Raw genomic sequence first — 56438 nt, 5'->3', positions numbered from 1 at the left:
TTGTCGACAGCCCCGAACAGCGCCGCATGGGCATCCGCGACACCCGCGAGCTTGCCGGGCAGGACTGGGTGGGCTCCTCGCAGTTCGACCGTCCGGAGGATCACTGGCCACGGCTCTGGGCCGAAGCCTATCTCGACTTTGCCGCGGGCGAGAAGCGCTCCTGGCTGCACTCGCTCGGCATGCGCTGGTTTCCCGTGGTCGGCTGGGCGGAGCGCGGCGGTGGGCTCGCCCACGGGCACGGCAATTCGGTGCCGCGCTTTCACGTCACGTGGGGTACCGGCCCGGCGGTGCTCGAACCGTTCATCCGGTTGACGCGCGAGGCGGAAAGTCGTGGTCTCGTGCGCTTCCGCTTCCGCCATCGGGTGGATGAACTTGTGACCACCGACGGCCGCGTGACGGGTGCGCGCGGTGCGCTGCTCAAGGACGATCCGGTCGGGCGCGGTGAGCGCAGCTCCCGCGACATCGTCGGCGATTTCGAGATTTCGGCGGGCGCGATCGTCGTCACGTCAGGCGGTATCGGCGGAAACCATGATCTGGTGCGCCGCAACTGGCCGCGCAAGCGGCTCGGCCAGCCGCCGGCGACGATGGTTGCGGGCGTGCCCCACCATGTCGACGGGCGCATGCTGGAGATCGCCAGCCAGGCGCGCGGCGCGGTCATCAATGCGGATCGCATGTGGCACTATACGGAGGGGTTGAAGAACTTCGATCCGATCTGGCCGGACCATGGCATCCGCATCCTTCCGGGCCCTTCGTCCTTCTGGTGCGACGCCGACGGCAACCGTTTTCCGGCGCCGGCCATGCCCGGCTTCGATACGCTCGGCACGTTGAAGGCGATCCGCGACAGCGGTCATGATTACAGCTGGTTCGTGCTGACGCGGGCGATCATCAAAAAGGAGTTCGCGCTTTCCGGTTCGGAGCAGAATCCCGATCTCACCGGCAAGAGCATCGCCCTTCTGTTAAAGCGGCTCGGCAAGAACCCGCCGGGGCCGGTCCAGGCGTTCATGGACAAGGGCGAGGATTTCATCGTGCGCGACCGTCTCGAAGACCTGGTGCCGGCGATGAATGCGCTGACCGGTGAGAACCGGCTGTCGCTGGAGCACTTGCGGCAGCAGATCGTGGCGCGCGACCGGGAAATTACCAACGCATTCTCCAAGGACGCGCAGGTGACCGCGATCCGCGGTGCGCGCGCCTATCGCGGCGACCGGCTGCTGCGCACGGCCAAACCGCATCGGCTGCTCGATCCCAAGGCCGGCCCACTGATTGCCGTTCGGCTGCATATCCTGACGCGCAAGACGCTGGGCGGGCTTCAAACCAACCTGTCAGGCCAGGTGTTGGAGCAATCGGGCGAGCCGGTGCCCGGTCTCTACGCTGCCGGCGAAGTCGCCGGCTTCGGCGGGGGCGGCATGCATGGCTACAACGCACTCGAAGGCACGTTCCTCGGCGGCTGCATCTTTTCCGGCCGGGCCGCGGGGCGGGGTGCTGCCGGGGTGTGATGGCTCCTTGCCGCGTATTTGCCCCTCATCCTAGCCCTCTTCTCGTCAAGCGGGGAGGTGACGGTCGATTGTGCAACGATACCCTCACGTGCAATCGCCGCCGAGGCGGCGCGGTACATCGAGGTTCAGGCAACCGAGTAACATCGTATGTGCTGGCGCATACGCACGGACCGCGCCACAAGTCCCTTCTCCCCGCCTGCGGGGAGAAGGTGGCGGCAGTCGGATGAGGGGCCCCGCTCGTTCTGATCGTCAATCCATCTGCACATTGGCGTCACGAACGACCGGCGTCCACTTCGCCAATTCGGCTTTCACATGGGCTTCCAGCTCTTCCGGCGTCGAGCCGACAATCGTGGCGCTGAATTCCTTCATGCGCTCGACGACAGCGGGATCCTTCAGCGCCTTGTTGGCCGCCTCGTTGAGGCGGGCGACGACCGGCTGAGGCGTGTTGGCCGGGGCGAAGAGCGCGTTCCAGGTGTAGGTCTCGTAGCCCGGAATGCCGGCCTCGGCGACTGTCGGCACATCCGGGAAGGACGGTGCCCGTTCCGCCGTGGTCACCGCAAGCGCCCTCAGCGTTCCCGCCTTGATGTGGCTGGAGGAGGAGGGGAGGTTGTCGAACATGATCGGCACCTGGTTGCCGATGACATCGTTCAGCGCCGGGCCTGCGCCCTTGTAGGGGATGTGCTGCATACTGACGCCGGCCATCTTCTTGAAGAGTTCGCCGGAGAGGTGCAGCGGAGTGCCGTTGCCGGAAGACGCATAGCTGTACTCGTCGGGCTTGGCCTTCAGGAGTGCCAGCAGTTCCGCAACGTCCTTGGCCGGGAGTTCCGGATTGACGACGAGCACGTTGGGCACGACGACGAGCAGGGAGATCGGCGCGAAATCCTTTTCGGGATCGTAGGGCTTGGTCTTCAGGATCAGCGGATTGAGCGCGTGGGTGGCGACCGTGCCCATCAGGATCGTATAGCCGTCCGGATCGGCGCGGGCGACATTGTCTGCGCCGAGATTGCCACCGGCGCCGGCAACGTTCTGGACGATCACCTGTTGGCCGAGGTCCTCCGACATTTTTTGCGCGACGATGCGGGCAACCACGTCGGTGGAACCGCCGGCGGCAAAGGGAACGACGAGCGTTATCGGCCGGTCGGGGAAGTCCTGGGCCAGTGCCGTCGAGCCAAGGGGCAGCGCCGTCAGCGCCATCAGGCCCAGCGCCAGAGTGGCACGCCGGGTCAGGTGCGAAAATGCCATGCGGTAGTCCTCCCGATCAATTCAGCAGAAAGCGATACCGGCCTCCTCGGCCGGCCCCCTAACAATAGGGCTCGGCCTCCCGTCGGCAACCGCTTTACGGCAAATCGGAGGACGCTTTTCGCGCCGTGCGGTGCGTTTAGCTCTGCACGTTGACGAACAGGGCCTCTGCGCCATGGTTGAACTGCAGCCGCGCAAGCTTGGCGTAGAGTCCGCCCTGACGGATCAGGGAGGCGTGGGTTCCTTCCTCGACGATGCGGCCATGATCGAGCACCAGGATACGATCGGCCTTCAGCACGGTCGCCAGCCGATGGGCGATGATGATGGTCGAGCGCTCGTGCAGCAGGCCGTCGAGCGCCTTCTGGACCAGCGTCTCGCTCTCGGCGTCGAGGGCCGAGGTTGCTTCGTCGAGAAGCAGCACCGGCGCGTTCTTGAGGATGGCGCGGGCGATGGCGATGCGCTGGCGCTGGCCGCCGGAAAGTGTAACGCCACGTTCGCCGACATAGGTGTCGTAACCCTTGTCGAGCCTGTTGATGAACTCGTCCGCCTGCGCGGCGACGGCGGCGGCACGCACCGCCTCGCGGCTGGCATTCGGCATGCCGAAGGCGATGTTGTCATGCACGGACGAGGCGAACATCGTCACATCCTGCGGCACGATCGCAATGCGGTCGCGCAGATCCTTCGGATCGACGGTGCGAATGTCGACGCCATCAACGCGCACGGCGCCCTTGGCAGGGTCGTAGAAGCGAAGCAGCATGGAGAACACAGTGCTCTTGCCGGCGCCGGACGGTCCGACGATCGCAACGGTCTCGCCGGGCGCGATGTTGAAGCTGAGGCCGTTGAGGCTCTTGTAGTCGGGTCGCGACGGGTAGGCGAAATGAACGTCGTCGAAGGCGATGGCGCCGGTCGCCGGGACCGGCATGGCGACGGGATTTTCCGGAGCCTGGATCTCGGGAATTTCGGTCAGAAGCTCGTTCAGTCGCTCGGCAGCACCCGCTGCCTGCGAGAGTTCGCCCCAGACTTCCGAGAGCGAACCGAGGCTGCCCGCGGCAAAGACCGAATAGAGCAGGAACTGGCTGAGCGTGCCGGCGGAGAGATTACCTGACAGTACGTCGTGCGCGCCAAACCAGAGCACGGCGACGACGCTGCCGAACACCATGGTAATGGCGAAAGCGGTCAGCACCGAGCGCGCCTTGATCGCGGCGCGCGCCGCGCCATAGGCATCCTCGACGGCGGCTCCGAAGTGGCTGTTGGCAAGTCCTTCGCCATTGAAGGCCTGGACTGTGCGTGATGCGGCAATCGCCTCGCCGGCATAGGCCGAGGCGGCAGCGAGCGTGTCCTGCGCCTGGCGCGAGCGGCGGCGGACGGAACGGCCGAAGCCGACGAGCGGGAAGACGATGATCGGAATGGCGATCAGCACCAGGCTCGACAGCTTGGGGCTGGTATAGACCATCATGCCGATGGCGCCGAGACACAGGATCAGGTTGCGCAGCGCGACCGAGGCGGTGGCGCCGACCGCGGATTTTACCTGCGTCGTGTCGGCGGTCAGCCGCGAGACGATCTCGCCGGACTGGTTGACGTCGAAGAAGGAGGCGGAAAGGCGGGTGACGCGATCGAAGACATTGCGCCTCAAGTCGGCAACGATGCGCTCGCCGAGCGTGATGACGAAGTAGTAGCGCGCCGCACTCGCCAGCGCGAGCACGATGGCGAGCATCATCAGCATCGAGAAGTAGGTGTTGATGAAGCCGCTGTCGGGACTGGAGAAACCGTTGTCGACCATCCGCCTAACAGCGAGCGGCAGCGCCAGCGTGGTCACGGCAGCGAGGATCAGCGAAATGCCGGCGCCGACGACCAGATGGCGGTAGCGGGCGAGATAGGGGAGGAGCGTGGCGAGCGGACGGATGGACTTGCGCGCAGGCGCCTGGTTTTCTCTTGACGACACTTGACCCCTTTCGCCAGACACGGAGGAAGGGATTGCCCATGAGTCTTCCGTGCGGCACTTGTTATCGCGCAGACCTTGATGTATAGGCACGGCATCGAATTGGGAAGCCGTGGCCGTTCAGCCGGTGCGCGGCTTCATTTACGTGTTCGGTCTCGAAGTCGCAATGCCTTGCGACAATTGGACCCTGGAACTCTAGGAAGATCGTTATGAAGGCAGACATCCATCCCGATTACCACGTCATCAAGGTAGTCATGACCGACGGCACCGAATACGAAACCCGCTCGACCTGGGGTTCTGAAGGCGCCACCATGAACCTGGAAATCGACCCCAAGTCGCACCCGGCCTGGACCGGCGGCAACCAGCAGCTCATGGACCGCGGCGGCCGCGTCTCCAAGTTCAAGAAGCGCTTCGAAGGCCTCGGCCTCTAATCGAGCGCCTCTTCGGCAGATTCAAAAAGCCCGGGTCATTTGGCCCGGGCTTTTTTCTGTCTTGGTTCTGGGGGATAGGCCGGGCGAGGCGGTGACATGGCGCCGTGCCATGGACGCGTTGTGGCCACTGGCGCTCCGTCGCTGTTCCAGGCAAGGAGCAGGATGACGGCGTTATGTCGCGGTTCCTGACCCGACCAGCCGGCGCTTTTCGCAAGCGGTAACGCCTCTTCCGTCAGGAGATCGAGATGCCCTTGTGTGGCGTCAATCGGATAGGCGCCCTCGGTGAGGTTTCTCCAGGAATTTTCGCAGTCGAGGCCAAGGCGCGCCAGCGCCGCCATGTGCTGCCGGTCGCAACGAAAAACCCGCCGGCAAATGCTGTTGCGGCGGGTTTGATTTCTCAGGTCTATTTTCTGCGCGGCGTCAGTTGGTTCCGAAGGCCGTCTGCAGCAGCTTGATCTGCGCCTTGACGCCGTTCTGGTTGTCCGGGACGATCGCGGCCGCTTCGTTCGGGCGATAGATCTCGCGGTCGAGCAGGGCGACGCGGTTCTGCAGGCGCAACGAGCGCTCGATCAGGTCGCGAAAGGATTCCGGCAGTTCGGCCCAGCCGGGAGCCGCCTTGTCGACGTTGAAGCTGTCGAGGCGAACCTTGCTCTTTTCCGACATCACCTGATCGCGGCTCATCTCGCCGTTGTTGACGGCGCGCTGCAGGAGCAGCCAGGAAGCCATCTGCATCAGGCGGGTGGTGAGCCGCATGGATTCGGCTGCATAGAGAACCGATGCCATGCGCGGCAGGACCTTGGAAGCGGCGCGGCCCGGTCCGTCGAGATAGGTGGCCGTTTCCTCGACCAGTCCCATGCCTTCCGAATAGAGGGTCTTGAATTGTGCCGAGGACGCCGCGTGTCCTGCGAAACTGACCGTATTCAATCCTCTCTCGGACATGACCTGTTTTCCCTGGTTCAAACGCATCACGACAGTCAGGTAGTGGACGGTTATGGGAAATAAATCCTTGCCCGTCTCTATGCTTGAAGAATGATCCGATAGCGCATTTCGCGCAAGGGCATTCTTAAGAAAGGGTTAATCTCCACAGTTCTTTGGATAAACCTATGCCAAAACAAAAAAAGAGCCGCGGAAAGCGGCTCTCAAGGTAAAACAGGGAGAAAAATCAGACCCATTCGCCAGTCGGTGAAATTGTCTGAAACCGGAAAGCTCCGGATGCCCTGACAATCGCAGATAATGCTTAATGCCGCGTTAAACGCGCTTCGTTTTGCTGCGGTGCGACCTTACGCCGCCGGATCAGCGAAACAGGTTCTCGGCGGCCGAGCGGCTGGCGGACTTGCGTGTCCGCTCCGCCTCCAGCCGTGCAATCTCCTCGGTCAGAAGGGTGATGCGTTGCGTCAACTCGTCAACCGACAGCAGCGCGAGATCGCTGCCAATTTCATGGGCCACCTTCTTTTGCGGCCGATCGTCGTCAAACAGGCTCATCGGACTGATCCTCCCATTCCGGACCTTTGTCTGGCTCGTTGCGTGTTTCGTCAAACGGGGCCGCGCGCGGCGAAAGCTGCAGGCTTTCCGGCGTCGTCGGCGTGCCGGCGTTGACCGGCGAGAAGGCGTCGCGGTCGGATACCGGCACGGGCGCGCGCATCCGGCTGCGGATGATGGCATAGGCGGTGATCAGGATGTGGGCGCAGGCCGTAATCATGAACAGGCCGTAGGGGCCCGCCGCCGTCATGACCGGGCCGCCGATCGTCGGGCCGATGATGGTGCCGATGCCGTAGAGCAGCAGCAGGCCGCCGGAGACCTTGACGAAGTCCTCGGCCGTCGCGAAGTCGTTGGCGTGCGACACGGCGATCGGATAGAGCGCGTTGGCCGCCGCACCGTAGATCGCAATCAGCGTCAGCACGATCCAGACCTGGGTCGGCTCGACCAGGAAGATCAGCAAGCCTGCGAGAGCGCCGACCCCGGCAAGTGCTGCCAGGACGTAGCGCCGGTCGATCCGGTCGGACAGCCGCCCGGCCGGCAACTGCATGACGGCGCCGGCAAAGATCGCCACGCTCATCATGGCGGCGACGGTGCTGTCGGAAAGTCCCGCCTGGCGGCCAAAGACGGCGCCGAGCGTGCCGAACGCGCCGTTGGCAATACCGACGAGCAGGATGCCGAGGAAGGAAACCGGCGAGTTGCGGTAAAGGCCGCGCAGGTCGAGGCTCACCTTCTTCAGCGGTTGCGGCGAGGCAGCCTTGGACAGAAGCGTCGGCAGCATGGCGACGCAGTAGAGGATGCCGCAGATCATGAATAAGATGGTGGTGGAAGTATCGCCGAAGGGGATCATCATCTGGCCGCCGACGACGCCGAAGAGCGTGATGGCAATATAGAGCGAGAAGATGACGCCGCGGCTCTCGTTGGTGGCGCGCTCGTTCAGCCAGCTTTCGATGATCATCGAGGTGCCGGCAGTGGAGAAGCCTGTCAGCGCCCTGAGGATCAGCCACCAGGTCGGATCGATCAGGATGCCGGTCATTAGCGCGACGATGGCGATGAGCGAGGCAAAGACGCTGAAGGCGCGCACGTGGCCGATGCGCTTGACGACCGTGGGCGCAAAAAAGCAGCCGAGAACGAAGCCAGCAGCCCAGGATGTGCCGATCAGCCCGAGGATGGTGGTGGGATAACCTTCAGCGGTGCCGCGCACGGGAAGAAGAAGCCCCTGCAGACCATTGCCCAGAAAGAGAAACAGCGTGCCGAGCAGGAGGGCGGCGACCGGGAGCAGGTTCTTTCTCATCATTCATCCGAAATTCGTTCTGCCGTCAGCAAGTTAGGGCGGTGCCTGGTGAATTGCCAGCCGGTTTCTGATTGCAGCGTCTGGCAGTGCCGCAGGTTTTGTCCTTCGATGGGAGACGAATGACGCAACATGCGGCGGCCGGTCATTGCAAATCGCCCGCGGAAACACTAGCCCTTTTTGCCAAGCGCAACGTATCGCTAGTCCTCGGGGGAGGCGGTGCTGCGTGCGACGAAGAGTGCCGGTGTTGCGAAGGCTTCACCGGTTGAGGCAGCCTCCCGGTAGACGAGGGCAACATGCAGAAGGCGATCGCCCTTTTTCTGCTTCTGATCATGGCCATTCAGCTCCTCTGGCCGATCGGCATTCCGGGGCTGCGCCGCCGTCGCGATTTCTGGAAGATCGCGGTCTTCGCCATCGTGATGATGATGGTGACGGTGTTGATCCGTCCCTGACCCGGCCGCCCCGCCGCAACTCCCCGTTACCTTTGGAACTCCATCCCCTCCGGCTCGCCGCTACCTTGGTTGCGAAACCTGTCGTTTCAACCAGAAAAGGGCGCAGGACAGATGGGAAAGAAAGCGCTAAAGTGCGAACCTCATTCGGGAGATGACTTCGAGGGTTTCTTGGAACGCCGGCTTGCTGCCATTCTCGCTGCCGATGTCGTGGGGTACAGTCGCCTGATCGGCGCTGACGAAACCGGCACGCTGGCCGCCATGAAACGGCACAAGAGCGAACTCGTCGATCCGAAGATCACCCGTCACAAGGGACGCATCGTCAAGCTCACCGGCGACGGCATCCTGGTCGAGTTCGCAAGCGTCGTGCACGCGGTCGCCTGCGCCGTCGATATCCAGCGCGGCATGCTGCTGCGCAACGAAAGCGTGTCGCCGCTGAAGCGCATCGAGCTCAGGATCGGCGTGCACCTCGGCGACATCATCGTCGAGGATGGCGACATCTTCGGGGACGGCGTCAATGTCGCGGCGCGTCTCGAAGGCCTCGCAGAGCCGTCGGGCATCGCCGTCTCGGCTACCGTGCGCGATCATGTAGGGTCGCGCCTGGATGTCGGCTTCGTCGACAAGGGCGAACACACGCTGAAGAACATCGCCGCCGGCGTTCACGTCTATTCGGTGGCGCTCGGCGCCCCGACGAAGGTCGCGTCGGCACCGAACGGATCGTGCCCGGTGGTGCTCGACGATGGCTACGGGCTCTCGGTCGGCGTGCTTCCTTTCACCAATATGAGCCACGATCCGGAGCAGGAATACTTCTCCGACGGCATCACCGAAGACATCATCACCGATCTCTCGAAGATCTCGAAGCTGCACGTCGTCGCCCGCAACACCGTGTTCACCTACAAGGGGCGGTCGGTGAAGGTGAAGCAGGTGGCCCAGGAATTGGGCGTCCGCTACATCCTCGAGGGCAGCGTGCGCAAGGCGGGCGCGCGGGTGCGCATCACCGGCCAGTTGATCGATGCGCTGACCGGCACGCATCTCTGGGCCGACCGCTACGACCGGGACCTGACTGATATCTTCGCGATCCAGGACGAAATCACCCATGCGATCGTCGACCAGTTGAAGATCAAGCTGCTGCCAGCGGAGAGGCGGGCGATCGAAAGCGACCCGACGACAAGCGTCGAGGCCTATACCTACTATCTGCGTGGCCGGCAGTTTTCCCACGCCTGGACGCGCTCCTATCTCCTGCTCGCGCGGCGCATGTTCATGAAGGCGGTGGAGCTCGATCCGGATTTTGCCCGCGCCTATGCCGGCATTGCCGACTGCGAGTCGGCGCTTCGCGATTGGCACGAGGATGAATTTCCGCTGCAAGGCATCCTGTCCATGACCGACAAGGCGCTGGCGCTCGACCCAGACCTCGCGGAGGCCCATGCGTCTCGCGGTCTCGTGCTGCACCAGGACGGCCAATGCGACGAAGCCGTCGCCGCCTTCGAGCAGGCGCTTGCGCTGGATGCCGGGCTCTACGAGGCGAATTTCCACTATGGCCGCTTCCTGTTCATGCAGGGCGCGTTCGAAATGGCGATTCAGTTCTTCAAGCGTGCCGCCGATATCCGGCCGGACGACTACCTGTCACCGATCCACCTGATGAGCGCCTATCGCACGCTCGGCCGGGATACTGAACGCAAGCAGTGGGCGCGCATCGGCATCGCCCGGGCAGAGCGGGCGCTGGAGCTCAACCCGGAAAACTCGGGCCCGGCCCACCGCGGCGCGCTGGCGCTTGCCCATATGGGCGAGGCCGACCGTGCGCGCGAATGGGCAGCGCGGGCGCTGGCAATCGATCCCGATGACGTGGTCGCCCGCTACAACACGGCCTGCGTCTTTTGCATCCTTGGCGATATCGACGCGGCCCTCGATCTTCTCGAAACATTGCTGCCGCAGAGCTCCTGCTACCAGTTGCTCTGGTTCAAGCAGGATTCCGACCTCGACGCGGTGCGCCACCATGTTCGCTTCCAGGCGATGGTCGAGGCGATCGCGAAATGCGAAGCCGGATTGCGCTGACCGCCGGACCGTCGTTTCCATCCGGCGGCTCGAAGCTTGCCGCTAGTGGTGGCCCGCCTGGCGGGATCCCTGAGGGGCGCTGACGCGCCCGGCCGTCAGCCACCAAATGGCCGCCCCGGTCACGAACAGCATTGCTGTTGCCACCATCACGACCGCGGTAAACGCTCCTTCGAAGGCGAGGCGGGCACGGCTCACCAGTTCGCTCGCCACATCCGCCGGCAGCTTCTCGGCGAGGAGCAAGGCTTCATCGAGGCTGTCGCGCGCCATCGGCGGGATTGCAGCCCCCTCCGGCAGGACGAGGAAGGCGGTGTAGACGACCGACATGACGGTGCCGAGCACGGCAATGCCGATCGCGCCGCCAAGCTCGAACGAGACCTCCTCGATCGATGCTGCCATGCCGGCCCGTTCCGGCGGGGCGTTGAACATGATGGCGCTGGAGGCGGCCGTCATGGAGGCACCGATGCCGAGGCCGAGGACGACGAGGGTGACGATCTGGGCGAGCGCGCCGGTTTCATGGACGAGCAGATAGCCGCCAAGACCGAGAGCCGCCAGGATGAGGCCCGAGCGCAGCACCACTTCGGCGCCCAGGCGCGGCAGCAGGGTGCCGGTCAGCGGGCCGGCGACGAAAGCTGCAAGCGGGATCGGCAGAATGAAGACACCCGCCTCGAGCGGCGAAAAGTCCTCGACCAGCTGCAGCTGCTGGCTCAGCACCAGTTCGATGCCGACGATCGAGGCGGATGCCACGAGCGCTGCGGCAACGCCGGAGGAAAACACAGCATTGCGGAAGAGGCTGAAGTCGATCAGCGGATGCGGGCTGCGGCGCTGGCGGCGCACGAAGAGAAAGAGCGCGAATGCGCCGATCACGGCCGCAGCGAGACCCGCTTCCAGCGACGGCTCGCGCTTGCTCGTTTCCTTGACGGCATAGGCAACGCCGATGAGGCCGACCATGATCTGCAGTGAACCGATCGCGTCCCAAGGGTGTTTCGGATTGCCGGCGTTGTTCGGCAGCACGACGAAGCCGAGCACGAGGGCCATCGCGACGACCGGCACGTTGATGAGGAAGACCGAGCCCCACCAGAAGTATTCGAGCAGGAAACCGCCGAGCACCGGGCCGATCGCGGCACCGCCCGAAGCGATCGCTGCCCAAACGCCGATCGCCAGCGCGCGTTCGCGTTCGTCGGTGAAAGTGAGCCGGATGATCGACAGCGTCGCCGGCATCATGAGGGCAGCGCCGACGGCGAGCAGGACGCGACCACCGATCAGGATCGCCGGTGTCGGTGCATAGGCGGCGATCAGCGAGGCGATGCCGAAGACGGCAAGGCCGACGATGAAGGGCTTTTTGTGGCCGAGCCGGTCGCCGAGCGTGCCGAGGCCGGGTAGAAGACCAGCGACGACGAGAGCATAGGCGTTGACGATCCAGAGCTTCTCCGACGCGGTGGCGCCGAGATCATGGGTCAGGCGGGGCAGGGCGGTATAGAGCACCGTCATGTCGACGACGATCAGAAAGAGCGCGCTCGATACTGTGGCCAGAATGAGCCAGCGATTTTGCGGAAGCATGGTACACCTCGGTGGCCGCCACTGGGAAATGGGGGCTGGGCCTTGTTTAAATCAGGGTCGTTGGTTATTTGAATACGTACGTATGGATTTGAAATAGGAAGTCAAGATGGGACGGCGACGAACAATCGATCGGGACAAGGTTCTGGACGCGGCGGAGGCGGTGGTGAATTCCGTCGGCGCGGCCGGCCTGACGATCGATGCCGTCGCCAAGGCTTCCGGCATCACCAAGGGCGGCGTGCAATATTGCTTCGGCAACAAGGACGGACTGATCGACGCGATGATGCAGCGTTGGTTCGACGAGTTCGATACCGCGGTAGCGGCGGAGGGTGGCGACGATCCTGATCCGATCAAGGCGATGCGTGCCCATGCATCGGTGACCGCCCGGATGAACACGGCCGACAATGCCCGCACATCCGGCATGATGGCGGCGCTGCTGCAGCGGGAAGAGCACATGGCGAAGAATCGCGCCTGGTACCGCACCCGCCTCGATGGTCTCGACCTCTCGACGGAGGAGGGGCGTAGGGCGCGAATGGTGTTTCTCGCGACCGAAGGCGTCTTCCTGCTGCGCGGCTTCGGCTTCCTCGAGATGGACGACGCCGAATGGCAGGATATGTTTGCCGATATCTTGAAGCTTCTGCCGGAGCGCGACCGCGCCTGAGGGCGAGGAAGGACGCTCTAGAGGTCGATCAGCCCGCGCATGGCGCTGACGCACTGGCCGGAAAGGCTGACCTTGCGAACGACACCACCCTGCTTTCGGACATGCGCGCCGATGAGGCTGCGGCGCCCCATCTCCACACCCTGCTCGATGATGATCTCGACATCGATATCCTGCTCCGGGACGAGCGAGACGAGATGGGCGGAAAGTGCTGCCGAGGCGCTGCCGGTTGCCGGGTCCTCGTTGACATTGTCGAGCGGCGCGAACATGCGCGCCCGGATCTGCCATGGCGCCTCTGCCGAGCGAGCGTAGAGGAACAGGCTGAAACTGTCTTCCTCGGGTTTGTAGCGCGCGTTGGCCGCCTGGAAGGCGGTGACATTGGGTTGGGCGGACGACAGCGTCGCGACATCCTTGATTTCGGCGACGGCGAAGGGCAGCCCGACGGAAAGCCGGGTCGGCGCATGCACGCGTCTGCTGACGGCTTCAGGCGCGAGCGACGCGCAGGCGGCGATGGTGTCGGCGTCGATTTCGGGGCCGACGGTCAGGCTGCGCGGTACGACGATGGTGGCGCCCACCACTACACCGCCTTCCCGCAGCAATGTGGCCTCGACAAGGCCGGCCTTTTCCTCGAACCGCAGGATTTCACCGGGCGCGCGGCCGAAGATTTCCTTTTGCCCGCCGAGCACGAAGGCCGTGCCGACATTGGGATGACCGGCAAAGGGAATTTCGGTCGTCGGCGTGAAGATCCGGACCTCGGCGGTGTTGGCCGGGTCGCGGGGCGGCAGCACGAAGGTCGCTTCCGAATAGCCGAACTCGGTCGCGATCGCCTGCATCTGACGATCGCTCAAGCCGCGAGCGTCGGACATGACAGCCAACTGGTTGCCGGCGAAGCGCTCGTCGGTGAAGACGTCGACGGTGACATAGGCAACGGATTTCGGCGCGGTGTCAGAGGTCATGGTCCTGGCTTTCGCTGGTTGGGCGCCGTTGGCGCTCATCGTGTCGGCTCTGAAGCCAAGGCTTAAGGCAGCCGACACACCGCACAAAGACGCGAACTTGTCCGGGTGACAAGTTCCCCGACGACGAAGCCGTCACCTCGCAGGCGCGCCAACCCTTTGGCAAAAAAAAAGGGGCCGGCGGACGGCCCCTTCTCATCCGGTAGACCTGGCTTAGGCAGCCTTCTCGAGTTCCTTCTTCCACGTACCCTTGGCGGCAAGGCTGCACATCTCGGCGCGATGCGAGAAGGCGCGCTGGCCGGCGCCGATGTTGTCGGCCTTGCCGTGCCAAGCATTGAGCGCCTCCTGCTGCAGCGCGCGGCCATAGGAGAAGGTGAGCTTCCAGGGCAGGTCGTGGCTGGCATTCATTGCCGAGAGGTGGGCGGTCGCTTCCTCGGTCGACTGGCCGCCCGAGAGGAAGGCGATGCCCGGTACCGCCGAAGGCACCGTGCGCTTCAGCACCCGGATGGTGCGCTCGGCCACTTCGGCGACGGAGGCATTGCGGGCCTTCTTGCCGTCGATCACCATGCTCGGTTTCAGGATCATGCCTTCGAGCTTGACGCGCATGGCCGCCAATTCTTCGAAGGTTGTCCGCAGCGTCCACTCGGTCACCTGTTCGGAGCGATCGATCGAGTGATCGCCCGGCGCGCCGTCCATCAGCACTTCCGGCTCGACGATCGGGACGATGCCGGCGTCCTGGCATAGGGCGGCGTAGCGGGCGAGCGCATGGGCATTGGCGCGAACCGCACCGGCGGTGGGCAGCGTATCGGAGATGGAGATCACGCCGCGCCACTTGGCAAAGCGTGCGCCGGCCTCGTGATATCTCGCCAGCCGCTGGGCAAGGCCGTCGAGGCCTTCGGTGATTGTCTCGGCCGGGAAGTTCGTCATCGGCTTGGCGCCCGCATCGACCTTGATGCCGGGGATCGAGCCGGCCGCCCGGATGATGTCGACGAGCTGGGTGCCGTCGACCGCATGCTGGAACAGGGTTTCTTCGTAGAGGATGACGCCGGAGATGTATTTGCGCATCGCCTTTTCGGCGCGCAGCAGCATCTCGCGGTAATCGCGCCTGGAGGTTTCGGTGGATTCGAGACCGATCGTATCGAAGCGCTTCTTGATCGTTGCCGTGGACTCGTCAGCGGCAAGCAGTCCGCGGCCATTGGCGACCATGGCGACGGCGATGTCTTCCAGTTTTTCCGTCATGCTTTTTCTCTCCCTAGACAGCGCCGATCATCAGGATCAGGCGAACACTGAAACAGTTGCAGGGCCGACGGTGCACGGGGCAACCGCCACGCTCCCAACAGGAGCGCGAGTAACAGGTGAAATTGTCCAGGAAAATGGCGGGAAAATCGACTGAAACGATTTAAAATTTTTTAATCGTTTGAATAAATGATGTTTTTTCTTGATGGCCGGCGCGTGAGAGTGCTTCCCACGCGCCGGTTGTATGACTTACTTCTGCTTCAGGATGTCGACGCCCGGAAGCGGCTTGCCTTCCATCCACTCCAGGAATGCGCCGCCGGCGGTCGAGACGTAGCTGAAATCGTCGGCGACTTCGGCATGGTTCAGCGCCGCGACGGTATCACCACCGCCGGCAACCGAGACCAGCGAGCCCTGACGGGTGCGGGCAGCCGCATGCTTGGCAACGGCAACGGTGGCCTTGTCGAAAGGCGCGATTTCGAAGGCGCCGAGCGGACCGTTCCAGACCAGCGTTTCGGCCTTGGAGATCCAGTCATTGACGGCCGCGATCGACTTCGGGCCGACGTCGAGAACCATGGCATCGGCGGGAATGGCGTTGATGTCGACGACTTCGTTGTCGGCGCCGGCCTTGAACTCACGGGCGATCACGCCGTCTTCCGGCAGCACGATGGCGCAGCCGGCCTTGTCGGCAGCGGCGATGATCGCCTTGGCGGTGTCGGCGAGGTCATGCTCGCACAGCGACTTGCCGACATTGATGCCCTTGGCAGCGATGAAGGTGTTGGCCATGCCGCCGCCGATAACGAGCGCATCGACCTTGGTCACGAGGTTCTGCAACAGGTCGATCTTGGTCGAGACCTTGGCGCCGCCGACGATGGCGACGACCGGGCGCTTCGGCTGGCCGAGACCCTTTTCGAGCGCTTCGAGTTCGGCCTGCATGGTGCGGCCGGCATAGGCCGGCAGGTGATGGGCAAGGCCTTCCGTCGAAGCATGGGCGCGGTGCGCTGCCGAGAAGGCGTCGTTGACGTAGATGTCGCCATTGGCGGCGAGCGCCTTGACGAATTCGGCCTCGTTCTTTTCCTCGCCCTTGTGGAAGCGGGTGTTTTCCAAGAGCAGCACGTCGCCGTCGCTCATTTCGGCGATCGCGTTCTTGGCCTTGTCGCCGATGCAGTCGGCGCCGAAATGAACGCGCTGGTCGAGCACGTCTTCGACGGCCGGAGCGATCGTCTTCAGCGACATGTCGGCGACCGGCTCACCCTTCGGACGGCCGAAATGGGCGAGCAGGATGACCTTGGCGCCCTTCTCGGACAATTCGCGGATGGTCGGCGCGACGCGCTCGATGCGGGTCGCGTCGGTGACCACGCCGTCCTTGACCGGCACGTTGAGATCGACGCGCACCAGAACGCGCTTGCCGGCGATGTCGGTCAGATCGTCGAGGGTCTTGAAAGTCATCAGATAGTCTCCGGTGATAGTCTTTGGAAAAGGGTGGGGTAGTCGATGACGAGGCCGTCCTCGTCTACGGGCAGTTCCGCGGCAAAACTGCGGTCCTCGGCCTCGTAGCGATAGAGCCTGAAATCATCGAGGCAGGTGTAGTGCTGGCCGTCCACAACAGGCTGAAACGTGTCGAACGGCACGTAGAGCATCTTCAGTCTGGCGGTGCCGGACTGGCTCACAAGGCCGAGGCGGCGGATCGGCAGCGTGTTGGTGAAGGGCGTTCCCGCGAGGTCGATATCGATACAGCCGTCGAATTCGGGGAGGGGCGTGCCGCGTGCCGTCGCCCATTCGCCCGGAACGTCCGAGCGCATATGCAGGCTGCGGCCATCGGTGGTGTCGACCATCAATTTGCGAACGTGCCAGCTGTCGTCGCAGTCGATCCGGTAGCGCGCGCCATAGGGCGTGCCGCCGCGGCTTCCGATCAGAACGCCGACGGCGCGGATGACCGCGCCGTCGGTGGTGTCGATTTTTGTCAGCGTCAGGTGTTCGAGCCCTTCCCCTTCCAGCGGACGCCAGCGGACCGTCGTTGAGGAGAGGGCGCGAAACATCTGTCTTAGATGAGCTTGGCGAACGCGACCGCCGTGTCGGCCATGCGGTTCGAGAAGCCCCACTCGTTGTCGTACCAGGTGAGGATACGCACGAAGTTGCCTTCGACGACCTTGGTCTGGTCGATCGCGAAGATCGAGGAGTGGCTGTCATGGTTGAAGTCGCGCGAAACGAGCGGCTCTTCCGTGTAGCCCAGAACCCCCTTGAGCGCGCCATTGGAGGCGGCCTTGATGGCGTTGGTGATTTCCTCGACCGAGGTGTTGCGCTTGGCGACGAACTTGAAGTCGACGACGGAGACGTTCGGGGTCGGGACGCGGATCGACGTGCCGTCGAGCTTGCCCTTCAGTTCCGGCAGAACCAGGCCAACGGCCTTGGCGGCACCGGTCGAGGTCGGGATCATCGACAGAGCGGCAGCGCGGGCGCGGTACAGATCCTTGTGCATCTGGTCGAGCGACGGCTGGTCGTTGGTGTAGGAGTGGATCGTGGTCATGAAGCCGTGGCTGATGCCGATGGTATCGTTCAGGACCTTGACGACCGGAACCAGGCAGTTCGTCGTGCAGGATGCGTTGGAGATGACCAGGTGGTCCTTGGTCAGCTGGTCGTGGTTGACGCCGTAGACGACCGTCAGGTCGGCGCCGTCGGCCGGAGCCGAGACGATGACGCGCTTGGCGCCGGCAGTCAGGTGGGCTGCAGCCTTGTCGCGGGCGGTGAAGATGCCGGTGCACTCCATCGCGATGTCGATACCGAGTTCCTTGTGCGGCAGCGTTGCCGGATCCTTGATCGCGGTCACCTTGATCGGCTTGCCGCCGTTGATGGTGATCGTGTCGCCTTCGACCTTGACCTCGGCCGGGAAACGACCGTGGATCGAGTCATAGCGCAGCAGGTGAGCGTTGGTCTCAACGGGGCCAAGGTCGTTGATCGCAACGACTTCGATGTCGGTGCGGCCGGATTCGACGATCGCGCGGAGCACGTTGCGGCCGATGCGGCCAAAACCGTTGATGGCGACTTTCACTGTCATGGGTCTCTCCCTGTCTGACTGACGTGGTACGAAAAAAAGCGGGGCGCACCTTTCGGCGCGCCCCGCAGATTGATCAGGCGAGCTTCGTTTCCGCGGCGGCGACCACCGCCTCGGGCGTGATGCCGAAGTGCTTGTAAAGCTCCTTGTAGGGGCCGGAAGCGCCGAAGCTCGACATGCCGATGAAGGTGCCATCGCTGCCGATGAAGTGATCCCAGCCCTGACGGATGCCGGCTTCGACGGCGATCTTGACCGGCGAGTTGCCGATGATCGCCTGCTGGTAGTCTTCGCTCTGCTCGGCGAAAAGCTCGAAGCAGGGAACGGAGACGACGCGGGTCGAGATGCCCTTGGCGGTCAGCGTCTGGCAGGCCTTGACGGCGATTTCGACTTCCGAGCCAGTGGCGAAGATCGTGACCTTGGCGTCGGCGGCCGAGATCAGGTCATAGGCGCCGCGGGCGCAGAGGTTTTCTTCCTCATACTCGGTGCGAACGGCCATCAGGTTCTGGCGGGTCAGCGCGATGCCGGACGGACGGTTGTGGCTTTCGAGCGCCAGCTGCCAGCACTCGGCCGTTTCCGTGGCGTCGGCCGGGCGGAACATCAGGAGGTTCGGAATGGCGCGCAGCGCTGCCATGTGCTCGACCGGCTGGTGCGTCGGGCCGTCTTCGCCAAGGCCGATGGAATCGTGTGTCAGCACGTGGATGACGCGGATGCCCATCAGAGCGGCAAGGCGGATCGACGGACGGCAATAGTCCGAGAAGATCAGGAAGCCGCCGGAATAGGGGATGACGCCGCCATGCAGCGCCATGCCGTTCATGGCAGCGGCCATGCCGTGCTCGCGAACGCCCCAATGGATGTAGCGGCCGGAGAAGTCGTCAGGGGTGATCGACTTGGTCTGGCTCGTCTTGGTGTTGTTCGAGCCGGTCAGGTCGGCCGAGCCGCCGATGGTTTCGGCCAGAACGCCGTTGATGACTTCGAGCGCGTCTTCGGAAGCCTTGCGGGTTGCCGGCGACGGCTTGGTTTCGGCGAGCTTCTTCTTGTAGTCGTCGATGGCGGAGGACAGACGGCCCTCGAGCTCGCCGGAGACGCGGCGAACGAACTGGGCCTTCTTCTCGGCCTCGCTCTTTTCAAGACGGTCTTCCCACTCCTTGCGCGCCTTGGTCGAGCGCAGGCCGGCCAGACGCCAGGCGTCGAGCACGTCCGAGGGAACGACGAAAGCTTCGGCTTCCCAGCCGAGTGCCTTGCGGGTGGCGGCGATTTCCTCGGCGCCGAGCGGCGAGCCGTGGACCTTGTGGGTGCCGGCCTTGTTCGGGGCGCCGAAGCCGATCGTCGTCTTGCAGGCGATCATCGTCGGCTTGTCGGACTTCTGCGCCTGGTCGATCGCAGCGGCGATCGCGTCCGGATCATGGCCGTCGACGGCAATGGTGTTCCAGTTGGAGGCGCGGAAGCGGGCGTGCTGGTCGGTCGAGTCGGCGATCGAGATCGGGCCGTCGATCGAGATGTTGTTGTCGTCCCAGAAGACGACCAGCTTGTTGAGCTTCAGGTGGCCGGCGAGCGAAATCGCTTCCTGGCTGATGCCTTCCATGAGGCAGCCGTCACCGGCGAGCACGTAGGTATAGTGCTCCATCAGGTCGGAGCCGAATTCGTCGCGCAGCTTGCGCTCGGCGATCGCCATGCCGACGGCATTGGCAATGCCCTGGCCGAGCGGACCGGTGGTCGTCTCGATGCCGGCGGCGTGGCCGTATTCCGGGTGGCCGGCGGTGCGGGCGCCGAGCTGGCGGAAGTTCTTGATCTCGTCGATGGAGATGTCTTCGTAGCCCGTCAAATAGAGCAGCGAGTAGAGCAGCATCGAGCCGTGGCCGGCCGACAGCACGAAGCGGTCGCGGTTCGGCCAGGAGGGGTTCTTGGGGTCAAAGCTCAGATAGCGCGTGAAGAGGACTGTCGCTATGTCGGCTGCACCCATGGGCAGGCCAGGGTGGCCGGAATTTGCCTTCTCGACGGCATCCATGGAGAGGAAACGGATCGCATTTGCCATCCGGTCGTGTTTTTCGCGAGAGATCATGACTGTTCCGTTTGCGTTCGGTGGTCAGGGAACGGTCTCTATCCTCCAAAGACCGCGCAAGAAGCGGCTGACACATAGCAGGTGCGCCGTGCGAGTCAATAAATACGGGGCTTCCGCGGCCATTTGACGGCAGCTTGCTTCGGTCCCTGCCCGAGTGCTTGTTCCGCAATGCAATAAGCCTGCTGCACTGCCGTTGAAGAAAGCCGGCTACGCAATCCATCCACAGCTTCCGCTGTTGTTTGCTGTACTTGGCATTGTTGAGACTTACGTAATAGGTTTAAAAAAGATCGAGCCGAAGCGGCGGACGGGATTCGGGCGATTCGGCCTCATGGGCGAGGTATTCGGAACACATGCCGGCAAAGACTGTCAAAGCGGCGATCGACGAACTGCGAAACGCAGTGCAATCCCTGGAGAATGCGATCGACGGTCGGTTTGACAGGGAGCGGGACTTCAGCGAGTTCGAGGGCGAGGTGCGACGCGTCAACACCGACCGGTCGCGGCTGGCGCAGGAACTCGATCAGTCGCAGTTCCGGGCAAACCGGCTCGAGGAGGTCAACCGTGAGGTTTCCCGTCGCCTCGTGACGGCGATGGAAACCATTCGGGCGGTGCTCGACCGCTAGGAACAAGCGACATGGCGCAGGTGACAGTTTCGATCGATGGCAAGGCCTATCGCATGGCCTGCGAGGAAGGGCAGGAAGATCATCTGATCGAGCTTGCCACCAATTTCGATCAGTATGTCGGACACCTCAAGACCCAGTTTGGCGAGATCGGCGATCTGCGCCTGACCGTCATGGCCGGCATCATGGTCATGGACGAGCTCAGCGAGGTCAATCGCCGGCTGAAGAACCTCGAAGCCGAGGTCGGCAACCTGACCAACGGGCGCGACGCCGCGCTTTCGGATCAGCTGAAGAACGAGGAGGCGCTGGCCTCGGCACTCAGCGAAGTGACCCAGCAGATCCACGGTATCGCCGCCAAGCTGAACGGCCGCCCCACGACGCCGTCGAGCTGACAAGGTTTCGTCGGCGAGCCACTGGCGCGAAGCACCGAGACACTTTATATATCGAATGCGGTCTGCGCTCCCCGACAGGAACCACAATCCCCGGGGCCATACTCGATCCTAAGGGAGCTGTCCCTGTCCGGACCCGTGGGTTCGGACACATGGCGCCCACCTACTTTGTAGGCACCCGGGATCGTAAAATATCCATCGGTTGTGTGGATCGCACTTCTCCCTCTTTCCGTTGCTCATTCACTCCCCGGCAAAGGCCCGGCGGATGGCGTCGGCCATGGCCTCGACGATCCGGTCCTTGCCGTTTCCGGCCTTTGAAATCCGCAGCACGACATTCGAGTGATCGATCACGGTGTAGCCGTCATCGGCGGTCAGTTCGCGGCAGCCGGCCGGAATGCTGCTGCGGGCAAGCGGCGCGATGGCGAGGCCGGATACCACCGCCGCCATCAGGCCGCCGCTGGTGCGGCTGACATAGGCGACGCGGTTGTCGATGCGGCATTTCCTCAAGTTGCGCTGAGCGAGGTCGTCGCACCAACCGCCTTCGAGATAGGTATAGGTCGCGATCGGTACCGGGCGGCGCTCGTCGGTCCGGTGCTGCTCCGACGTCACCCAGACGGTCGGATCCATCATCAGCACTTCGTTTCTCGTCTTTCCGCCGGGCTCGAAGACGACGGCAAGGTCGATCTCGCCCGCTTCCAGCGCTGCGACATTGGTCATCGACGCGCCCTGCTGCACGGTCACTTCGACGCCCGGGTGGATGGCGGCGAAACTGCCAAGCGCCTTCGGCAAGGTCGAGTTGATGTATTCCTCCGGCAATCCGATCCGGACCGCGCCGTCGAGCGCGGGTTGGCGGAGCGCGGCGGCCGTGTCGTCGAGCAGGGTAACGATGCGCCTGGCATTATCGACGAGCCGCAGTCCCTGCGGCGTCAGCACCACACCGCGCGAATGGCGCTCGAACAGGGCGTCGCCGAGCACATCCTCGAGCTTCCTGATCTGCATGCTGACCGCCGACTGGGTGCGCCCGACGATGTCTGCGGCGCGCGTGACGCTGCTGGTATCGACAACCGCAAGAAAGGTTCTGAGCAGATCGCTATCGAGGGGAAGGGGCATGGCTTCAACCATCAGATTTTCTGATGACAGTCATGCTTGCAATTCGTTTGTCAGATGTCAATGCGAGGACGAAGATCGTCCCGTCAGATCATCTTGCGCCCGAGTCCTTGCCATGAGCGTGCTTGCCGTTCTCGCCTTTTCTGAAACGTTCGTTACCGCCCGACGCAGGGCAAGGCAATGGACTGTCGATTTGCTGTTTGTCGAGGCGCCCGTCGAGGTGCCGGCAGACAAGCCGTTGCTGCTGCGTGACGTCGGGATCTCGGCAGGCGACCCCGACCTTCGGCAGCGGGAGCGGATCTTGGGGCAGGCGGTCTATCGGTCGCACTGGATGCTCTAGCCCGTCCCCGCGCCAATCCTTACGAGATGAGATCGAGCCTTGCGGCACGAAAGACGGCTTCGGCCAGATTGCCGGCCTGCAGCTTGCGCATGGCGTCTTCCAGCGCGCGGTCGATCCGGTCGAGCGGAATGTCGGTTTCGCGCATCATGTCCTGGCGCGTGCGGCCGCGGGCTGCAAGCGTCAGGCAACGCAGTTCCAACGGTTCGAGTTCTTTCATCTGGTCCTTCATGGACGTCGGCTTTTCCACTGCTGCCTGCAGGAGCGCGTCCATACATCGAACACGGGCATTAGTTCCTGCTAATTATTTGAAATCGCGTCTTTATTTGCATGCGCTCGCCAATGCGCGAAAGCGGAACCGTCGTCCATGATGAACGGAACGCTAATGCTGTGCCGAACCGGGAAGGCGCTGGCAGTGCTGTCGCAAACCGCGGCAAAAGCGGCGATGCGGGTGAATGTGCACGGGCGACATCGGGTATATAGGCTGGTGATTGAGCCGGGAATCGGCGAGAAAGTGACGGGTTGTGCCATTTCGGGAGGAGAATTCGTCCGCGACGATGGCATGAGGCAGGAGAGGGCACGATGTCACCGAAAGACCTGAAGGCGGCGCTGCGCAACGAGCGGCTGGCATTGCGCGATGCGATGCCCGCGGAGATACGGATCGAGGCGAGCCTGACCATGGCCGACCATGCCGGCGACGTCATTGCGCTCGATCCGGGCCACATCGTTTCCGGCTTCTGGCCCATCCGCTCCGAGGTCGATATCCGGCCGCTGATGGCGCGGCTGAAGAGCCGTGGCGCCCGGCTCTGCCTGCCTGTGATCATGGACAAGAAGACGATCGTCTTTCGCGAACTGCTCGATGGCGTCGACATCATCTCAACCGGCTTCGGCACGACGGGCCCTGGCCCGGATGCTCCGGTGCTCGACCCGGATATCATGCTCGTGCCGCTTTCTGCCTTTGACGCGACCGGTCACCGGATCGGCTACGGTGCCGGTTATTACGACCGGGCCATCGACCGGTTGCGCAACAAGGGGCATCTGCCGAAACTGATCGGCATCGCGTTCGACTGCCAGGAGGTGGCTGCCGTGCCGGCCGAACCGCACGATGTGGCGCTGGATGCCGTTCTCACCGAGAGCGGATTCCGGCATTTCTAGGTCATTGACGAAGCCGAGCGACGGCCCGGCGCTTTGAAATCGCGCGGGCCGAGGCGGAAGATTGGTTCGCGATCCCACGCGGAATCGATCTTGGGCGTTTCCTGTCGGCCCAGGATCGTGTAGACGCTCTACCTCTTTGTTTTACGCAGGTCCGGCCGCCACAACCGCTGACGCGCTTCCGCCGGAACTGCCCTGGTGGGATTTGAGCGAGCATGAGGCTTCTGTTTCTGGGAGATATGGTGGGCAAGACGGGCCGCACGGCGGTCTGGGAGCGGCTTCCGGGACTGATCGGCGACCTCAAGCTCGATTTCGTCATCGTCAACGGCGAGAACGCCGCGGGCGGCTTCGGGATCACCGAAGACATCTTCCTCGAGACGATCAACGCCGGCGCCGACGTGGTGACCACCGGCAACCACGTCTGGGATCAGAAGGAAGCGGTGGTCTTCTGCGAGCGGCACGACCAGTTCCTGCGCCCGGCCAACTATCCGGCCGGCACGCCCGGCCGCGGATCCAACCTGTTCTTTGCCCGCAATGGCGCGCGCGTGCTGGTCGCCAACGTCATGGGCCGCGTCTTCATGCATCCCGAACTCGACGACCCCTTCAAATCGGCCGAGGCCATCCTCGATGCCTGCCCGCTCGGCGAGCAGGCGGATGCGATCGTGTTCGACTTCCATGCGGAGGCGACCAGCGAGAAGCAGTGCTTCGGCCATTTCGTCGACGGTCGCGCCAGCCTCGTCGTCGGAACGCATACGCACGTGCCGACTGCCGATCACCAGATCCTCAACGGCGGCACCGCTTATATGAGCGATGCCGGCATGTGTGGCGACTACGATTCCTCGCTCGGCATGGACAAGGAAGAGCCGCTCAACCGCTTCATCTCGAAGATGCCGAAGGGGCGCTTCGAGGCGGCCTCGGGTCCGGCCACCATCTGCGGTCTCGGGGTCGAGATCTCCGATCGCACCGGGCTCGCCGAGAAGATCGCGCCGCTGCGACTTGGGCCGAGACTGGCGGAAACGATCCCGGATTTCTGGTCTTAAGGCCAAGTCAGGCGGCATTCTGAACGCAGCGCGAAGCTGCGCGCGGGCACCTTTGGTTGTCCCGTATCGCCTTATTGGAATTGATTTTTTTCAAGGTGACAACCCCATCAAATGATGGCAGGTTATCGCGAAATCACGCCGGGCCGGGGCGTGATGTATTCGTGGGTTTTTGCAGAATGAATGGTGTGCGCAGTCCTGGATTGCGGGCATGTGCTGTTGTCGCTGCGCCACGGGCAATTGCTCGCTGCCCAGCGAATTTGACCTGACAGCGTTCGCGGGCCGAAGGGCGCAAGGCTGCTGTATCATTTGATTGCTTGTGTGACTTTGCCTCTCGGATCGCTGCCGATCCGAGGATTTGTGCGGAGCGGGACGGGTAATGCGGCTGTTTTGCGCACAGGCCCCGCTCTGAAATATTCAAAGCGATCGCGGTGGTCTGGTCGATTGGCTGCCCCTCGTGATCCAAGTGCATTCGGAGGGCATGCATGTTGTCTCAGTGGCATTTGCCGATGATCGTCGGCGCTTCTCTTTCCCTTCTATCCGCAATCGGTGCCCAGGCGCAGGACGCGCAACTGCCCGTGGTGACCGTCGCCAAGCCGGTCGTGCGGGACGTCATCGACAGCGACGAGTTCATCGGCCGTTTCGAGCCCGTCGACGAGGTGCAGGTTCGCGCCCGCATCGGCGGCTATCTCGACGAGGTCAATTTCACCGATGGCGCCCTGGTGAAGAAGGGCGACAAGCTCTTCGTCATCGACCAGCGGCCCTATCGTACGGCTCTCTCTCAGGCCGAATCGACGCTGGAATCGGCGCGCTCGTCGCTGGAATTCGCCGAGGCCCAGTTCAAGCGGACGCAATCGCTGACGGGCACCGGCACGCTTTCGGTCTCGACGCTCGACGATCATCGCCGCGAACTCCTGTCGGCGCAGGCGCTGGTGCGCGGCGCGGAAGCGGCGGTCGAGCGTGCCAAGCTCGACCTTGACTACACCACCATCACCGCGCCGCTCAGCGGCCGCGTCGACCGGCGCCTGCTGTCGACGGGCAATCTCGTCCAGGCTGACCAGACGGTGCTGACGACGATCGTGTCGCTCGACCCGATCGATTTCTACTTCGACGTCGACGAACGGCGGCTGCTTTCCTATGCACGGGTCGCGCGCGAGCGCGGCAGCGCGCTGCAGGAAGGCGGCGGCTCGCTCGAAGTGCTGGTCACCATCGCCGACTCGCAAGAGGAGCCGTTCAAGGGCAAGCTCGACTTCGCCGAAAACCGCGTGGATCCGCAGAGCGGCACGATGCGCGTGCGCGCCCGTCTCGATAACCCGAGCCTCGTGCTGCAGCCCGGTCTCTTCGGCCGTGTGCAGATCGAAGGCTCGAACACCTACAAGGCCGTCCTCATTCCGGACGAAGCGATCGGCGCCGACCAGAACGAGCGCATCGTCTATGAGGTGACCGGGGATGGAACGGTGGTGACCAAGCCCGTGCGTCTCGGCCCGAAGCTGCATGGCTACCGCGTCATCCGCTCCGGCATGACCGGCGACGAGACCATTGTCGTCAACGGTCTGATGCGGGCGCGGCCCGGCACCAAGGTGAAGCCCGAGACGGTGCAGCTTCCCCCCGAAGCGCAAGCAGCGGGGGCGGCGCAATGAGGTTTGCTCACTTCTTCGTCGACCGGCCGATCTTCGCGTCGGTGCTGTCGATCGTGCTGCTGATCGTCGGCAGTATCGCCTATTTTCAGCTTCCCGTGGCGCAGTACCCGGAAATCGCCCCGCCGACCATCGTCGTTCGCGCTGCCTATCCGGGTGCTGACGCCGATACCGTTGCCAACACCGTCGCGACGCCGCTCGAACAGGAAATCAACGGCGTCGAGAACATGCTCTATATGTCCTCCTATTCGACCGCCGACGGCTCGATGGCGCTGACGATCACCTTCAAGCTCGGCACCGACCTCGACCAGGCACAAGTGCTGGTACAGAACCGCGTGTCGATCGCGGAGCCGCGGCTGCCGGAAGAAGTCCGGCGGATCGGCATCACCACGGCCAAGAGTTCGCCCGACCTGATGATGGTCGTGCATCTCTTGTCGCCGACCGAACGCTATGACCAACTCTACGTCTCGAACTATGCGCGCACCCGCATTCGCGACCTGCTCGTCCGGCTCGATGGCGTCGGCGACGTCATCCTGTTCGGCGAGCGCGAATATGCGCTGCGTGTCTGGCTCGATCCGGAGAAGCTGTCGGCCTATGGCATGACGGCCGGTGACGTGGTGCAGGCTTTGCGCGAGCAGAACGTGCAGGTCTCCGGCGGTTCGATCGGTGGTCCGCCGGCGCCGGGCGACAGCGCGTTCCAGTACACGGTCACGACGGACGGCCGCTTCAGCGACGCGCGGCAGTTCCGCTATGTCATCGTCAAGGCGACGGAAAGCGGTCGCCTCGTGCAGCTGCAGGACGTCGCGCGTGTCGAGCTCGGTGCTCGCGAATACGTCAACAACAGCTATCTCGACGGCAGCCCGGCGGTGGCGCTCGGCATCTTCTCGCGGCCGGGCACCAATGCGCTCGACGCCGCCGAGCAGATCCAGAAGGTGATGACCGACGTTTCCAAGGACTTCCCTGACGGGCTCGAATACCGCATCGTCTACAACCCGACAGAGTTCATCTCGGAATCGATCAACGAGGTCTACAAGACGATCGCCGAGGCGGCCATTCTCGTTGCCATCGTCGTTCTCGTCTTCCTGCAATCGTGGCGCACGGCGATCATCCCGATCGTCGCCATCCCCGTGTCACTCGTCGGCACCTTCGCCTTCCTCTATGCCTTCGGTTTCTCGCTGAACATGCTGACGCTGTTCGGCCTGGTGCTGGCGATCGGTATCGTCGTCGACGATGCGATCGTGGTGGTCGAGAATGTCGAGCGAAATCTCGCGCGAGGGATGACCCCGCGCGAGGCGTCGCATGTGACCATGGACGAGGTGGGGGCGGCCGTCATCGCGATCTCGCTGGTGTTGACCGCGGTGTTCGTGCCGACGGCCTTCATCCCCGGCATCGCCGGCCAGTTCTACCTGCAGTTCGCCGTGACGATCTCGGTCGCAACGGTGATTTCCGCCTTCAACTCGCTGACACTGTCACCGGCGCTGGCGGCTATCTTGTTGAAGCCGCACGAGAACGGCCATCATGAAAGCCGCAATCCGCTGACGCGCTTCGGCAAGGCCTTGGCGAACGGCTTCAACAACGGTTTCGACCGGATGGCGTCGGGCTATGCATGGGTCGTGCGCAAGCTCGTCTCGACGAAGGTGGCGCTGGCCGCGGCCCTTCTCGTCTTCGTCGGGCTGCTGGGGGCCACCTGGTACATGGCGCAGATCGTGCCGCGCGGCTTCGTGCCGACCATGGACCAGGGCTATGCGATCGTCGTCATCCAGCTGCCGGACGGCGCCTCGCTCGACCGGACGGACGCCGTCGTCAAGCGGGCCTCGAAGATCATCCAGGACGTGCCGGGCGTGAAAAGTGCTGTCGCCTTTGCCGGCTTCAACGGTGCGACCTTTACCAACGCGTCCAATTCGGGCGTGGTCTTCGCCTCCTTCGAAAGCTTCGAAGAGCGGCTGAAGAACGGGCAGGGGGCCAACCAGATCATCGGCCAGCTCTATGGCAGCCTGCAGAGCATCCAGGAAGCCTTCATCATCGCCGTGCCGCCGCCCTCGGTGCGCGGCATCGGTAACTCCGGCGGCTTCAAGATGCAGATCATGGACCGGCAGAGCTCCGACATGCGCCGCGCGCTCGGGCTTGCCTACCAGATAATGGGCGCTGCCAACCAGACGGAAGGGTTGACCGGGGTCTTCACCACCTTCTCGGCCTCCAGTCCGCAATACTTCCTGGCGATCGACCGCGACAAGGCGCGCACACTCAACGTGCCGATCCCCAACATCTTCGAGGCGCTGTCGATCAACCTCGGTACGTCCTACGTCAACGACTTCAACGCCTTCGGCCGCGTGTACCAGGTGCGGGCGCAGGCCGACCAGCAGTACCGCGTCGAGCGCGACAACATCCTGGCGCTGAAGGTGCGCTCGGCAACCGGTGCGCTGGTGCCGATGGGTACGCTTGTCGAGATCCAGGATACGGCCGGTCCGACGCTGGTGCAGCGCTACAACATGTACGTCTCGGTGCCGATCCAGGGTAACCCTGCGGTCGGGGTCTCGACGGGTACGGCTCTCGACAAGATGGAGGCGCTCGCCGCCCAGATCCTGCCGCAGGGCACGACCTTCGAGTGGACGGAACTCGCCTACCAGGAGCGCCAGACAGGCAACACCGCGGTGTTCATCTTCGCACTGTCGGTCGTCTTCGTGTTCCTGGCGCTGTCGGCCCAGTACGAAAGCTGGGTTCTGCCGCTGGCGATCATCCTGATCGTGCCGCTCGGCGTGCTGGCCGCATTGGTCGGGGTGTTCATCCGCGGGCTCGACAACAACGTACTGACCCAGATCGGGCTCATCGTTCTGATCGGTCTTGCAGCCAAGAACGCGATCCTGATCGTCGAGTTCGCGCGGCAGGGCGAAGACGAGGGCAAGACGCCGATCGAGGCGGCTGTGGAAGCGAGCCAGCTGCGCCTGCGCCCGATCCTGATGACCGCCTTTGCCTTCATCCTCGGCGTGGTGCCGCTGATGATCGCGACCGGCCCGGGTGCCGAAATGCGCCAGTCGCTCGGCACGGCGGTGTTTTCGGGCATGCTCGGGGTAACGTTCCTCGGCCTGTTCCTGACGCCGGTGTTCTACGTCGCGCTCCGGTCGTTCCGGCGACGCAAGGCGGCGGTGAGCGAACCGGCGCCGCACCCGGCCGAATAGGGCAGGCCCGACGATAACCTGACGAATGCCCCGGCAGCAATTCCGGGGCATTTGGCTTTGACGAGGCTATCGTTGCCTTATCGGCCTTAGGGCCGGTGACGTAAACGTGAGCACCGCCTGCCGTTTGTAACTGGACGTGGCCGGGCCCTTGAACAATTCTTTCCGCGCCCCGTGACGCCACCGTTCGGTCGAGCGAAGGCAAAGGCTTCCATTCGCTGTTCAATACCTGCCCGCCGCGTGCCCCCAAGGCCCGAGGTCAGGCGGCAAGTGAGAGAGGTGAAGGCTGATGCTCCGGTACTTTGTCTACACATTCGCCGCCATATGGTTCATCCACGCGTTCTGGCCATCGGTCGCCCATGCGCAGCAACAGCCGCGCCCTGTCAGCCAATGCCAGGCGATCGCCGAAACGCTCCCCCAGGCGACTTTTGCCAGTTTCACGCCCGCGGCTGCCACCAAGGGGCAGACGACGGCCGGCGAGGTGACAATCAGCTATCTCGGCCATTCCACCTTCCTGATCGAGACGCCCGGCGGCGTCTTGATCGCAACCGACTATAGCGGCTGGTATGCACCGTCGATGCCGCCGACGGTCGCGACCATGAACAAGGCGCATTCGAGCCACTACACGCTGACGCCGGATCCGGCGATCAAGACCGTGCTGCACGGCTGGAGCGATAGCGGCCAACCGGCGCGCCACGATCTCGTGGTCGGCGACGCCTACATCCGCAACGTGACGACCGACATCCGCGCCGGCGGCGGCGCCATGGAGCACGACGGGAACTCGATTTTCATCTTCGAGGTGGCGGATCTCTGCATCGGGCATCTGGGCCATCTGCACCATGAACTCGACGACAGCCACTACAGCCAGATCGGCCGGCTGGACGTGCTCATGGTGCCTGTCGATGGCGGCCTGACCATGGGTGCCGAGAGCATGAGCCGGGTGGTCAGCCGGCTGCGCGCCTCGCTGATCCTGCCGATGCACCGCCGTGGCCCGCCGATCGACGCCTTTCTGGACATGTTCGGCGACGACTACGACAAGCGTTACGCCGACAGCGCCAGTATCAAAGTATCCCTGCGTTCCTTGCCAAGCAAACCACTGATTTATATCCTCAAGGGCGTTTGAACATCCTGGGATCGCCCGATGAAGTTGCTCGTGGTTGGCGTATCGTTCTTTCTCTCCTTCTCGACTCTTGCCGAGGCCGGTGGCGCGCCGCCGCCGCGCATGCCGTCTCCCGAGGGGCAACAGCCGCAAAGCCAGCCGGAGACCACGGTCCGACCGGCGGGTGAGCCGGAGATCTTCGCGATGCCCTCGGGCAATATCGGCTGTATCTACACGCCGGCTGGCGGCACGTCCGTCTATCAGCCCGCCGATGGCGGTCCGGAGCTGGCCTGCGATATCGTCGCGCCGCGTTATGTCAGGGCGACCCTTGGCCGGGCGGGAGCCGCCACGCTCAATCACGCCGTCGGCGATCCCAGCTGCTGTTCGACTGGGACTGTGCTCGACTATGGGCAAAGCTGGTCGCGACGGCCGTTCTCCTGCGTGTCGGAACGCACTGGCCTTTCCTGCCGCCGTGACGACGGACACAGCTTCCTCTTGAGCCGCGCGCAGGTCTCTGCCAACTGAAAAACCGCCCCCCGGCTGGACGGAAAGCGGCAATAAAACTATAAGGCGCCCCATTCCATTCAAATTAATGCATGCAGAGGGTGCCATGGCTGGCCATTCACAGTTCAAGAACATCATGCACCGCAAGGGCCGTCAGGATGCGGTGCGCTCGAAAATGTTTTCCAAGCTCGCGCGCGAAATCACGGTTGCCGCCAAGTCGGGCATGCCCGATCCCGCGATGAACGCGCGCCTGCGCCTGGCGATCCAGAACGCCAAGGCGCAGTCGATGCCGAAGGACAACATCGAACGGGCGATCAAGAAGGCCTCCGGCGGCGACGCGGAGAACTACGAAGAAGTCCGCTACGAGGGTTATGGCCCGGGCGGCGTTGCCGTTATCGTCGAAGCCTTGACCGACAACCGCAACCGCACCGCCTCGAACGTGCGCTCGACCTTCACCAAGGCCGGCGGCGCGCTCGGCGAAACCGGCTCGGTTTCCTTCTCCTTCGATCGCGTCGGCGAGATCACCTACAAGCTCTCCGTCGGTGACGCCGACAAGGTGATGGATGCGGCGATCGAAGCGGGTGCCGACGACGTCACCACCGACGAGGACGGCCACACGATCATCTGCGGTTTCGAAGCGATCGGCGAAGTGTCCAAGGCGCTCGAAGACACGCTCGGCGAAGCCGAAACGGTCAAGGCGATCTGGAAGGCACAGAACACCGTTCCGGTCGATGAAGAAAAGGCGCAGTCGCTGATGAAGCTCATCGACATCCTTGAAGACGACGACGACGTCCAGAGCGTCTATTCGAACTTCGAAGTCTCGGACGAGATCCTGGCGAAGCTGTCGGCCTGATTGGGACGACCGTCGCTCGCAGAATTTTCACCCGCGTCCGAAAGGCCGCGGGTTTTTCTTTGGATGGCCCGATGACCTATGAATTCGCGATCTTCGATTTCGACGGCACGCTTGCCGATACGGCGGCGAGTTTCATGACGGCGTGCAACGCGGCTGCACGGCGCTACGGCTTCCGCGAACTCTCGGTCGAGGAGTTCCAGTCGTTGCGCACCATGGGCAGCCGCGAGATCATCGCGCATCTCGGCGTGCCCGTTTGGAAACTGCCGCAGATCGCCACCTTCATGCGCCGTGCCATGGCGACTGAAGCGGCAAGCGTCCGGCTGTTTCCGGGCGCCGCTGAGCTTCTCTGGAAATTGAAGGCGGCGGGCATCGGCATTGCGATCGTGAGTTCGAACGCGGAGCAGGGTATTCGCGCCGCACTCGGCGAAGCGGCAGCGACGATTGACCTCTTCGAATGCGGTGCCGCGCTTTTCGGCAAGGCACAGCACTTCAAGCGTGCGATCCGGCACTCCGGCCTCGATGCGGCTCGCATCCTGGCGATCGGCGACGAGGCGCGCGATATCGATGCGGCGCGAAAGGCGGGCGTGGCGGCCGGTGCGGTTGCCTGGGGCTATGCCGACCCGGTCTTCCTGCAAGGGCTCGGGCCGGATCGGTTCTTTGCCAATCTGGAAGAGATCGCACCCGCTTTCGGGGCGATCTGATCGGCCGGCTTTACGCCGCCTTGGCGAGATCGCGCTGGGCGTCGGCGAAGAGGCGAAGCGAATTCAGCCGCGCCTGCATGTGGAAGATCGGCATGGAGATGATCAGTTCGTCGGCCTTTGTCTGCTCGAGGAACGCCCCGATCTTGCGCCGGATCGTCTGTGGCCCTCCGACCACCGCATACATCATCGAATGGTCGACGAAGATCTTCTCGTCATAGCTCCAAAGCCCATCCATCGACTGGACCGGCGGCGGAAACTGCCCGCGCGCGTTGCGGCGCAGGGCCACGAAGGATTGCTGCATGGAGGTGAAGAGGTAGTTCGCCTCCTCGTCCGTATCGGCGGCAACCCCCATGACGCCGACCATCACCTGCGGCTTGGCAAGGGTCTCGGAGGGGGTGAAGCGCTCGCGGTAGATCTCCAGCGCCGAGAGCAGCATGTCCGGCGCGAAATGCGAGGCGAAGGCGAAGGGCAGGCCGAGCATGCCGGCGAGATGGGCGCTGAAATGGCTTGAGCCGAGCAGCCAGATCGGCACATTGGTGTCGGCGCCGGGCACGGCGATGATCTTCTGGTCCTCGGCGACGGGGCCGAGCAGTGCCTGCAGTTCGACGACGTCGTTCGGGAAGTTGTTGCCGCTCGCCTCCATGTTGCGTCGGAGGGCCTGGGCGGTGCGCATGTCGGTTCCGGGCGCACGGCCGAGGCCGAGGTCGATGCGGCCGGGGTAGAGGGCGGCGAGCGTTCCGAACTGTTCGGCGATGACAAGCGGCGAGTGGTTCGGCAGCATGATGCCGCCGGAGCCGACACGGATCGTCTTCGTCGCTGCCGCCACGTGCGAGATCACGATCGAGGTCGCCGCACTGGCGATGCCCTTCATGCCGTGATGTTCGGCCAGCCAGAAGCGGGTGTAGCCGTTCTCCTCGGCCGCCTGGGCCAGACGGCGCGAATTCTCCAGCGATTGGGCGACGCTGCCGCCTTCAGTGATCGGGGAAAGATCGAGGACGGAGAAAGTCGCCATGGCAAAGGCCTTTATTGAGAGAAATTGATGCAAGGCTATGTAAGCTCAATTTTCCTCAATCCAAGGGCGGTGCCGAAGAAAACCTGGGGCCGCGCCTCCACTGTGCGTATGTTTTTGTTTTGTTCACTTTTTGCTGGCAGCGTCCGGACTGACATCATAGGGTGAAATTCATGCAGACCACGATTCGCATCATCGGCATCGATCCGGGGCTCCGTCGTACCGGCTGGGGCATCATCGAGACGCTCGGCAATTCGTTGCGTTTCGTCGCCTCGGGCACGGTGACGTCGGATGGCGACATGGACCTCGCCTCCAGACTTTGCCAGCTGCATGACGGCCTTGCCGAGGTGGTGCACAGCTATCAGCCACACGAGGCGGCGGTGGAGCAGACCTTCGTCAACAAGGACGCGACAGCGACGCTGAAACTCGGCCAGGCGCGCGGCATCGCCATGCTGGTGCCGGCACGAGCAGGCCTCAGGGTCGCCGAATATGCGCCGAACGCGGTCAAGAAGGCGGTGATCGGCGTCGGTCATGGCGAGAAGCAGCAGATCCACATGATGCTGAAGGTTCTGATGCCGAAGGCCGAGTTCAAGGGCAACGATGCGGCGGACGCACTGGCGATCGCTATCTGCCATGCCCACAACCGGCAATCGGTGACGAGCCGGCTTGCCGCATTGATGGCGTAGTTGCGCCCGACACGATAATTTCCGATGGTCCGGTGACCATCCAGAACCCACCGCGAGAGACGCCACATGATCGGCAAATTGAAGGGTACCATCGACGAGATCGCCGAGGATCACGTCGTGCTCGATGTGCATGGCGTCGGCTACGTTGCCTTTTGTTCGGCGCGCACGCTGTCCAGGCTCGGATCGGCGGGCGAGGCGGCGGTGCTCTTCATCGAGACGTATGTGCGCGAAGACCAGTTGAAGCTGTTCGGCTTCCTGACGGCGCTGGAGCGGGAATGGTTCCGGCTGTTGCAGAGCGTGCAGGGGGTCGGCTCGAAAGTGGCGCTGGCCGTGCTTTCCACCCTGACGCCGGGGGAATTGGCCAATGCGATCGCGCTGCAGGACAAGACCTCCGTCTCCCGTGCGCCCGGTGTCGGGCCCAAGGTGGCGGTGCGCATCGTCACGGAACTGAAGAACAAGGCGCCGTCCTTCGCCGGCGAGATGTCGGCCTCGATCGGCCTCAAGCAGGAGCTTGGCGAAGGCGTCGCCTCCGCGCCGGTTTCCGATGCGGTTTCGGCGCTCACCAATCTCGGCTACTCGCGCGACCAGGCGGCCAATGCCGTTGCTGCGGCCTTGAAGAACGGCGGCGAAGGCGGCGACAGCGCCAAGCTCATTCGCCTTGGCCTGAAAGAGCTGGCGCGATGAACGCTTGCCTTGGCCGGGCACAGAAGGCAGAACGCATCGTGCCCGGCATGATGACGGGTTGCAGCGCTGAGCTGCCCGACCGAATGGAACGAACGCATGACTGACGCCGCACGCCTGATAACGCCGGAAAAGCGCGGTGAAGACCTCGATGCGACCATGCGCCCGCAGACGCTGGATGACTTCACCGGCCAGGCGGAAGCGCGCGCCAACCTGAAGATCTTCATCGAGGCGGCAAAAAATCGCGGCGAGGCGCTGGACCACGTGCTCTTCGTCGGCCCTCCCGGGCTCGGCAAGACGACGCTGGCGCAGATCATGGCCAAGGAGCTCGGCGTCAATTTCCGCTCGACCTCCGGCCCTGTGATCGCCAAGGCCGGCGATCTCGCAGCCCTGCTCACCAATCTCGAAGAGCGCGACGTGCTCTTCATCGACGAAATTCACCGGCTCAATCCGGCCGTCGAGGAAATCCTCTATCCTGCGATGGAGGACTTCCAGCTCGACCTCATCATCGGCGAAGGCCCGGCGGCGCGGTCGGTGAAGATCGACCTGTCGAAGTTCACGCTGGTGGCGGCAACCACCCGCCTCGGGCTTCTGACGACGCCGCTTCGCGACCGTTTCGGCATTCCGGTGCGGCTCAATTTCTACACGGTCGAAGAGCTGGAATCGATCGTCCGGCGTGGCGCCCGGCTGATGGGCCTCGGCATGACCGACGACGGCGCCCGCGAGATCGCCCGCCGCGCCCGCGGTACGCCGCGCATCGCCGGCCGGCTGTTGCGCCGGGTGCGCGACTTCGCCGAAGTGGCGCGTGCCGAAGCCGTGACCAAGGAGCTCGCGGACGAGGCGCTGACGCGGCTGCTCGTCGACAATATGGGCCTCGACCAGCTCGACCGGCGCTACCTCTTCATGATCGCGCAGAACTTTGGCGGCGGTCCCGTCGGCATCGAGACCATCGCTGCGGGCCTTTCGGAGCCGCGTGATGCGATCGAAGACATCATCGAGCCCTATCTGATCCAGCAGGGCTTCATCCAACGCACGCCGCGCGGCCGTATTTTGACCGCCAATGCCTGGAAACATATCGGCCTTAATCCCCCCAAGGAGATGGAGGCGACCCAGTTTCGCCTGACATTAGAGGACGACGACTAGATGATCAGCCGCCGCGGATTGTTGAAACTGATCGGCGGCGGTATCGTCAGCATGGCGGCACTGGGCGGCTACGCCTTTGCCGTCGAACCTCTGGCCCGGCTGAACGTCACCCGATACAAACTGACGCCACCCAATTGGACACCAGGCCTCAAGCTGCGCGCCGTCGTGCTCACCGACATCCACGCGTGCGAGCCCTGGATGCCGGCAAGCCGTATCGCTTCGATCTGCCGGCAGGCCAACAGCCTTGGCGGCGATATCACGCTGCTGCTCGGCGACTATGTGGCCGGCATGAACCTCGTCACCAGCTATGTGCATTCCAGCGAATGGTCGAAGGCGCTGGCCACACTCGAGGCGCCGCTCGGCGTCCACGCGGTCATGGGCAATCATGACTGGTGGGAAGACCGGACCGCGCAGAAGAACGGCGGCGGGCCGACCTTCGGGCACAAGGCGCTGCAGGACGTCGGCATCAACGTCTATAGCAACCGGGCGGTGAGACTGGAGAAGGAGGGGCAGGGCTTCTGGATCGCTGGCCTCGAAGATCAGCTTGCCTTGGTGCCCGGCAAGAAGTGGCAACGCAAGCGCATGAGCGGTCTCGACGATCTCGATGGTACGCTCGCCCAGGTGAGCGATACCGATCCGGTCATCCTCATGGCGCATGAGCCGGATGTGTTCCCGCGTGTTCCGTCGCGTGTCGCGCTGACACTGTCGGGCCATACCCATGGCGGCCAGGTGCGGTTTCTCGGCTATGCGCCGGTCGTGCCCTCGCGTTTCGGCGAGCGTTACGCCTACGGCCATGTGACCGAGAACGATTGCAATCTGATCGTTTCCGGCGGTCTCGGCTGCTCGCTTGCGCCGGTTCGCTTCGGCATGCCGCCGGAGATCGTGGTGATCGATCTCGGCTGAGCGACAAATTCCAGGTTCGTTCGGTCTTGCGCTGAAAGAGCCTGGCATCAAGACGACGCCAGGCCTGTTTGCTTCCGCCCGCCCGCTCTGTTGAGCCGAGCAGGGCGCCCGTTTGTCACGGTGCGTCAGGCGGCCCTGATGGCTCCGCTTCGCACTGCGCCCCGCAGGCCGGACGCCACCTCATAGGTGTCGGTGACCAGCAGCAGGCCGTCCGCGCACTGGTACCATTCCCCCTCGCTCATGCTCTTTACCGACGCACTGAGTGTTGCCAGTTCAACAGAGCCGGGCGGTGTGCTGATGATCCGTTCGGCGACCCAGCTATCGAGCCAGGCCTGGTTTGCCGGCGAAACGGCCTCAAGCGCGATTTGCGGGTGCTGGTCGAAGTAAGTCTGGACGGCCAGGTTGGTTGGCGCGATGACGATCTGGTCAAGATTGCTGTCGCCGAGCGCATCGATCACACGAGAGTTTTCCAGCGCTGCCAGGAAGGTGTCGGTCTTGCCGTCCCGACCGGTCGAAGAGGCGAGGGAGCGCAATGTCTCCAGTATCGTCGGCAGCGGCGGAATAACCTCGATGTCGCTGGTGCCCGTCCTGGTAAGGGACTGGTAGACGAGATCGATCTCGGGCGTGAACGACCGCTTGCGAATGCCGCGCGTCCAATTGAACTCGAAGTCCACTTCGAAGCGCCCTTTGAAGTTGGGCGTCGCGCCTTGCGGGACCTCGATGATCGCGGCCGCATTCCAGATGTAACCGGCATAGGACGGGCGACCGGGATTTGCCGGCACTCCCGCCGAAACCCAGCCGACATGGGGCAATCTCGCCTGCCACTCGATCGATTGCGTTGCGGGGCGTGCCGCAAACGAAACCTCGGAGGCCGTGAAGCTGACACCGACATTGGCGCTGAGCGAGGCGCCGCCCTTCGGGCCTTCCTTGCTGTATTCGGCGCTGAGTTCGCCGCCGATCGAGAAACTGATCGTCGCTTGCTCGACGGTGCTGTTCGGCCCGAACGTTACGAGCCGCGCCTGCTGCGAGTTCGTCTCGAGGCGCAGCTTCATGTGATTGGCGTAAAAGCCGACCGATACCCAGTTGGACGACGGAGTGGACGGCGAACCCTGGATGCCGTGATAGACATCCCCGACGACGAGGTAGTAGTCGCGCGTCAGATTCTGGTTGCCGCGCATCAGCTTGTAGACCGAAAGCAAGGCGTTTGCAGTCAAGGTTTGCGATGAGGTCTTGACCGTGCCCCAGCCGAAATCCTTGCCGCCATTCGTTTTCCATTCACCGTTCAAAGTGCCGACAAGCTTCCAGACTTCAGGATTCAACGTCTCGATAGGCATGATTGATTTCCTTCGAAGCGCCGTCGATCGACGGGAGGGTTGAGCTTTTTGCACGGACCGGAACCGTTCCGCGCAGCCAAGATAGCTCGGATTTTCGGCGGCAACCTGGGGTATTAAATTGTAAATTAATACTCCTTAAAGGAGTCCTTGATCGACACAGAACGGCTCTACGCAGGGTCTCAGCCGAGCAGCTTTTCGATCGTCTCGTGCAGCCGCGGGAGCCCGCCCGGCGTCCAGCCGAGCGCGCGCAGACGGCCACAGTCCATCGCGTTGAATTCGGTCAATGCGGCCGGTTCGGGCAGGTCGTTCATACAACCGGTGATTTGGCGAACGATTTCCAGAATGATGCTGTTGTCGACGAGGATATCGGAGACGTTGAAGACCGAAACCGGCAAGCGGCGCGTTTCCGCTTCGAGCACGAGGCGCACGGCGGCTGCGACATCGTCGCCATGCACTTCCGTGCCGGCCCGCGGTGCAACCGGGCGGCCCTGCAGATAGTCGTCGAACAGGGCCTGCCATTTGTGCGACGCCCCGTTGCCCGGTGCTCCGTAGACGCCGGTGACGCGTAGGCTTGCTGTCCTGAAGTCGTCCGTGCCCAGCAGTTCTAGTTGCCGCTCCGCCGCAAGCTTGAGCGCGCCATAGAGGCTCTCGGGATGGCAGGTCGATCCCTCCGACAGCACGGCGCCTGCTGGGTGCGTTCCGTAGACGGCGCGGCTCGACAGGAAGATGCAGCGACCTACGCCCTGTTCGCGTGCCGTTTCGAAAAGCCGGACCGAACCATCGAGATTGGCGCGGCGGAAGCTCTCGGGATCATCGCCTTCGCCGCCTCGATATCGGCCAGGGATGTGCTGGAAGGCGGCATGGACGAAACACTGGACATTGCCAAAGGCCGCGCTGTGATCGCTCGTCGGATCGAGCGACAGGGGCACGAAACCAACAGGCCCGCTGAAGAAGGTGTTTGGGCCCCGCGTGCGACCGCCGATCACAACCTCGTACCCCGCCTGCAGCAGATGCTCGACGATGAAGCGGCCGACGAAGCCCGTGCCGCCGGAGACAAGCACGCGGGTCATCGGCGGACCGGGTTGGTGAGCGATGCGATGTCCGGAATATCGTCTCCTGTCAGGTAGCCATGCCAGAGATCGATAAGCGGCTGCAGGGCCTCCCTGCGCGGATGATCCGTCTCCCAGGGCTTTTCATACTGGTAGTGCAGCACGCCGATTGAGCCCCAGTCCCAGAGTTCGGGCAGGTTGAACCAGACATATTGCAGCATGTTCATCGTCACTGGCAGACCGTGCCAGTCCGGGAAGAAGGCTTGCAGGAAGGTCTGGTCGGTGCGCGGCCAGAAGGCGTCCGGCGCATCAAGCTGGGTGATCATCCTGTCGAAGGTCGCCATTGACGGTTCGGCGACGAAGACGCCGGAATTCAGCCGATGAAAGTCCGCAAGGCTTTCGTAGACATTGGGGGCAGCGGAGAATTCCGGATAGGCAAACAGCCGGTCGATGTTCCGGAGCACGACCGCATCGGCGTCGATGAAGACGCAGCGCCGATATTCGGTAAGCTGCCAGAGCCGGAGCTTGCAGAAGTTGTCGAGCGGCGAGTGGAAGTCGGGCTTTCGGCCTTTCGTGAAGGGCGCCTTATCATGCACGTTCCGGCGCTGGTGGCGCGCGTTGAAGGCGTCGGAAAGCGGCAGAAGGTTGGTCTCCACCAGCCGGCAGCCGAATTCGGCAAGCGGCGCCAGTACATCGACAGAAACGCCGCCCGTGTGCAGCACGACGATATCGGCCCTCGTGCCCGTGCGTGTTATGGAGCGCGCCAGTGCGCGGGCGCCAAGCGCATAATCGGCATTGGTGACGAGCGTCACATAGGCATGGTCGGCTTGGGGAGGCGAGGAGGGGCGGAGCCCCTCCGAAGGATCGTTCGATGTCATGAAACGGATTTCAGCCGCTTGCCCTCTGGGTCGTGGTTGATCAGCGGCGCGATGTCCTTGGTCCAGGCGGAGACGGCGGGCACGCGCGTTCTGTCGACACGATAGGCGAATTTCTTGGCGACATCGACGATTTCCGAAAGCAATCCGTCCTGCAGCCGCGTCGGGTTGAGACCGAGGCTCAGGAATTTCTCGTTGTGCACGACGAGTTCGTTCTCGGCAGCTTCCTTGCGCGGGTTCGGCAACCGGGCGATCTCGGCCCCCGATATCGAGGCGATCATTTCGGCGAGATCGCGCACCCGGTGGGTCTCGGTCATCTGGTTGAAGATCTCGACACGGCTGCCGCGCGCCGGTGGGTTCGTGAGCGCCAGCTCGATGCATCGCACCGAATCCTGGATGTGAATGAAGGCGCGGGTCTGGCCGCCGGTGCCGTGCACGGTCAGCGGATAACCGATTGCCGCCTGGATGAGGAAACGATTGAGCACGGTGCCATAGTCGCCGTCATAGTCGAAGCGGTTGATGAGCTGGGCGTGGCGGCGCGTCTGCTCGGTATGCGTACCCCAGACGATGCCCTGGTGCAGGTCGGTGATCCGAAGCCCGTCGTTCTTGGCATAGAACTGGAAGAGCAACTGATCCAGGCACTTGGTCATGTGGTAGATCGAGCCGGGATTGGAGGGGTAGAGGATCTCCTGGCTGACGGTCTCGCCGCCCATCGTTTCGATGCCGACAGGCAGATAGCCCTCGGGGATCGCCGCGCCGATGGTGGAGTAGCCGTAGACGCCCATGGTGCCGAGATGCACGAGGTGGGCGTCGAGGCTGAGTTCGACCAGCGCGTTCAGAAGATTGTGCGTGGCGTTGACGTTGTTGTTGACCGTGTAGTTCTTGTGGCGGTCGCTCTTCATCGAATAGGGCGCGGCACGCTGTTCGGCAAAATGCACGATGGCGTCAGGGCGATGGTCGGCGAGCCAGTTCTTCAGGAGTTCGTAGTCGCGGGCGAGATCGATCAGGTTGAAATGGATGCGCCGGCCGGTTTCGGCATGCCAGATACGCGTGCGTTCCTGGATCGAATCCATCGGCGTCAGCGATTGCACGCCCAGTTCCGTATCGATCCATCGGCGGGAGAGATTGTCGAGGATATGAACGTCGTGACCGGCATCGGACAAATGAAGGGCCGTGGGCCAACCGACGAAACCGTCGCCGCCGAGAATCGCAATCTTCATGCACGTTCTCCTGATCGCAAAGGAAGTCCGTCACGTGATAGGATAGGATTGTGACAAGGCTGCAATGCTTGCAAACGGCTTTTTGTTCCTGCACAGGAAACGGGAAATTCTTTCGGAGAAAAGTATGTCCCTGATTTCGCTCGCAGGCGAACTGACCGAAAACGGCCATCAGCTGATCCAGCGCGTCTATTACGAAGACACCGACTTTTCCGGCGTCGTCTATCACGCCCGCTACCTGCATTTCATGGAGCGCGCCCGCACCGATTTCCTGCGGCTGCTCGGCGTCGAGCAGGCAACGCTGGCGATCGAGGGCGACAGCGAAGGCCTCGTCTTCGTCGTCCATCGCATGGAGATCGACTTCAAGCTGCCGGCGCGCATGGATGACATCCTGACGATTACCACCGTCACCGAGAAGGCCGGCGGCGCCAAGATGGTGCTGCAGCAGGAGATCCGCCGCGGCGAGCAGTTGCTGATCGCCGCCAAGGTGATCATCGCCGTGATCAACGGCCAGGGTCGGCCACGGCGGCTGCCCGAGGCGCTCGCCTACAAATTCCATCATGCGAAGGAGAGCGCGGGCTAGAGCTCTCCTTCAGTCGAACGGAGACACGGCGCCCCTTCCAGGGGCGTTTTTCGTTGGTGGACGCGCGTTTTCACTGCATTCGATTCAGTGCATTGACAATAATACGTACGTACGTATTATTTCGCCATGTCCAGAAAATCGATACGCGAAAATCTTCTGAAGGCGGGCGATCAGCTCGTATGGAACACAGGCTACGCCGGGACCGGCGTACGCGACATCGTCGAGGCTGCGGGCGCCCGTCCTGGGTCCTTCACCAATCACTTCACGTCCAAGGAAGACTTCGTCATCGAGGTGCTCGATCGCTACTTCGCCTATGTCTCGGGCCTCGTGGAAGAGGCGCTTGGCGACAGAAGCGTGCGCTCCGTCGACCGGTTGCGTCGCTACATCGACCTCATCACCGGCAAGCTGGCTGACGCCGACTACAGCCGCGGCTGCATGATCGGCAATCTCAGCCTCGAAGCCTCCTTCGACAATGAACGGCTCAGGGCGCATCTGTCGAAACTCTTTGCGACCTGGCGCGGTCCCTTCGAGGCCTGCATCGCCGAAGGGCTGGAGAAGGGCGAAATCGCTCCGCTCGGCTCGGCGGCCGAGCTTGCCGACTTCCTGCTCAGCGCCTGGCAGGGGGCCATGCTGCGCATGAAGGTCGATCGCAGCCCGGCGCCGCTTGCAACGTTCAGGACGATCGTTTTTTCAACCGTGTTTGATGGAGGGAAGCATGCGTGAAGAGGCATTCGCAGCGGGCAAGTCATTCGTCGACATTTTCGGATCGTCGATGGCCTATATCGAAAAAGGCACGGGACCGACGGTCCTGTTTCTCCACGGCAACCCGACGTCGTCCTATATCTGGCGGAACATCTTGCCGCATGTGACACCGGTCGGGCGCTGCGTTGCACCGGATCTGATCGGCTATGGCCAATCCGACAAGCCCGACATCGACTACACCTTCCTCGACCAGTTCCGCTATCTCGAAGCCTTCATCGAAAAGGTCGCTCCCGGTCCACTTTTCCTGGTCGCGCAGGATTGGGGAACGGCGCTTGCCTTCCACTTTGCCGCACTCAATCGGGAGAAGGTGCTCGGCCTCGCCTTCATGGAATATATCCGGCCGGCTGAAACTTATGAGGCGTTTCATCAAAAGCCTCAGGCCCGCGAACTGTTCAGGGCGTTCCGAACTGAAGGCGTCGGCGAGCGGCTGATCCTGGAGGAAAACGTCTTCATCGAACGGGTCGTACCGAACGCGATCCTGCGTCAACTGAACGACGAGGAAATGGCTGCTTATCGGGCACCGTTTCCGGATCCATCTTCCCGCCGCCCCGTGCTGCGCCTGCCGCGTGAACTGCCGATCGAGGGCGCGCCTTCTGAGTTCTACGCTATCAGTACGGCAGATCACGCCACGCTTCGCGCCTCAGGATATCCCAAGCTATTGTTCTCGGGCGACCCTGGTGCGCTCATCTCACCGGCGGAGGCGGAAGCTTATGCCGACGAGCTTGCGAATTGCCGCCTGGTGAAACTCGGCGCGGGCGCGCACTACCTGCAGGAGGATCATCCGCACGCGATCGGGACGGCATTACGTTCGTGGATCGAGGGATTGCGCGGGGCGTCGGCGGCCTAGTCCGCCTCGTTCACGCCGATCTTGCCCAGGATCGTCTTGGTCAGGGATTGCCTGATCTTGGACACATCCTGCCAGGGGTCTGCGCCATTTTCGATCCGCTCGAGGATGTCCGGGATGTGGAAGCTGTTGGCCGACTTGAGATCGGCAAGTTCATCCCAGTTGATGGGCGTCGCCACCGGTCCGTCAGCGCGCGCCCGGGTCGAGTAGGGGGCAATGGCGGTCGCGCCGCGCTCATTCCTCAGCCAGTCGATGAAGATGCGTCCTTTGCGCTTTTCCTTCGACATGGTGGCGATGAACCGGTCCGGTTCGCGATCGGCGAAACCTTGCGCAAAGGTCTTGGCGAAGGCCTTGGCTTCCGGCCAGCTGGCGCGGGCCGTCAGCGGCACGATGACATGGACGCCCTTGCCGCCCGTGACCATCGGAGCCGATTTCAGCCCGATCTCATCGAGCGCATCGCGCAAGGCCACGGCCGCACCCTTGACCATCTCGAAGTCGAGACCCTCGTCAGGATCAAGGTCGAAGACCAGTCGATCGGGGATCTCCAGCTTGTCGACATGCGATCCCCAGATATGGAACTCCAGCGTGCCCATCTGGACCGCAGCGACCAGCCCCTTGGCGTCGCGCACATACATGTAGTTTTCCGTTTCGCCGGAGCTTTCCTCGACGGGGACTTCCTTGATCTCGTCGGGAAAACCGTCGCTCGCATGTTTCTGGTAGAAGCGCGGACCCTTCACGCCCTGCGGCGCACGCACGAGCGACAGGAGACGCTCGGCGGCATGGGGCAATATGCGATCGGCGACGACGGCGTAGTAGCGGGCGAGATCGAGCTTGCTGATGCCCTGGTCAGCAAACAGGACGCGATCCGGATGAGTGATGCGCACCCCAAGCACGGTTTCGTCCGATATGGCTTGCTTCGCCTTTGCCGGCTTTGCTGCTTTGTCCTTGGGCTTCGTTGCGGTTTTGGATGTTTTGACTGTCACGGCCTTCGCCTCCTTGTCCTCCCCCTTTGAGGTCCAGACATGCTTCTTGCGTTCGCCCTTCCCATCGGCAATCTCGGCCATGGTGCGGCCGGTGCTGACGCTCGTCAGATGGTTCTCCAGCAGAACGTTGCCATCCTCGGCGGCAATTTCGTCACCCTCCTTGATCAGCAGCCAGTTCTCGCGCTTTTCACCGGGGCGTGACCGCATCCGCACCAATGCCCACCCGCCTTGCATCCGCTGACCGTGAAGATGGAATGTCAGCTTGCCCTCGCGCAAGCCCTCGTCCGGATCGTTTTCCGGCTCCCACCAGCCGCTGTCCCACAACATGACGGTGCCGCCGCCATATTGCTTTTCGGGGATTGTGCCTTCGAAATCGCCATAGGCCAGCGGATGATCCTCGGTTCTGACAGCTAGTCGCTTGTCTTCCGGATTGAGGCTTGGTCCGCGGGTGACCGCCCAGCTCTTCAAGACACCGTCCCATTCCAGCCGCAAGTCGTAGTGGAGCCGGGTGGCGTCATGCTTCTGCACGAGAAAGCGCATGCGGCCGGACCGGCCGCGACCAAGCTTGCCCTTTGGTTCGCGCGTCTCGCCGAAGTTGCGGCGTTTGTTGTATTCGGCAAGCGGGCTGCGAAGGGACGCCATCACCCGCCTCCACGGAGACCCCGGACGGTCGGCGCGTCCTTAGCCAGAATTGCGGACCGGGCCGCATCGAGGGCGAGGACCCGTTCGATGCGAACAATGTCCTCCTCGGTCACCACGGGAACCGGATCGGAGATGATGGCCTGGAGGATTTCCAGCGACACGACGCCGTGGGCGAGTGCGTCCTCCAGGGCGGCGCGGGTTTCCCGCTCGGCCTTGAGCTCGGCGCAAAGGGCGAGGATCAATCGGTCCCGGGGATCAAGGTCCGGTGAGGACTTTCCTTCGCTTCGTTGTCCTGTCGTTCGTTGGGCCATCCCTAGGAACGTACTCGGCAACGCTTAAGTTCCGACCGCCGGGTGATACTGCAAAGACACACGACGGTAACGGTCTCTTAACCATAATGGTGTCTTAATCATCGCATCAGGATTTGTGCAGTGCACGTCATCCTTTGACCAAAATTGACGGCAAGAAGGCAACCTAAAGCTAATTGAGGTCGCGATGGTGCGATCTGCGGCGGTGCCGGGCACTCTTGCAAACAGGACGTTTGGGCTACCCGGTCACGAGCATGAACCGCTCTTGCCGGGTGTTTGGATTCGGGGACTGAAGACGATGGAACAGGTTGGATTGGCCGCGGCAACACACGATGTGAGCCTTTGGTCGCTATTCATGCAAGCGGGCTTCGTCGTGAAGCTGGTCATGCTGGGGCTGGTCGCAGCCTCCGTCTGGACCTGGGCGATCGTCGTCGACAAGACGCTGAACTACGGCCGCGTCCGCCGCCAGCTCGACAGCTTCGAGCAGGTGTTCTGGTCCGGCCAGTCGCTGGAAGAACTCTACCGCACGCTCGCCGACCGCCAGACGGCCGGCATGGGTGCGATCTTCGTGTCCGCCATGCGCGAATGGAAGAAGAGCTTCGAGCGCGGCGCCCGTTCGCCGATCGGCCTGCAGATGCGTATCGACCGCGCCATGGACGTGACGCTCGCCCGGGAATCGGAATCGCTGGAAGCCCGTCTCGGCTCGCTCGCGACCATCGGTTCGGCCGCCCCGTTCATCGGCCTTTTCGGTACGGTCGTCGGTATCATGACCTCGTTCCAGGCGATCGCCGGTTCGAAGTCGACCAACCTTGCGGTCGTGGCGCCCGGTATCGCCGAAGCACTGCTCGCCACCGCGATCGGCCTGCTCGCCGCTATCCCCGCGGTTATCGCCTACAACAAGTTCTCGGCCGACGCCGGCAAGCTGTCGGCACGCATGGAAGCTTTCGCCGACGAATTCTCCGCCATCCTGTCGCGGCAGATCGACGAGAAGCTGCAGAACCCGCGCCAGGCCGCGCAGTAATCGCCAGAGAGTACGGAGACCACGCTGATGGGTATGTCGGTTGGCGGAGCCAAGGGTTCGGGTGGCGGACGTCGTCGCCGCGGCGGCAAGAAAGCCATGATGAGCGAGATCAACGTGACGCCGTTCGTCGACGTCATGCTCGTGCTCCTGATCATCTTCATGGTGGCAGCACCGATGATGACGGTCGGCGTGCCGATCGATCTGCCGGAAACGCAGGCAAAGGCGCTCAATTCCGATACGCAGCCGATCACTGTCTCGGTCAACCCGGCAGGCGAGATCTACCTGCAGGAAACCGCGATCGCCATCGACGAAGTGGTGCCGAAGCTCGAGGCGATCGCCACCACCGGCTACAACGAGCGCATCTATGTGCGCGGTGACACCAATGCCGACTACGGCACGGTCATGAAGGTCATGGCCCGCATCTCGGCCGCCGGTTTCAAGAACCTCGGCCTCGTCACGCTGCAAGAACAGGAAAAGTGATCGTCCACGATGAAGGGCAGTCTCGCTACATCTGCTGTCCTCCACGCCATGGTCTTGACCTGGGCGCTGGTGTCGCTTGGCAGCCCGGCTGACTTCCAGGTCGCCGACGTCGAGGCTTTGCCTGTCGACATCGTTCCCTATTCGGAGATGACGCAGGTTCAGCAGGGCGACAAGAAGGCGCCGAAGAAGGAGACCTCGTCGCCGGTTCCGACCAAGCGGCCGGAGACCAACCAGCCTGCCGAAAACATCGGCGACAACGATACCGACCTGAAGACGCCGCCGACGCCGAACGCCAAGCCGTCGAAGAGCGAAGCCACGGCCTCTCCGGAAAAGAACGAGAAGCCCGAGCCGACGCCCGATCCGGTCGAGCAAGAGATCAAGAAAGTAGAGGAATCCAAGCCCGCCTCCGAACCTGCGACCGAAGTTGCCGCTCTGCCCGAACCGAAGCAGGAAGTGAAGCCGGAGACGAAGCCGGAGCCGGCACCCGCCGAGGAAAAGCCGGCCGAGAACCCGGAAGCCGAAGCGCTACCTGAGAAGGTGCCGACGCCGGCGGCAAAGCCGAAGGTCGAAAAGCCCGCCCAGAGCGCCAAGACGCCAGACCGCAAGAACGAGGCGACGCCGAAGGAACAGAAGAAAGCTGCCTCCACCGAGGAAAGCAAGTTCAACGCCGACGAGATCGCCGCCCTTCTCAACCGGCAGGATCCCTCCGCCGGTGGTGCCAAGCGCTCGACACAGGAAGCGGCGCTCGGCGGCAAGAAAACCATTGGTGTGGGCTTGAGCGCCAACGAGATCGATGGCGTCAAGGGCCAGATCCAGGGCAACTGGTCGCTGACGCCAGGCCTGACCGGCGTCGAGGAAGTGCGTGTCACGGTGCGCGTGCAGCTGGATCCCGCCGGCAATATCGTCGGCACACCCGAGGTTACCGCAACCGGCGGTCCGGAAGGTACGCGCCGTGCCGTTGAAAGCAGCACCTTGCGCGCGATCCGCCGTTCGGCCCCGCTACAGAACCTCCCGCCTGAAAAATATGAGGGCGAAAAAGGATGGAATACCCTCGTGCTGAATTTCGACCCCTCGGAATTCGCACTCTAGAGCTGCCGGGATTGGAACCCATGCCGGATAGCAAACCACCCCTGCAAACCCTTCGTACGAAGCTGAAAGGCTTGTCCCTATGATCAAGGTCTCTCTTTTCCGCGCCCTGATGGTGGCCGCGGGCATGTTAGCCGCCGTCGTGGCGGCGGTGACACCGGCAAATGCTGAAGTTGAAATCAACATCAACAAGGGCAACGTCGAACCGCTGCCGATCGCTGTCACGGACTTTCTCCAGGGCGAACTCGGCCAGAAGATTTCCGACGTGGTTGCGGCGGACCTGAAGCGTTCGGGCCTGTTCGCGCCGATCAACAAGGGAGCGTTCATCGAGAAGATCAGCAATCCGGATGCGACGCCGCGTTTCGAGGACTGGAAGGTCATCAACGCGCAGGCGCTCGTCACCGGCCGCGTGACGCAGGAAGGCGACGGCAGGCTGAAGGCCGAGTTCCGCCTGTGGGATACGTTCGGTAACAAGCAGATGACCGGCCAGCAGTTCTTCACCCAGCCGGAAAACTGGCGCCGCGTGGCCCACATCATCGCCGACGCCATCTATCAGAGCGTCACCGGCGAAAAGGGCTATTTCGACACCCGCATCGTCTATGTCGCCGAAAGCGGCCCGAAGACGGCACGCAAGCGTCAGCTCGCCATCATGGACCAGGACGGCTTCAACGCCCGTGCGCTCACCAATTCCAACGACATCGTTCTGACGCCGCGCTTCTCGCCGAACCGCCAGGAAGTCACCTACATGTCGTTCGAAAACCAGCAGCCGCGCGTTTACCTGCTGCAGCTGGAAACCGGACAGCGCGAGGTCGTCGGCAACTTCCCCGGCATGACCTTCTCGCCGCGCTTCTCGCCGGATGGCCAGCGGGTCATCATGAGCCTGCAGCAGGACGGCAACGCCAACATCTACACAATGGATCTGCGCTCGCGCACCACGACGCGCCTGACCAACACCGCCGCGATCGATACCGCCCCGTCCTATTCGCCGGATGGCAGCCAGATCGCCTTTGAAAGCGACCGCGGTGGCCGCCAGCAGATCTACGTCATGGGTGCCGACGGTTCCGGCCAGCGCCGCATCTCCTTCGGCGACGGCTCCTATTCGACGCCGGTCTGGTCTCCGCGTGGCGACCTCATCGCCTTCACCAAGCAGTCGGGCGGCAAGTTCTCGATCGGCGTGATGAAGACCGACGGTTCGGGCGAACGTATCCTGACCACCGGCTTCCACAACGAGGGTCCGACCTGGGCGCCGAATGGCCGTGTCCTGATGTTCTTCCGCCAGGGTGCCGGTTCCGGCGGACCGCAGCTCTATTCGATCGATCTGTCGGGTTACAACGAGCAGCTGATCCAGACGCAGGGCTTCGCATCCGACCCGGCCTGGTCGCCGCTGCTCGAGTAGTTCACGTGGCTTTGGATCGTCCGATCCAAAGCCAGTAACGTGATCGCCTCTCGTCCGCTTAAGGGCGGGAGGCCGGCGGAAAGCCGCCTCTTTTTTTCCTGATCCCGCTGCAGGCTGATCCGATTTGCGGCGGGAAAATGTGGCAATGATGCCGCTTTCTCGCCGCAAAGTGCTGGTCTAGCAGGGCCCGAGCCGAAATTATCGATTTGTTAACCATAACTGTTGAATAGCGATTAACCGCTTCCGGTTACAGTCTGGCAACCGTGAATTCAGACACTTCTCAAGGAGACCGGCGTATGAGCCGAATTGACACCCCGGCCGCAGGCCGCATGCAGACCATCGCTCGCAACCCGGTCATGATCGCCCTGGTCATGACGCTTGCCCTGGCTGGCTGTGCATCGAAGAAGAACCTGCCGGGCAGCGCTGGCGAACTCGGTCTCGGTGGCGCCGGTTCGGCAACGCCGGGCTCGCAGCAGGACTTCACCGTCAATGTCGGCGACCGCATCTTCTTTGACACCGACTCCACCTCGATCCGCGCCGACGCGCAGCAGACGCTCGCTCGTCAGGCCCAGTGGCTTGCCAAGTACCCGAACTACGCGATCACCATCGAAGGCCATGCCGACGAACGCGGCACGCGCGAGTACAACCTGGCGCTCGGCGCCCGCCGTGCGGCCTCGACCCGCGACTACCTGATCAGCCAGGGCGTTCCGTCGAACCGCATGAAGACGATCTCCTACGGCAAGGAAAAGCCGGTCGCCGTTTGCGACGACATTTCCTGCTGGTCGCAGAACCGCCGCGCCGTTACCGTTCTCGGTGGCGCCGGCATGTAATGATGCCGCGGCCGCGCGCATTGTGTGGCCCGCAATCGCGACTTGATCCCAGGAGGCGTTGCGTGTTCCGGAGATCACAGATCGCTAAATTAAAAGGGCGGCCCTTGGCCGCCCTTTGCTTTTTTACCACACTTTGGCCGAACTCCGTTGCTTTTTCAGGGCAATTGGAAAACTGTGCGGCAATCACCCAGATGACTCGGCGAGATGTATTGCGGGCCCCTGGTCAAGGGTGGGACAACCGGTATTCGAACAGGACAAATGAAATGAAGAAATTTGTCGTGGCGGGCCTGATCGGTCTTGCGACCCTTGCGGGTCTCGGCCAGACGGCGAACGCCATGCCTCTTTCAGGGCTGCTGGCCCGAACGACTGAGACCAACAGCGGCGCGCAGAACCTGCCCGTCGTAAAGGTGCAGTCGGCCGAAACCGCACGGATTGGCCAGCTCGAAGAACAGATCCGCTCGCTTAACGGGCGTATCGAGGAAATGAGCTTCCAGCTCTTGCAGATGCAGGAGCAGATCCGGAAGTTCCAGGAGGACAACGAGTTCCGCTTCCAGGATCTGGAAAGCGGCAAGGCCTCCCCCAAGAAGAGCGGCGCTCTGCAGACGCCGAAAACCAGCGATCAGGCGTCCGTCACCCCGGGGGTGACGGATAGCCAGACCATGGCGCCCGCAGCCGGCGGCAACGACATGGCGTCTTCGGGCGTTTCGCCCGGAGCAAGCCAGGGCGGCAACGGCGCGGCCCCGCCGTCGACACTCGGACAGATCGTGTTCGACGAGAACGGCAATCCGGTCGCAGCGACGACGGATGGGCGGCCGGGCGCAAACGCCACGCTTCCCGGCGTCGATTCCGGCGCACCGGCCGACGGCGGCTTGAACAGCAATCCCGGCAGCCAGCAGACTGCATCGCTCGACAATCCCGGCGACCTCTACCAGTCGGCCTACGGTCATGTCCTTTCGGGGGACTACAGCACTGCCGAGCAGGAATTCGGCGACTACCTGGCCGCGTTTCCGAAGGGCGACAAGGCAGCCGATGCCAGCTTCTGGCTGGGTGAAGCCCAATATTCGCAAGGCAAATACAGCGACGCCGCCAAGACCTTCCTGAACGCGCATCAGGCCCACGGCAAATCGCCGAAGGCGCCCGAAATGCTGTTGAAGCTCGGCATGTCGCTCGGTGCGCTCGACAACAAGGAAACCGCCTGCGCGACGCTGGGCGAGGTCAACAAGCGCTATCCCAAGGCCTCGCCTGCGGTGAAGGCGAAGGTGACGAGCGAGCAGAGCCGCTTTGGCTGCTGAGGCTCCAGCGCCGACAGCCGTTGTCGAAACGGCAAAACGATTTCTCGCCTCCTGTCTTCGCCCGATGCGTATCCTCGTTGCCGTCTCCGGCGGGAGCGATTCCAAGGGCTTGCTTCTCGCCCTGAACGAGGCGATTGAGGCAAGCGACCCCAACAGATTTTCCCTGGCCGCATGTACGGTCGATCACGCCCTGCGGCCGGAATCGGCTGCGGAAGCGCAAGGCGTTGCCGCCTTCTGCGCAAGCATCGGCGTTCCGCACCTCATCAAGCGTTGGGATGGCCCCAAACCGCTGACCGGTATTCAGGCGGCGGCGCGCGAGGCGCGCTATCGGCTGCTGGCGGATGCCGCCGAGCGGTTTGATGCCGGCTGTATCGTCACCGGCCACACCAGCGACGACCAGCGCGAAACGATCCTGATGCGGATGCAAAGGGCGACGGGGCCGGGCGCTTCCGGCATGGCGCGCGCCACGCTTTACGACCGCCGGATCTGGGTGCTGCGGCCGTTCCTTAATCTTGATCGGACCTCGATCCGCGCCTTTCTCGCGACGCGTGACGTGACCTGGTTCGATGATCCGAGCAACGCCAACACGACCTTCGAGCGGGTCCGCGTCCGGGCTGAACTGGCGCATGCACCGCGAGCGGAGGAGGGGGCATGGGATGCTGGAGCCAGGGCCCGGTCGTCGACAAGGGCTGCCGCCTTAATCACCCGCCATGTGCGCGTGCATGCAGGCCTGGTGGTGGAGATCCCGCTTGCTTTCGCCGAACACCGCGACGACGTCGATTGGCAGCGGGCGCTGCTCGCGCTGGTGGCCGTGGTCGGCGGCCGCGCGCATATCCCCGCCGCAGATACGGTGAAGCGGGTGGCGGCGTTTCTGCGAGAGACAACGCTCGGTAGGATGACGGCCGGAAGATGCGTGTTCGACCGCCGCGCAAGCGGGCTTTACCTCTATCGCGAGGCGCGGGGCCTGACGACTTTGACGCTTGCAGGCGGCGAGACCGCAACATGGGATGGCCGCTTCCATGTGCGAAATGGCGGAAGCGCGCCCATCTCCGTCGCGGCAGAGGGCCGAGGCGGGCCACAACAGCAGAGACTTATTGCCGCAGGCTTGCCACCGGGCGTTGCCGGTCGTGCATCGCTTACGGCGCCGAGGGTCCGGTCTGAGAACGGCGAAAGTGTCGCATCCATCACAATCGAGCCGCGGATCGGGCTCTACGACACCTTTTTGCCGGGTTTCGACCGGATCATGGCCGATCGGATCGCCGGATTGTTCGGACGAGGGCCTTATCCTCCGCCGCCGGTTCACGATCTATTGACAGAAATGGAACGGTAGCCGGCGGTTTGCCTTGGCAATACGTCACCAGAACCCTATGTTAGGGAGCAAGACAGCGGCTCGCGAAATGCGCGGGTCGTGACAGGTTCCGGGGAGTTCGATGAACCCTAATTTTCGTAATCTTGCCCTTTGGGCAATCATAGCGCTTCTGCTGATCGCGCTGTTCAGCATGTTCCAACAGCCGACGGAGCGCACCGGCTCGCGCGAGATTCCGTTCTCGCAATTCCTCAAGGACGTGGATGCGAGCCGCGTCAAGGAAGTCGTGATCACCGGCTCGAAAGTGATCGGCAGCTATTCCGAAAGCGGCGCAACCTTCCAGACCTACGCGCCATCAGTCGATACGGCGCTGACCGAGCGCCTCGAAGCCAAGGACGTGACGGTCACGGTTCGCCCGGAAACCGACGGTTCGTCCGGGTTCCTCAGCTATATCGGTACCCTGCTTCCGATGCTTCTGATCCTCGGCGTCTGGCTGTTCTTCATGCGCCAGATGCAGGGCGGCTCGCGTGGAGCGATGGGTTTTGGCAAGTCCAAGGCCAAGCTTCTGACCGAAGCGCATGGCCGCGTCACCTTTGACGACGTCGCCGGCGTCGACGAAGCCAAGCAGGACCTGGAAGAAATCGTCGAATTCCTGCGCGACCCGCAGAAGTTCCAGCGCCTCGGCGGTCGCATTCCGCGCGGCGTGCTGCTCGTCGGTCCTCCCGGTACCGGTAAGACGCTGCTGGCCCGCTCGGTTGCCGGCGAAGCCAACGTGCCGTTCTTCACGATCTCCGGTTCGGACTTCGTTGAAATGTTCGTCGGCGTCGGCGCCAGCCGTGTGCGCGACATGTTCGAACAGGCCAAGAAGAATGCGCCCTGCATCATCTTCATCGACGAAATCGACGCTGTCGGTCGTCATCGCGGCGCCGGTCTCGGCGGCGGCAACGACGAGCGCGAACAGACGCTCAACCAGTTGCTGGTCGAGATGGACGGCTTTGAAGCCAACGAAGGCATCATCCTGATCGCGGCGACCAACCGTCCTGACGTTCTCGACCCGGCACTGCTGCGTCCGGGCCGCTTCGACCGCCAGGTCGTCGTGCCGAACCCGGATATCAACGGCCGCGAACGCATCCTCAAGGTTCATGTGCGCAACGTGCCGCTGGCGCCGAACGTCGACCTCAAGGTGCTCGCACGTGGTACGCCCGGCTTCTCCGGTGCCGACCTCATGAACCTCGTCAACGAGGCCGCCCTGATGGCCGCCCGTCGCAACAAGCGTCTTGTCACCATGCTCGAGTTCGAGGATGCCAAGGACAAGATCATGATGGGCGCGGAGCGTCGTTCGTCGGCGATGACCGAGGCCGAGAAGAAGCTGACCGCCTATCACGAAGCCGGTCACGCGATCCTCGCGCTCAACGTTCCCTCGGCCGATCCGCTGCACAAGGCGACGATCATCCCGCGCGGTCGCGCGCTCGGCATGGTCATGCAGCTGCCGGAAGGCGACCGCTACTCGATGAGCTACAAGTGGATGGTCTCGCGTCTTGCCATCATGATGGGTGGACGCGTCGCCGAAGAACTGACCTTCGGCAAGGAGAACATCACTTCGGGCGCATCCTCGGATATCGAACAGGCCACCAAGCTTGCCCGTGCGATGGTGACGCAATGGGGCTTCTCCGACCAGCTCGGCCAGGTTTCCTATGGCGAGAACCAGCAGGAAGTCTTCCTCGGCCACTCCGTTGCTCAGCAGAAGAACGTGTCGGAAGCGACCGCCCAGAAGATCGACAACGAAATCCGTCGTCTGATCGATGAGGCCTACGAGACCGCCCGCAAAATCCTGACGGAGAAGAACCACGAGTTCGTGGCGCTTGCCGAAGGGTTGCTCGAATACGAAACGCTGACTGGCGAAGAAATCAAGGCGCTGATCCGCGGGGAGAAGCCGGCACGTGATCTCGGCGACGACACGCCGCCGCATCGTGGCTCGGCCGTTCCCTCGGCCGGTGCCAAGAAGGAAGGCTCGGCGGGCAAGGGCGAAGAGTCCGAAGGCGGGTTCGAGCCGCAGCCGCAATAACCGACACCTGTCGGCCATGTATTGAAGCCGCCGTTCCTTGAGTGGAGCGGCGGTTTTTCGTTGGCGATTTTGCACCTGGCATTTGGTAACGGGATGTAATGATTTCTGATGCTAGGCTCGCTGCCGTTTGCTGCACTTTTGTGTCAAAGAAGACTCATGTGTCGCGATCGCATGGCCATTGGTGGGCACGACGATCGGAGGCGTACGGCAACCGCCGATATGAAATGAGGTCCGGTCAATGAAACCCAGTCGCGCACCCCGCAGACAGGCGAAACTGGCAAAGCCAGCGCTGACCCGGCAGAACGATGGAGCTCTTATGAAGCGCAAGTATTTCGGCACCGACGGTATTCGCGGCCAGTCCAATATGTTTCCGATGACACCGGATCTGGCGATGCGGGTCGGCATCGCCGTCGGTACGATCTTTCGCAATGGCGCCCATCGCCACCGGGTGGTGATCGGCAAGGACACGCGTCTTTCCGGCTACATGCTCGAAAACGCGATGGTGGCGGGCTTCACCGCGGCCGGTCTCGACGTCTTCCTGCTCGGGCCGATCCCGACGCCGGGTGTGGCCATGCTCACCCGCTCGCTGCGCGCCGATATCGGCGTGATGATTTCGGCGTCCCACAATCCCTTCCAGGACAACGGTATCAAGCTGTTCGGCCCCGATGGCTACAAGCTCTCCGACGACATCGAACAGAAGATCGAGGCGTTGCTCGACCAGGATCTCTCGGGCCAGCTGGCGAAGTCGGAAGACATCGGCCGCGCGAAGCGCGTCGATGGCGACATCTATCGCTATCTCGAACATGCCAAGCGCACGCTGCCGCGCGATGTCACGCTGCAGGGCCTGAGGATCGCCGTCGATTGCGCCAATGGCGCGGCCTACAAGGTGGCGCCGACCGCCCTTTGGGAACTGGGTGCCGAAGTCGTTACCATCGGTACGGAGCCGAACGGCCTCAACATCAATCTCGACTGCGGCTCGACGCATCCGGCTGCTCTTTCCAAGAAGGTCCATGAAGTGCGCGCCGATATCGGCATCGCGCTCGACGGCGACGCCGACCGCGTGCTGATCGTCGACGAGAACGGTACCGTCATCGATGGCGATCAACTGATGGCCGTCATTGCCGACAGCTGGGCCGAGGACGGCATGCTGCGCGGCGGTGCCGTTGCGGCGACCGTGATGTCCAATCTCGGTCTCGAGCGTTACCTTAAAGGGCGCGGCATCGACCTGCGCCGCACCAAGGTCGGCGACCGCTATGTCGTCGAGCAGATGCGCCAGGACGGACTGAACGTCGGCGGCGAACAGTCGGGGCATATCGTGCTTTCCGATTTCGGCACCACCGGCGACGGTCTTGTTGCGGCCTTGCAGATCCTTGCGGTTATCAAGCGTCAGGGCAAGGCGGTGAGCGAGGTCTGCCACCGCTTCGAGCCAGTGCCGCAGGTGCTGAAGAACGTGCGCAT

At 63.2% G+C, this 56438-nt stretch carries 53 protein-coding genes and 1 other RNA gene (2 of these 54 running past the window's edge); 33 read left to right on the top strand and 21 right to left on the bottom strand.

Going from position 1 to position 56438, the window contains the following annotated elements; genetic code table 11:
- Nucleotides 1-1493: the 3' portion of an FAD-binding dehydrogenase gene (locus ASD63_RS05795; RefSeq protein WP_034806137.1), read on the top strand. Its footprint begins 154 nt before the window's first position; only the last 1493 of its 1647 coding nucleotides appear in the window; the start codon falls outside the window, past its left edge; its stop codon occupies nt 1491-1493.
- A 249-nt stretch (nt 1494-1742) separates the two neighbouring features.
- On the opposite strand, the gene ASD63_RS05790 is transcribed toward ASD63_RS05795, so the two are convergent.
- Both ASD63_RS05790 and ASD63_RS05785 read right to left on the bottom strand, forming a co-directional pair.
- Nucleotides 1743-2735 carry a tripartite tricarboxylate transporter substrate binding protein gene (locus ASD63_RS05790; protein ID WP_034806138.1) on the bottom strand — a complete coding sequence of 331 codons (993 nt, stop codon included), beginning with the start codon at nt 2733-2735 and terminating at the stop codon, nt 1743-1745.
- A 136-nt stretch (nt 2736-2871) separates the two neighbouring features.
- Nucleotides 2872-4674 carry an ABC transporter transmembrane domain-containing protein gene (locus ASD63_RS05785; protein WP_034806139.1) on the bottom strand — a complete coding sequence of 601 codons (1803 nt, stop codon included), beginning with the start codon at nt 4672-4674 and terminating at the stop codon, nt 2872-2874.
- A 206-nt stretch (nt 4675-4880) separates the two neighbouring features.
- On the opposite strand from ASD63_RS05785, the gene rpmE reads away from it, so the two are divergent.
- Nucleotides 4881-5102, top strand: coding sequence for a 50S ribosomal protein L31 (rpmE, locus tag ASD63_RS05780; protein WP_034806140.1), 222 nt, complete (start codon nt 4881-4883; stop codon nt 5100-5102).
- A gap of 420 nt (nt 5103-5522) precedes the next feature.
- Here the strand turns inward: rpmE and ASD63_RS05775 are convergent, their stop codons facing one another.
- From ASD63_RS05775 to ASD63_RS05765, 3 genes are all read right to left on the bottom strand, one after another.
- Nucleotides 5523-6041 carry a DUF1465 family protein gene (locus ASD63_RS05775; RefSeq protein WP_034806141.1) on the bottom strand — a complete coding sequence of 173 codons (519 nt, stop codon included), beginning with the start codon at nt 6039-6041 and terminating at the stop codon, nt 5523-5525.
- A gap of 354 nt (nt 6042-6395) precedes the next feature.
- The gene (locus ASD63_RS05770) at nt 6396-6584 is read right to left on the bottom strand and encodes a DUF1192 domain-containing protein (protein ID WP_034806142.1); all 189 of its coding nucleotides are present in this window, start codon (nt 6582-6584) and stop codon (nt 6396-6398) included.
- On the bottom strand, nt 6571-7872 hold the full coding sequence (locus ASD63_RS05765; RefSeq protein WP_034806144.1) for an MFS transporter: 1302 nt from the start codon (nt 7870-7872) through the stop codon (nt 6571-6573). The genes ASD63_RS05770 and ASD63_RS05765 overlap by 14 nt, the downstream gene beginning before the upstream one ends.
- A gap of 293 nt (nt 7873-8165) precedes the next feature.
- Between ASD63_RS05765 and ASD63_RS35595 the strand changes: the two genes are divergently transcribed.
- Nucleotides 8166-8321: a hypothetical protein gene (locus ASD63_RS35595; RefSeq protein ID WP_090299729.1), complete on the top strand. Its 156-nt coding sequence runs from the start codon at nt 8166-8168 to the stop codon at nt 8319-8321.
- A 168-nt stretch (nt 8322-8489) separates the two neighbouring features.
- On the top strand, nt 8490-10370 hold the full coding sequence (locus ASD63_RS05760) for a tetratricopeptide repeat protein (RefSeq protein WP_060528860.1): 1881 nt from the start codon (nt 8490-8492) through the stop codon (nt 10368-10370).
- A 42-nt stretch (nt 10371-10412) separates the two neighbouring features.
- On the opposite strand, the gene ASD63_RS05755 is transcribed toward ASD63_RS05760, so the two are convergent.
- A complete protein-coding gene (locus ASD63_RS05755; protein WP_060528859.1) occupies nt 10413-11927 on the bottom strand; it encodes an MFS transporter in 1515 nt (504 codons plus the stop codon).
- Between the two features lie 106 nt (nt 11928-12033).
- Between ASD63_RS05755 and ASD63_RS05750 the strand changes: the two genes are divergently transcribed.
- Entirely contained in the window at nt 12034-12585 is a 552-nt protein-coding gene (locus ASD63_RS05750) for a TetR/AcrR family transcriptional regulator (RefSeq protein WP_034806147.1), read from the top strand.
- Between the two features lie 17 nt (nt 12586-12602).
- Here ASD63_RS05750 and ASD63_RS05745 read toward each other — a convergent pair whose 3' ends face one another.
- The 6 genes from ASD63_RS05745 to tkt form a co-directional block, all read right to left on the bottom strand.
- On the bottom strand, nt 12603-13538 hold the full coding sequence (locus tag ASD63_RS05745; RefSeq protein WP_034806149.1) for a PhzF family phenazine biosynthesis protein: 936 nt from the start codon (nt 13536-13538) through the stop codon (nt 12603-12605).
- A 210-nt stretch (nt 13539-13748) separates the two neighbouring features.
- Nucleotides 13749-14774 carry a class I fructose-bisphosphate aldolase gene (locus ASD63_RS05740; RefSeq protein ID WP_034806152.1) on the bottom strand — a complete coding sequence of 342 codons (1026 nt, stop codon included), beginning with the start codon at nt 14772-14774 and terminating at the stop codon, nt 13749-13751.
- Nucleotides 14775-15020: 246 nt separating this feature from the next.
- Entirely contained in the window at nt 15021-16217 is a 1197-nt protein-coding gene (locus ASD63_RS05735; RefSeq protein ID WP_034806155.1) for a phosphoglycerate kinase, read from the bottom strand.
- The gene (locus tag ASD63_RS05730; RefSeq protein WP_034806171.1) at nt 16217-16807 is read right to left on the bottom strand and encodes a putative glycolipid-binding domain-containing protein; all 591 of its coding nucleotides are present in this window, start codon (nt 16805-16807) and stop codon (nt 16217-16219) included. The genes ASD63_RS05735 and ASD63_RS05730 overlap by 1 nt, the downstream gene beginning before the upstream one ends.
- Nucleotides 16808-16812: 5 nt before the next feature.
- Nucleotides 16813-17823, bottom strand: a complete 1011-nt coding sequence (gene gap / locus ASD63_RS05725) for a type I glyceraldehyde-3-phosphate dehydrogenase (protein ID WP_034806178.1) — start codon at nt 17821-17823, stop codon at nt 16813-16815.
- A gap of 73 nt (nt 17824-17896) precedes the next feature.
- Nucleotides 17897-19879, bottom strand: a complete 1983-nt coding sequence (gene tkt / locus ASD63_RS05720; RefSeq protein WP_060528858.1) for a transketolase — start codon at nt 19877-19879, stop codon at nt 17897-17899.
- A gap of 350 nt (nt 19880-20229) precedes the next feature.
- On the opposite strand from tkt, the gene ASD63_RS05715 reads away from it, so the two are divergent.
- From ASD63_RS05715 to ssrS, 3 genes are all read left to right on the top strand, one after another.
- Nucleotides 20230-20499 carry a DUF4164 domain-containing protein gene (locus ASD63_RS05715; RefSeq protein ID WP_034806184.1) on the top strand — a complete coding sequence of 90 codons (270 nt, stop codon included), beginning with the start codon at nt 20230-20232 and terminating at the stop codon, nt 20497-20499.
- 11 nt (nt 20500-20510) lie between these two features.
- Nucleotides 20511-20888 carry a cell division protein ZapA gene (locus ASD63_RS05710; RefSeq protein ID WP_034806187.1) on the top strand — a complete coding sequence of 126 codons (378 nt, stop codon included), beginning with the start codon at nt 20511-20513 and terminating at the stop codon, nt 20886-20888.
- Nucleotides 20889-20944: 56 nt separating this feature from the next.
- A non-coding RNA gene (gene ssrS / locus ASD63_RS05705) (6S RNA) lies at nt 20945-21102 on the top strand.
- A 23-nt stretch (nt 21103-21125) separates the two neighbouring features.
- Here ssrS and ASD63_RS05700 read toward each other — a convergent pair.
- Nucleotides 21126-22007 (bottom strand): LysR family transcriptional regulator, encoded by an 882-nt coding sequence (locus tag ASD63_RS05700; RefSeq protein ID WP_234798711.1) that lies wholly within the window; start codon nt 22005-22007, stop codon nt 21126-21128.
- 100 nt (nt 22008-22107) lie between these two features.
- On the opposite strand from ASD63_RS05700, the gene ASD63_RS05695 reads away from it, so the two are divergent.
- A complete protein-coding gene (locus ASD63_RS05695; RefSeq protein WP_034806191.1) occupies nt 22108-22332 on the top strand; it encodes a hypothetical protein in 225 nt (74 codons plus the stop codon).
- Between the two features lie 19 nt (nt 22333-22351).
- On the opposite strand, the gene ASD63_RS05690 is transcribed toward ASD63_RS05695, so the two are convergent.
- Nucleotides 22352-22549, bottom strand: a complete 198-nt coding sequence (locus ASD63_RS05690; protein WP_234798710.1) for a transcriptional regulator — start codon at nt 22547-22549, stop codon at nt 22352-22354.
- A gap of 362 nt (nt 22550-22911) precedes the next feature.
- On the opposite strand from ASD63_RS05690, the gene ASD63_RS05685 reads away from it, so the two are divergent.
- The 8 genes from ASD63_RS05685 (at nt 22912) to ASD63_RS05650 (ending at nt 32485) form a co-directional block, all read left to right on the top strand.
- A complete protein-coding gene (locus ASD63_RS05685; RefSeq protein WP_034806194.1) occupies nt 22912-23484 on the top strand; it encodes a 5-formyltetrahydrofolate cyclo-ligase in 573 nt (190 codons plus the stop codon).
- A 212-nt stretch (nt 23485-23696) separates the two neighbouring features.
- Nucleotides 23697-24521, top strand: coding sequence for a YmdB family metallophosphoesterase (locus tag ASD63_RS05680; RefSeq protein ID WP_034806196.1), 825 nt, complete (start codon nt 23697-23699; stop codon nt 24519-24521).
- Nucleotides 24522-25003: 482 nt separating this feature from the next.
- Nucleotides 25004-26158, top strand: coding sequence for an efflux RND transporter periplasmic adaptor subunit (locus ASD63_RS05675; protein ID WP_034806198.1), 1155 nt, complete (start codon nt 25004-25006; stop codon nt 26156-26158).
- The gene (locus ASD63_RS05670) at nt 26155-29331 is read left to right on the top strand and encodes a multidrug efflux RND transporter permease subunit (protein WP_034806200.1); all 3177 of its coding nucleotides are present in this window, start codon (nt 26155-26157) and stop codon (nt 29329-29331) included. The genes ASD63_RS05675 and ASD63_RS05670 overlap by 4 nt, the downstream gene beginning before the upstream one ends.
- Nucleotides 29332-29614: 283 nt before the next feature.
- A complete protein-coding gene (locus ASD63_RS05665) occupies nt 29615-30451 on the top strand; it encodes an MBL fold metallo-hydrolase (protein WP_082572778.1) in 837 nt (278 codons plus the stop codon).
- An 18-nt stretch (nt 30452-30469) separates the two neighbouring features.
- Complete coding sequence (locus tag ASD63_RS05660; RefSeq protein WP_127889460.1) at nt 30470-30952, top strand: hypothetical protein; 483 nt, start codon at nt 30470-30472, stop codon at nt 30950-30952.
- A gap of 85 nt (nt 30953-31037) precedes the next feature.
- Nucleotides 31038-31784 (top strand): YebC/PmpR family DNA-binding transcriptional regulator, encoded by a 747-nt coding sequence (locus tag ASD63_RS05655; RefSeq protein WP_034806204.1) that lies wholly within the window; start codon nt 31038-31040, stop codon nt 31782-31784.
- 71 nt (nt 31785-31855) lie between these two features.
- A complete protein-coding gene (locus ASD63_RS05650; protein ID WP_034806206.1) occupies nt 31856-32485 on the top strand; it encodes an HAD hydrolase-like protein in 630 nt (209 codons plus the stop codon).
- Nucleotides 32486-32495: 10 nt separating this feature from the next.
- Here the strand turns inward: ASD63_RS05650 and ASD63_RS05645 are convergent, their stop codons facing one another.
- Nucleotides 32496-33497: an LLM class flavin-dependent oxidoreductase gene (locus tag ASD63_RS05645; protein WP_060528878.1), complete on the bottom strand. Its 1002-nt coding sequence runs from the start codon at nt 33495-33497 to the stop codon at nt 32496-32498.
- Between the two features lie 170 nt (nt 33498-33667).
- On the opposite strand from ASD63_RS05645, the gene ruvC reads away from it, so the two are divergent.
- From ruvC to ASD63_RS05625, 4 genes are all read left to right on the top strand, one after another.
- Nucleotides 33668-34180 (top strand): crossover junction endodeoxyribonuclease RuvC, encoded by a 513-nt coding sequence (gene ruvC, locus ASD63_RS05640; protein ID WP_034806209.1) that lies wholly within the window; start codon nt 33668-33670, stop codon nt 34178-34180.
- A gap of 66 nt (nt 34181-34246) precedes the next feature.
- The gene (ruvA, locus tag ASD63_RS05635) at nt 34247-34864 is read left to right on the top strand and encodes a Holliday junction branch migration protein RuvA (RefSeq protein ID WP_034806211.1); all 618 of its coding nucleotides are present in this window, start codon (nt 34247-34249) and stop codon (nt 34862-34864) included.
- Between the two features lie 96 nt (nt 34865-34960).
- A complete protein-coding gene (gene ruvB / locus ASD63_RS05630) occupies nt 34961-36004 on the top strand; it encodes a Holliday junction branch migration DNA helicase RuvB (protein WP_034806214.1) in 1044 nt (347 codons plus the stop codon).
- Complete coding sequence (locus ASD63_RS05625) at nt 36005-36907, top strand: metallophosphoesterase (protein ID WP_034806217.1); 903 nt, start codon at nt 36005-36007, stop codon at nt 36905-36907. It begins immediately after the preceding gene.
- A 125-nt stretch (nt 36908-37032) separates the two neighbouring features.
- Here the strand turns inward: ASD63_RS05625 and ASD63_RS05620 are convergent, their stop codons facing one another.
- From ASD63_RS05620 to ASD63_RS05605, 4 genes are all read right to left on the bottom strand, one after another.
- Entirely contained in the window at nt 37033-38241 is a 1209-nt protein-coding gene (locus ASD63_RS05620; RefSeq protein ID WP_034806219.1) for a hypothetical protein, read from the bottom strand.
- A 179-nt stretch (nt 38242-38420) separates the two neighbouring features.
- Complete coding sequence (locus ASD63_RS05615) at nt 38421-39311, bottom strand: NAD(P)-dependent oxidoreductase (protein ID WP_034806222.1); 891 nt, start codon at nt 39309-39311, stop codon at nt 38421-38423.
- Nucleotides 39308-40168: a glycosyltransferase gene (locus ASD63_RS05610; RefSeq protein WP_034806225.1), complete on the bottom strand. Its 861-nt coding sequence runs from the start codon at nt 40166-40168 to the stop codon at nt 39308-39310. Before ASD63_RS05610 ends, ASD63_RS05615 begins: the two co-directional genes overlap by 4 nt.
- Complete coding sequence (locus ASD63_RS05605; protein ID WP_034806229.1) at nt 40165-41385, bottom strand: NAD-dependent epimerase/dehydratase family protein; 1221 nt, start codon at nt 41383-41385, stop codon at nt 40165-40167. Before ASD63_RS05605 ends, ASD63_RS05610 begins: the two co-directional genes overlap by 4 nt.
- A gap of 124 nt (nt 41386-41509) precedes the next feature.
- Between ASD63_RS05605 and ybgC the strand changes: the two genes are divergently transcribed.
- The 3 genes from ybgC to ASD63_RS05590 all read left to right on the top strand — a co-directional run bounded on the left by ybgC (nt 41510) and on the right by ASD63_RS05590 (nt 43574).
- Nucleotides 41510-41965 carry a tol-pal system-associated acyl-CoA thioesterase gene (gene ybgC / locus ASD63_RS05600; RefSeq protein ID WP_034806232.1) on the top strand — a complete coding sequence of 152 codons (456 nt, stop codon included), beginning with the start codon at nt 41510-41512 and terminating at the stop codon, nt 41963-41965.
- A gap of 126 nt (nt 41966-42091) precedes the next feature.
- The gene (locus tag ASD63_RS05595) at nt 42092-42688 is read left to right on the top strand and encodes a TetR/AcrR family transcriptional regulator (RefSeq protein ID WP_034806234.1); all 597 of its coding nucleotides are present in this window, start codon (nt 42092-42094) and stop codon (nt 42686-42688) included.
- Nucleotides 42681-43574 (top strand): haloalkane dehalogenase, encoded by an 894-nt coding sequence (locus ASD63_RS05590; protein WP_034806237.1) that lies wholly within the window; start codon nt 42681-42683, stop codon nt 43572-43574. The genes ASD63_RS05595 and ASD63_RS05590 overlap by 8 nt, the downstream gene beginning before the upstream one ends.
- On the opposite strand, the gene ligD is transcribed toward ASD63_RS05590, so the two are convergent.
- Nucleotides 43571-45196 (bottom strand): non-homologous end-joining DNA ligase, encoded by a 1626-nt coding sequence (gene ligD / locus ASD63_RS05585; RefSeq protein ID WP_034806240.1) that lies wholly within the window; start codon nt 45194-45196, stop codon nt 43571-43573. The two genes, ASD63_RS05590 and ligD, sit on opposite strands and share 4 nt — an antisense overlap.
- Entirely contained in the window at nt 45196-45507 is a 312-nt protein-coding gene (locus tag ASD63_RS05580) for a hypothetical protein (RefSeq protein ID WP_051659728.1), read from the bottom strand. Before ASD63_RS05580 ends, ligD begins: the two co-directional genes overlap by 1 nt.
- Nucleotides 45508-45802: 295 nt before the next feature.
- Between ASD63_RS05580 and tolQ the strand changes: the two genes are divergently transcribed.
- The 9 genes from tolQ to glmM form a co-directional block, all read left to right on the top strand.
- Nucleotides 45803-46525: a protein TolQ gene (tolQ, locus tag ASD63_RS05575; RefSeq protein WP_034806243.1), complete on the top strand. Its 723-nt coding sequence runs from the start codon at nt 45803-45805 to the stop codon at nt 46523-46525.
- Nucleotides 46526-46552: 27 nt separating this feature from the next.
- Nucleotides 46553-47005: a protein TolR gene (tolR, locus tag ASD63_RS05570; RefSeq protein WP_034806246.1), complete on the top strand. Its 453-nt coding sequence runs from the start codon at nt 46553-46555 to the stop codon at nt 47003-47005.
- Between the two features lie 9 nt (nt 47006-47014).
- Nucleotides 47015-48094 carry a hypothetical protein gene (locus ASD63_RS05565; RefSeq protein WP_034806249.1) on the top strand — a complete coding sequence of 360 codons (1080 nt, stop codon included), beginning with the start codon at nt 47015-47017 and terminating at the stop codon, nt 48092-48094.
- Between the two features lie 79 nt (nt 48095-48173).
- A complete protein-coding gene (gene tolB / locus ASD63_RS05560) occupies nt 48174-49487 on the top strand; it encodes a Tol-Pal system beta propeller repeat protein TolB (protein WP_034806253.1) in 1314 nt (437 codons plus the stop codon).
- Between the two features lie 296 nt (nt 49488-49783).
- Nucleotides 49784-50317: a peptidoglycan-associated lipoprotein Pal gene (gene pal / locus ASD63_RS05555; protein WP_034806256.1), complete on the top strand. Its 534-nt coding sequence runs from the start codon at nt 49784-49786 to the stop codon at nt 50315-50317.
- A 263-nt stretch (nt 50318-50580) separates the two neighbouring features.
- Entirely contained in the window at nt 50581-51609 is a 1029-nt protein-coding gene (gene ybgF, locus ASD63_RS05550; RefSeq protein WP_034806258.1) for a tol-pal system protein YbgF, read from the top strand.
- Between the two features lie 64 nt (nt 51610-51673).
- Nucleotides 51674-52939: a tRNA lysidine(34) synthetase TilS gene (gene tilS, locus ASD63_RS05545; protein WP_051659729.1), complete on the top strand. Its 1266-nt coding sequence runs from the start codon at nt 51674-51676 to the stop codon at nt 52937-52939.
- A 100-nt stretch (nt 52940-53039) separates the two neighbouring features.
- On the top strand, nt 53040-54980 hold the full coding sequence (ftsH, locus tag ASD63_RS05540) for an ATP-dependent zinc metalloprotease FtsH (RefSeq protein WP_034806263.1): 1941 nt from the start codon (nt 53040-53042) through the stop codon (nt 54978-54980).
- A gap of 316 nt (nt 54981-55296) precedes the next feature.
- On the top strand, nt 55297-56438 hold the 5' portion of the coding sequence (glmM, locus tag ASD63_RS05535; protein ID WP_034806266.1) for a phosphoglucosamine mutase. It continues 211 nt past the right edge of the window; the window shows 1142 of its 1353 coding nt (coding positions 1-1142); it begins with the start codon at nt 55297-55299; its stop codon lies beyond the right edge, outside the window.

Source organism: Ensifer sp. Root558, assembly GCF_001427045.1.
In the GTDB taxonomy this organism is placed as follows: domain Bacteria; phylum Pseudomonadota; class Alphaproteobacteria; order Rhizobiales; family Rhizobiaceae; genus Ensifer; species Ensifer adhaerens.
The sequence above is the reverse complement of the archived record's forward strand: the minus strand, read 5'-3'. Positions and strand labels throughout refer to the sequence as shown.

Excerpts from the sequence above, each read along its gene's own strand:
- ASD63_RS05790 (WP_034806138.1), bottom strand. The coding sequence starts at position 2,735 with ATGGCATTTTCGCACCTGACCCGGCGTGCCACTCTGGCGCTGGGCCTG.
- rpmE (WP_034806140.1), top strand. The coding sequence starts at position 4,881 with ATGAAGGCAGACATCCATCCCGATTACCACGTCATCAAGGTAGTCATG.
- ASD63_RS05775 (WP_034806141.1), bottom strand. The coding sequence starts at position 6,041 with ATGTCCGAGAGAGGATTGAATACGGTCAGTTTCGCAGGACACGCGGCG.
- ASD63_RS05770 (WP_034806142.1), bottom strand. The coding sequence starts at position 6,584 with ATGAGCCTGTTTGACGACGATCGGCCGCAAAAGAAGGTGGCCCATGAA.
- ASD63_RS05765 (WP_034806144.1), bottom strand. The coding sequence starts at position 7,872 with ATGAGAAAGAACCTGCTCCCGGTCGCCGCCCTCCTGCTCGGCACGCTG.
- ASD63_RS35595 (WP_090299729.1), top strand. The coding sequence starts at position 8,166 with ATGCAGAAGGCGATCGCCCTTTTTCTGCTTCTGATCATGGCCATTCAG.
- ASD63_RS05755 (WP_060528859.1), bottom strand. The coding sequence starts at position 11,927 with ATGCTTCCGCAAAATCGCTGGCTCATTCTGGCCACAGTATCGAGCGCG.
- ASD63_RS05750 (WP_034806147.1), top strand. The coding sequence starts at position 12,034 with ATGGGACGGCGACGAACAATCGATCGGGACAAGGTTCTGGACGCGGCG.
- ASD63_RS05745 (WP_034806149.1), bottom strand. The coding sequence starts at position 13,538 with ATGACCTCTGACACCGCGCCGAAATCCGTTGCCTATGTCACCGTCGAC.
- ASD63_RS05740 (WP_034806152.1), bottom strand. The coding sequence starts at position 14,774 with ATGACGGAAAAACTGGAAGACATCGCCGTCGCCATGGTCGCCAATGGC.
- ASD63_RS05735 (WP_034806155.1), bottom strand. The coding sequence starts at position 16,217 with ATGACTTTCAAGACCCTCGACGATCTGACCGACATCGCCGGCAAGCGC.
- ASD63_RS05730 (WP_034806171.1), bottom strand. The coding sequence starts at position 16,807 with ATGTTTCGCGCCCTCTCCTCAACGACGGTCCGCTGGCGTCCGCTGGAA.
- gap (WP_034806178.1), bottom strand. The coding sequence starts at position 17,823 with ATGACAGTGAAAGTCGCCATCAACGGTTTTGGCCGCATCGGCCGCAAC.
- tkt (WP_060528858.1), bottom strand. The coding sequence starts at position 19,879 with ATGATCTCTCGCGAAAAACACGACCGGATGGCAAATGCGATCCGTTTC.
- ASD63_RS05715 (WP_034806184.1), top strand. The coding sequence starts at position 20,230 with ATGCCGGCAAAGACTGTCAAAGCGGCGATCGACGAACTGCGAAACGCA.
- ASD63_RS05710 (WP_034806187.1), top strand. The coding sequence starts at position 20,511 with ATGGCGCAGGTGACAGTTTCGATCGATGGCAAGGCCTATCGCATGGCC.
- ASD63_RS05700 (WP_234798711.1), bottom strand. The coding sequence starts at position 22,007 with ATGGTTGAAGCCATGCCCCTTCCCCTCGATAGCGATCTGCTCAGAACC.
- ASD63_RS05695 (WP_034806191.1), top strand. The coding sequence starts at position 22,108 with ATGAGCGTGCTTGCCGTTCTCGCCTTTTCTGAAACGTTCGTTACCGCC.
- ASD63_RS05690 (WP_234798710.1), bottom strand. The coding sequence starts at position 22,549 with ATGAAAGAACTCGAACCGTTGGAACTGCGTTGCCTGACGCTTGCAGCC.
- ASD63_RS05685 (WP_034806194.1), top strand. The coding sequence starts at position 22,912 with ATGTCACCGAAAGACCTGAAGGCGGCGCTGCGCAACGAGCGGCTGGCA.
- ASD63_RS05680 (WP_034806196.1), top strand. The coding sequence starts at position 23,697 with ATGAGGCTTCTGTTTCTGGGAGATATGGTGGGCAAGACGGGCCGCACG.
- ASD63_RS05675 (WP_034806198.1), top strand. The coding sequence starts at position 25,004 with ATGTTGTCTCAGTGGCATTTGCCGATGATCGTCGGCGCTTCTCTTTCC.
- ASD63_RS05670 (WP_034806200.1), top strand. The coding sequence starts at position 26,155 with ATGAGGTTTGCTCACTTCTTCGTCGACCGGCCGATCTTCGCGTCGGTG.
- ASD63_RS05660 (WP_127889460.1), top strand. The coding sequence starts at position 30,470 with ATGAAGTTGCTCGTGGTTGGCGTATCGTTCTTTCTCTCCTTCTCGACT.
- ASD63_RS05655 (WP_034806204.1), top strand. The coding sequence starts at position 31,038 with ATGGCTGGCCATTCACAGTTCAAGAACATCATGCACCGCAAGGGCCGT.
- ASD63_RS05650 (WP_034806206.1), top strand. The coding sequence starts at position 31,856 with ATGACCTATGAATTCGCGATCTTCGATTTCGACGGCACGCTTGCCGAT.
- ASD63_RS05645 (WP_060528878.1), bottom strand. The coding sequence starts at position 33,497 with ATGGCGACTTTCTCCGTCCTCGATCTTTCCCCGATCACTGAAGGCGGC.
- ruvC (WP_034806209.1), top strand. The coding sequence starts at position 33,668 with ATGCAGACCACGATTCGCATCATCGGCATCGATCCGGGGCTCCGTCGT.
- ruvA (WP_034806211.1), top strand. The coding sequence starts at position 34,247 with ATGATCGGCAAATTGAAGGGTACCATCGACGAGATCGCCGAGGATCAC.
- ruvB (WP_034806214.1), top strand. The coding sequence starts at position 34,961 with ATGACTGACGCCGCACGCCTGATAACGCCGGAAAAGCGCGGTGAAGAC.
- ASD63_RS05625 (WP_034806217.1), top strand. The coding sequence starts at position 36,005 with ATGATCAGCCGCCGCGGATTGTTGAAACTGATCGGCGGCGGTATCGTC.
- ASD63_RS05620 (WP_034806219.1), bottom strand. The coding sequence starts at position 38,241 with ATGCCTATCGAGACGTTGAATCCTGAAGTCTGGAAGCTTGTCGGCACT.
- ASD63_RS05615 (WP_034806222.1), bottom strand. The coding sequence starts at position 39,311 with ATGACCCGCGTGCTTGTCTCCGGCGGCACGGGCTTCGTCGGCCGCTTC.
- ASD63_RS05610 (WP_034806225.1), bottom strand. The coding sequence starts at position 40,168 with ATGACATCGAACGATCCTTCGGAGGGGCTCCGCCCCTCCTCGCCTCCC.
- ASD63_RS05605 (WP_034806229.1), bottom strand. The coding sequence starts at position 41,385 with ATGAAGATTGCGATTCTCGGCGGCGACGGTTTCGTCGGTTGGCCCACG.
- ybgC (WP_034806232.1), top strand. The coding sequence starts at position 41,510 with ATGTCCCTGATTTCGCTCGCAGGCGAACTGACCGAAAACGGCCATCAG.
- ASD63_RS05595 (WP_034806234.1), top strand. The coding sequence starts at position 42,092 with ATGTCCAGAAAATCGATACGCGAAAATCTTCTGAAGGCGGGCGATCAG.
- ASD63_RS05590 (WP_034806237.1), top strand. The coding sequence starts at position 42,681 with ATGCGTGAAGAGGCATTCGCAGCGGGCAAGTCATTCGTCGACATTTTC.
- ligD (WP_034806240.1), bottom strand. The coding sequence starts at position 45,196 with ATGGCGTCCCTTCGCAGCCCGCTTGCCGAATACAACAAACGCCGCAAC.
- ASD63_RS05580 (WP_051659728.1), bottom strand. The coding sequence starts at position 45,507 with ATGGCCCAACGAACGACAGGACAACGAAGCGAAGGAAAGTCCTCACCG.
- tolQ (WP_034806243.1), top strand. The coding sequence starts at position 45,803 with ATGGAACAGGTTGGATTGGCCGCGGCAACACACGATGTGAGCCTTTGG.
- tolR (WP_034806246.1), top strand. The coding sequence starts at position 46,553 with ATGGGTATGTCGGTTGGCGGAGCCAAGGGTTCGGGTGGCGGACGTCGT.
- ASD63_RS05565 (WP_034806249.1), top strand. The coding sequence starts at position 47,015 with ATGAAGGGCAGTCTCGCTACATCTGCTGTCCTCCACGCCATGGTCTTG.
- tolB (WP_034806253.1), top strand. The coding sequence starts at position 48,174 with ATGATCAAGGTCTCTCTTTTCCGCGCCCTGATGGTGGCCGCGGGCATG.
- pal (WP_034806256.1), top strand. The coding sequence starts at position 49,784 with ATGAGCCGAATTGACACCCCGGCCGCAGGCCGCATGCAGACCATCGCT.
- ybgF (WP_034806258.1), top strand. The coding sequence starts at position 50,581 with ATGAAGAAATTTGTCGTGGCGGGCCTGATCGGTCTTGCGACCCTTGCG.
- tilS (WP_051659729.1), top strand. The coding sequence starts at position 51,674 with ATGCGTATCCTCGTTGCCGTCTCCGGCGGGAGCGATTCCAAGGGCTTG.
- ftsH (WP_034806263.1), top strand. The coding sequence starts at position 53,040 with ATGAACCCTAATTTTCGTAATCTTGCCCTTTGGGCAATCATAGCGCTT.